This window comes from Nocardia cyriacigeorgica GUH-2 (genome assembly GCF_000284035.1).
Classification (GTDB): domain Bacteria; phylum Actinomycetota; class Actinomycetes; order Mycobacteriales; family Mycobacteriaceae; genus Nocardia; species Nocardia cyriacigeorgica_B.
Window position 1 is genome coordinate 3092215 of the sequence record NC_016887.1, and the last position, 56943, is coordinate 3149157.

The window sequence follows — 56943 nt, forward strand, 5'->3', positions numbered from 1 at the left end:
ATGGGCGCCACCTGGGAGCTGGATGAGATGGTGCCGGAGGTCAAGGCCACCTCCGGCGATCACATCGCCCGGCATCTGCGCGCGCTCGGGGTCCGAACCGTCTGTGTCATCGACGATTTCGCGTGCACGGTGCGGTCGGAGGATCTCGATCTCGACGTCGGCCGCTTCCCCGCCGCGCTCAGCGATTCCCCCGGAGCCCGGGCCGCATTCGCCGGGGCATTGGCGTATAGGCTCCTGTCGGCGCGCCGCCCGGCGCAGGAACAGGACTACGTCTGGGCGACCGCTGCGATGGTGGCGACCCAGTCCTTCGGTGACATCCCGGGCGCCATGCCGCTGGCAGGCGAGATCGACCGACTCGTCCGGCTCGGCCCGGAAGAGCGGTAACCACACCACTCGAGGTTCGGTACGGCCGCGATCGCGCAGCACGCACCGGACCGGCGGGGCACCACGACCCCGTACGACACAGGAGGCGCGTTGACCATAGTTGCGGTACCGACCGGCGACACCGGTCACCGGTTCACCCGCGGCGGGCGCGATATCAGGGTCCGGGTCCAGGAAGTGGCAGGCGGCGCCGGCGACGGGCATGTGCTCGTCTTCGGCGAACCGGCCGACAACTGCCTGGTCCGGGTGCATTCGCGCTGCCTCTACGGCGAAGCACTCGGTTCCCAGGATTGCGATTGCGGCCCCGAACTGGCCAAGGCCCTCGACCGCATCCAGGACGAAGGCGCCGGTGTGCTGGTGTATCTGGAGCAGGAGGGCCGCGGCTGCGGACTGGTGGCCAAGGCGCACGGCTACCGCGAAAGCGAACGCTCCGGCGCCGACACCTTCACCAGCTATGAACGCCTCGGCCTGCCCGCCGACGCCCGCACCTACACCCACGCCGCGACCAGCCTGCTCGGATTGGGGTTGTCGCGGGTGCGGCTGCTGACCAACAACCCCGACAAGGTCGCCGCCCTCACCGCCGCCGGTATCGCGGTCACCGCGGTCCCGCTGGCCACCACCCCCCTCAGCGACCGGGCGGCGCAGTATCTGGAGGCCAAACGCCAGCGGCGCGGGCACTGGATCCCCACCGACACTTCCTCCTGGGAGTCGCAGGCGGCGCTGCTGGATCGGCCCGAACCCCAGCCGCACGGCCGGAACTAGCGTCGCGACAGGCCGGTCCGGGATGCTGCCGTGCGCCCGGGCCGGTAGCTGGGGAGGTTTCGTTACCCAGGTCACAAATGTCCGGTTTCCCGCTACCATGAGTGAGCCGCGTCACTCGGTGCCGCGCTCTCGGTGCGCCCGCACAGATCGCCGCGCCGCCGGGCGAGGGCCGCCGAGGCGCTCGGTTCACGCAGCGACATCGGGAAACGGAACATGACCACAACAGATATCGGCTACGCCCATCCCAGCGGCACCACCGTCTACACGGTGCCGCAAGCCTTCCAGCAGACCCTCACCCTGCGCCCCGATCAGGTCGCCTTGCGCACGGTCGGCGGCACCCAGGAGATCACCTGGCGCGAATACGGTGCGCGGGTGCGCGCGCTGGCCGCGGGTCTGGCCGGATTGGGCGTCGGGCACGGCGACACCGTCGGCATCATGCTCACCAACCGGCCCGAGTTCAATCTGATCGACACCGCGGCCCTGCATCTGGGCGCGACACCGTTCTCGATCTACAACACCAGCTCTTCCGAGCAGATCACCCACCTGTTCACCAACGCCGCGAACAAGGTGGTGGTCACCGAGCAGAAGTTCCTCGACACCATCAACGGCTCGGGTGTGCCGGTCGAGCATCTGATCGTCGTCGACGGCCCCGTCACCGGCGCGCTGACACTCGACGACGTGGAGGCCGCCGCGAGCGCGGACTTCGATTTCGACGCCGCCTGGCAGGCGGTGCAACCCGACGACCTGGCCACCCTGATCTACACCTCCGGCACCACCGGCCCGTCCAAAGGTGTGGAGATTACCCACCGCAATGTGCTCGCGCAGGTGATCGCGCTGGTCAACGGACCGCTCACGGTCGGCATCGATGACCGGATCGTGTCGTATCTGCCGGCTGCCCATGTCGCCGACCGCATTTCCGCGCACGCGATGAACCTGCTCACCGGCATCCAGCTCACCACCGTGCCCGATCCGCGCGAGGTCGCCGCCGCACTGCCCGATGCGCGTCCGACGGTGTTCTTCGGGGTGCCGCGGGTGTGGCAGAAGATCAAGGCCGGCATCGAAGCCAAGCTGGCCGCCGAGACCGGGGTGAAGAAGTCGCTGGCCGAGTGGGCCATCGCCACCGGGGTCGCCGCCGCCCGCGCCGATCTGGCCGGCACCGGCCGCTCGCTGGCGCTGCGCCTGCAACATCCGCTCGCGGACGCGCTGGTGCTGTCGAAGCTGCGGGCCGCACTCGGATTGGACCAGTTGAAGGTGGCCTCCTCGGGTGCGGCGCCGATTCCGGCGGAAACCCTCGAATACTTCCTCGGTCTCGGGTTCACCGTCTCGGAGGTGTGGGGCATGTCCGAGACCACTGGTGTAGGCACCTACACCGAGCTCGACAAGCCGCGCCCCGGCACGGTCGGGCGTCCGGTCGACGGGCTGGAGTTGCGGTTGGACGCCGACGGCGAGGTGCTGGTGCGCGGGCCGATCGTCACCCGCGGCTACCGCAATATGCCCGATAAGACCGCCGAGGCCTTCGATGACGACGGCTGGCTGCGCACCGGCGATGTCGGCACCCTCGACGCCGACGGCTACCTGCGCATCGTGGACCGCAAGAAGGAACTCATCATCAGCGAGGCGGGCAAGAACATCCCCCCCTCCACTATCGAGAACTCGGTAAAGGCGGCGTCGTCGCTGATCGGGCAGGTCGTGGCCGTGGGTGACGCCAAACCCTATATCGCGGCGCTGATCGTGCTCGATCCGGATATCGCGGCGGTGCGGGCCAAGGAACTCGACGCCACCGACACCGATATCGCCGGGCTGGCCCAGCGGCGCGAAATCCTCGACGAGGTGCTGGCCGCGGTGCAGACGGGCAACAAGAAACTATCGCGGGTGGAGCAGATCAAGCGCTTCACCGTGCTGGGCACGGTGTGGGAGCCGGGCGGGGACGAGTTGACCCCGAAGATGTCGTTGAAGCGGCAGCCGATCGCGGCGAAGTACGCCAGCGAGATCGCCGCCCTCTATGCCGATCCCGTCGCCGAGGGCGTGATCAACGTCAAGTAGCCCGAAGTCCTGCCGATGGCGCTGTGGCCCTGAGCGAGGACGCTCAGGGCCACGGCCTTGTCCGGGTCAGTGCTGTTCGTAGGTGGCGACCAGGGTGGCGCGGGCGAGGGTGTGGGAGAACAGGTTGAAGCCGAGGAAGGCGGGGCTGGCGTCGGCGGGGATGTCGAGGGAGTCGACGTCGACGGCGTGCACGACGATGAAGTAGCGGTGCGGTCCGTGTCCCGGCGGCGGGGCGGCGCCGACGAATCCGGCGAACCCGCCATCGTTGCGCAATTGCACCGCCCCGGTGGGCAGTTCACCACCCTGGCTGCCCGCGCCGGCGGGCAGGCTGGTCACCGACGCCGGGATGTTCGCCACGGCCCAGTGCCAGAAACCGGAGGCGGTGGGAGCGTCGGGGTCGAACACCGTCACCGCGAAGCTCTTGGTTTCGGCCGGGAATCCCGACCACGACAGCTGCGGTGAGACGTCTTTGCCGCCGGCGCCGAACACGCCGCTGACCTGGTCGTTGCCGAAGGTTTGGCCGTCGGTCACGTCGTCGGAGGTGACGGTGAACGTCGGTACCTGCGGGAGAGCGTCGTAGGGGTTGTGGCTCATTGGCTCCTCATCTCGGATCGGTTCAGCTGTGCAGCAGGAAGTGTTCCAGCACCTGGGTGCCGAATTCGAGGGCGTCGACCGGGACGCGTTCGTCGACGCCGTGGAACAGCGCCGCGAAGTCCAGTTCCGGCGGCAGCCGCAGCGGCGCGAAACCGAAGCAGCGGATTCCCAAGCGGGCGAACGCTTTCGCGTCGGTGCCGCCGGAGAGCATGTAGGGCACGGTGCGGCCCTGCGGGTCGTGGGCGAGGATGGCGGCGTTCATGGCGTCGACGAGGTGGCCGTCGAAGGTGGTTTCGTAGGAGTCGAGTTTGGTGATCCACTCCCGTTCCACGTCCGGGCCGATCAGCTCGTCGACCTCGCGTTCGAAGGCGGCCTGCCGGCCGGGCACCACCCGGCAGTCCACCACGGCTTCGGCGGTTTGCGGGATGACGTTGGCTTTGTAGCCGGCCTCGAGCATCGTCGGGTTGGCGGTGTCGCGCAGGGTGGCGCCGATGATGCGGGCGATCGACCCCAGTTTGGCGAGGGTGCCTTCGATATCGGGGCCGTGCGGGTCGAAGTCGAGCCCGGATTCCTGCGATACCGCGGCCAGGAATTCGGCCACCGAATCGGAGACGACCAGCGGGAAGGTGTGGGTGCCCAGGCGGGCGACGGCGCCGGCGAGGATGGTGACGGCGTTGTCCTCGTGCAGGAACGAGCCGTGCCCGGCGCGGGCCTTGGCCCGCAACCGCATCCAGCCCAGCCCCTTCTCGGCGGTCTCCACCAGATACAGCCGCCGTTCCCCGCCGTCGGGTCGCGGCACCGTCAGCGAGAAACCACCCACCTCCCCCACCGCTTCGGTGATGCCCTCGAACAGGTCGGGCCGGTTGTCGACCAGCCAGTGCGAGCCCCATTTGCCGCCGTTTTCCTCATCGGCGAGGAACGCGAACACCAGGTCGCGCGGCGGCACGGTGCCCTCGATCTTGAACTGGCGCGCCACCGCCAGCATCATCCCGACCATGTCTTTCATGTCGACCGCGCCGCGGCCCCACACGTAGCCGTCGCGGATCGCGCCGGAGAACGGGTGCACACTCCAGTCCTCGGCGCGTGCGGGCACCACGTCCAGGTGCCCGTGCATGAGCAGCGCGCCCCGCGAGGAGTCGGCGCCGGGCAGGCGGGCGAACACATTGCCGCGGCCGGGGGCCCCGGATTCGACGTATTCGGTGGTGTAGCCGACCTCGCGCAGTTTCTCGGCCACCCACTCGGCGCACTCCTGCTCACCCTGGGTGGTGGCCAGCTCGCCGGTATTGGAGGTGTCGAACCGGATCAGCGCACTGACCAGCTCCACCACCTCCGACACCGCGCGCGAACGTTGCTGTGAACCCGGTACTCCGCCAGTTGCCGACACGTACCCTTTCCTACCATCCGCGCGCGGGGTTGCCAGCGCTTCGGTCGGTGGTGCGGCGCGGACACCGCCGGGGAGACGCTGGTCGCGGCGGTGGACGGGGTCCGGCGGATTCGCGTCGAGGTGAGCCGAATCCGGCGCGACGAACCTGAGCCGATTCCGGTCGCCGCTGGTGGTTCGCCTCGTACGCTGTCTACACCGAGGCCTGCGTCGACGGAGCGGAGAGCGGGTGAGCGACAGTCCGGCCGAGATCAAACGGCACGGTAAGCACTACACGCCCACCGATCTCGCGCGGTTTCTGGCCGAACGGGTGGTCGAGCATCTCGACGGCGAGCGCGGCGAGCTGCGGATACTCGATCCGGCCTGTGGTGATGGTGAGTTGCTGTTCGCCGCGCACCGTGCGGTGACCGAGCATCGGCCCGGTGTGCCGGTGTGGCTGACCGGCTACGACCTGGACGAGGATGCGCTGGAGGTGGCTCGGGCGCGGGCCGCGGGTTTCGGTGTCGCGGTCGAGCTGCATGCCGGCGATTTCCTGGACGCGCGAACCGAACTCGACACCGCCGGTTTCGATGCGGTGATCACCAATCCGCCGTATGTGCGGGTCCAGCAGCTGGGGCAGGACACCGCCCGACTGCTGGCCGCGCGGTTCGGGCTGCGCGGCCGCATCGATCTGACCCATCCGTTCGTGGCGTTGCTGCCGGCGTTGCTGCGCCCGGACGGGGTGGTCGGGCTGTTGTGTTCGAACCGGTTCCTGACCACGCGTGCCGGCGCGAACGTGCGGGCGGTGTTGCGGCAGTCGCTGCAACCTGTCGAGCTCTACGACCTCGGTGACACCAAACTGTTCGCCGCCGCGGTGCTGCCGGCGATCGTCGTCGCCCGCAATCGGACCGCTGAGGAGGTGTCGCGGTGCGTGTACACCTCCGCCTATCAGGATGCGCAGGCGACGCCGACCAGCGCGATCGGCCTCTACGAGGCACTGACCAAAGGTGGTGACACCGTCATCGACCACGGTGGACGCACCATCGCGATCCGGTCCGGGCGGCTGGTGGCGCCGCAGGAGCCGCGCAGGCCCTGGCGGCTGTCGCATACCGCCGGCGATGCGTGGTTGCAGCGAGTGCAGGCAGGCACCTGGCGCCGTTTCGGTGAGGTGGCGCGCATCCGGGTGGGGATCAAGACCACCGCGGACCCGGTGTTCATCTCCGACCGCTGGCACGAACGCAAGCCCTGCCCGGAGGAGGCGTTGTTGCGTCCGCTGCTGACCCAGCACGATCTGCTGCCGTGGCGGGTCTCGCCTGCCCCCGCGCATCGGGTGCTGTACCCGTACGTGCTCGACCATGCCCGGCGCACGCTGGTCGATCTGGCCGACTATCCGGACACGCGCGCCTATCTCGACGCGCACGCCGACCGGTTGCGCAGTCGCCGCTACGTCGCCGACGGTGGGCGCGAATGGTATGAGATCTGGGTGCCGCAGCAGCCGGCGTTGTGGGCGGCGCCGAAGATCGTGTTCCCCGATATCAGTGCCACCGCCCGCTTCGCGCTGGATCGCTCCGGTGCGATCGTCAACGGCAACTGCTATTGGATTTCGGTGCCCGACCTCGGCGATGACGATCTGGCCTATCTCCTGCTGGCGGTCGCCAATTCGCGGCTGGGCCTGCGCTTCTACGACGAAATGTGCGGCAACCGGCTCTATTCCGGGCGCCGCCGCTGGATGACGCAGTACGTGGCGCAGCTGCCGCTGCCCGCACCGGACAGCGCTGCCGCCCGTGACATCGTCGGCCTGGTCGCGGACCTTCTCGCTGCCGGCGCGGTGCCGTCGGCGCGCCAGTGTTCGGCGATCGACGCGTTGCTCGAGACGGCGTTCGGGTTGTAGGCCGCGGCCGTCTCATCCAGTGGGAGCATCGGCGACCCCGGGACGAGTCCGTCGCGGGTGGTGCGATGATGGCGGGCGTGACTGCGTGGCTGCCTCTCATCAGTTCGGTTGTTGTCGTCGTTGCGCTGTCGCTGACGATCGTGGCCGCGAACCGCTCGCATCGCCGCGCGATCATCGCCGCCGACGAGCGCGCGGCCGCGGCCGTCGAAGCGGCCCAACGCACCACCGAAGCCACCCACGAGGCCGCCGCGAGCCGCGATCACGACCGCTGGCGCCGGGAGAAGGTGCTCGACGCGGTCTCCGACATCCTCGCCATCTCCGAGGAGGTCACCGATCAGCTCGACCGGCGCGCGGAATGGAACGCCGACACCGTCGACGAGGCCGAAGCCCAGATCCTGCACACCTTGGACCGGCTTCCGCTGCTGTTCAATGTGATTCGCCTGCTCGCCGATGACGCGCTGCTCGAGGAATGTGACCGGCTGGGCCAGGCCCTGCATTCGGTGGCCAAGGCCGCCGCCGCGACCGTGGCGCGCGAGCCGATCGGTTTCGACGAACACAAAACCCAGATAGAGCATTACATCGCCAGCTATCGCGCGATCGCGGCCATCGAGGTCGATCTCGTCGCCGCTGCTCGCTCGGAGCTGGGTGCGGTCGCGGTGCGGGTGGGGTAAAGCGCCCCACGCCGAGGCGGGCCCGGTCGCTACACGGCGTGCTCGAACAGCTCACGTGCCCGCGCGATGCCCGCGCGCAATTCCTGCGGGTCCGCCGCCAGTCCCCCGACGATCTCATCCATACCGCGCAGCCCGGCCCGGTTCAGCATCCGCTTCTCATTGACCACCCACATGCCGCGGCCCGCGAGTACCGCGTGCGCGGTCTGTATCGCCGCCGTGGCCAGCGCACCGGCCACTTCGGTGGCCTGTCCGCGTGCGGCATAGGCGTTTTCGGCGTAGGTGAGGGTGAGCGCGGCGCGTTCCCGCCACACCGGTGGGGCGGATTCCCGCAACGCCTGCGGATAGTCCGGGCGCGGCAGCTGCCCGTGCAGGACGGTGTTGATGGCCAGTTCGGCGACCAGCAGGTAGCTGGGGATGCCGGCCAGGTGGAACATCAAGGGTTCCCAATGGAATCGGCCCGCGCGCGCTTGGGCGAGTTCGTGGTCGACGGCGGTGAGGTCGCGGTAGTGGATGTCGACGCGGCGGCCGTCGACGGTGAGCCAGGCACCGCCGTTGAACACCCCGCCGCCCCAGGCACCGAGGTCGAACACCTCGCCGGGCCAGCCGATGGCGCGCAGGTCATCGGGGTCGAAGCCGTCGCGGTAGTAGACGGCGAGATCCCAGTCGCTGTCGGGGGTGTGGGTGCCTTCGGCGCGGGAGCCGCCGAGGGTGACCGCCTCGACGCCGGGCAGTGCGGCGAGTCGGTCGGTGAGGTGGGCGAGAAACTGCTCGTCGGTCATGGCTGTCCTCTGAATCCGGTCAGGAGGCGACCTGAATCCTGTCCGCACCGATCCGCGCGATCCGCTCCCGTCCCCAGTCCCCCAGCGGCCCGAGGGCGGTGTTGAGTGCGGTGCCGATCTCGGTGAGCCGGTATTCCACGCGAGGCGGTACTTCGGCGTAGACGCGGCGTTCGACGATCTCGTCTTCTTCGAGTTCGCGCAGCTGCTGGATGAGCATTTTCTCCGAGACGCCGGGCAGGCCGCGGCGCAGCTCGCCGAAGCGGCGCACGCCGTGGTTGTGCAGCTCCCACAGGATCAGCGATTTCCATTTACCGCCGACCACATCCATGGCCGCGTCGATGCCGCAGAAGTATGGTCCGGATCTCTTCACACCCATGGCACGACCTCGCTACCTGTTCACACTCGTTTCGGTAAGTACCCGACAAAATAGTAGGTACTTGTCGGTTTGTCCGGTAGACCGCACTGTTGGGGCATGCGGCGCGCAGGGATGCGCCGCCGAGAACCAGGAGAGGTCTTCCATGCCCGACACCACGCAGTCCCCCGTCACCGTCCTCGGCCTCGGCGCCATGGGCCAGGCTTTCGCCGCCACCCTGCTGAAGGGCGGCCGGACCGTCACCGTCTGGAACCGCACGCCCGGCAAGGACGGCGACCTCGTCGCCGCCGGGGCGAGCAGCGCCGCCTCGCTCACCGAGGCGGTGACCGCGAGCCCAGTGATCATCGTGCTGCTGCTCGACCACGCCTCGGTGCACGCCACCATCGAGCCCGTCGCCGCGCAGCTGGCGGGCCGGCAGGTGATCAACCTGACCAGCACCACACCAGAGGAGTCGCGCGCGTCGGCGGCGTGGGCGGCCGCACACGGTATCGACTACCTCGACGGCGGCATCATGGCGGTCCCGCCGATGATCGGGCAGCCCGGCGCGTCCATCCTCTACAGCGGCGACCAGGCCGTGTTCGATCAGAACCAGGCGACGCTGGAGTTGCTGGCCGCGGCCGAATACTTCGGCGCCGACGCCGGTCTGGCTTCGACGCTGGATTTCTCGCTGTTGTCGGCGATGTACGGCATGTTCGGCGGCTTCTTCAACGGTGTCGCGATGACGCGCTCGGTGGGGGTATCGGCGCAGGACTACGCCGAACGCGCGGCCGCGTGGGTGACGGCGATGGCGCAGCTGCTGCCCGACTACGGAAAGCTCATCGACGCCCGCGATTACGGCAACGGCGTGCAGGACATCGCCTTCCACAAGCCGGCCGTGGACGCCATCGTGCGTGCCACCCGGGACGCCGGCGCGGCCCCGGATTTCCTGACGCCGATGCAGCATCTGATCGACCGCCAGATCGCCGAAGGCAACGGGGCACTGGCCTTCGAGCGGACGGTCGAACAGATCGCCTGACCCGGCCGCGCGTACCGGTCGGTGGCGGCTGACCGGGATGTGTGGTCCGGGCCTCACCGCGGGTGCGGTTAGCGTGTGAGGGGCGGCCGGTGCGTGTGCGGCGGTGACCGGGTGCGGTCCGGCCGCACAGGCAACGACGATGACAAGGAGTCCGCGGGTGGCTGTCCTGGACGCGAAGCTGAGCGACATCTACGACGAGGTGTTGCGCCGCAACCCCGGCGAAACCGAGTTCCACCAGGCCGTGCACGAGGTGCTCGACAGTCTCGGCCCGGTGGTCGCCAAGCATCCGCACTACGCCGACGCCGCGGTGATCCGCCGGTTGTGTGAGCCCGAACGCCAGATCATCTTCCGGGTGCCGTGGGTCGACGACTCCGGTGCGGTGCAGATCAACCGCGGATTCCGGGTCGAGTTCAACTCCGCCCTCGGCCCGTACAAGGGCGGGCTGCGGTTTCACCCGTCGGTGTACCTGGGGATCGTGAAGTTCCTGGGCTTCGAGCAGATCTTCAAGAACTCGCTGACCGGGCTGCCCATCGGCGGCGGTAAGGGCGGATCGGATTTCGACCCCAAGGGCCGCTCCGAGGGTGAAGTGATGCGGTTCTGTCAGGCGTTCATGACCGAGCTGTACCGCCATCTCGGCGAGCACACCGACGTCCCGGCCGGTGACACCGGTGTGGGTGGACGCGAAATCGGTTATCTGTTCGGCCAGTACAAGCGCATCACCAACCGCTACGAGTCCGGTGTGCTCACCGGTAAGGGCTTGACCTGGGGCGGATCTCAGGTGCGCCGCGAAGCCACCGGGTACGGCGCGGTGTTTTTCGTCAACGAGATCCTGGCCGCGTCGGGTCGTTCGCTCGACGGGCAGAAGGTGGTGGTGTCGGGGTCGGGCAATGTCGCGATCTATGCCATCGAGAAGGTGCACGAGCTCGGCGGCACGGTGGTGGCGTGCTCGGATTCCAGCGGCTATGTCGTCGATGAGCGGGGCATCGACCTGGAGTTGCTCAAGGAGATCAAGGAGGTGCGCCGCGGGCGCATCGCCGATTACGCCGAGGGCCGGGCGAGTTCGCGGTTCGTGGCCGGCGGCTCCCTGTGGGAGGTGCCCTGCGATATCGCGTTGCCGTGCGCCACTCAGAACGAACTCGACGGTGCCGCGGCGGGCAAGCTCATCGCCAACGGCTGCACGATCGTCGCCGAGGGCGCGAATATGCCGTGCACCCCGGAAGCGGTGAAGCTCTTCGCTGGAGCCGGGGTGAGGTTCGCTCCCGGTAAGGCGGCCAATGCCGGTGGCGTGGCGACCAGTGCGCTGGAGATGCAGCAGAACGCCTCGCGTGACTCGTGGAGTTTCGAGCACACCGAGCAGCGGCTGGCCGAGATCATGCGCGGCATCCACGACCGCTGCCTGGCCACCGCCGACGAATACGGGATGCCGGGCAACTATGTGGCCGGCGCCAATATCGGCGGCTTCATCCAGGTCGCGGACGCGATGCTGGCCCTCGGCGTCATCTGAGCAGCCGCATCGGTGGGCGGGGCGGGTCCGTAGGCTGGGTGCATGCCCGATCACACCGCTGACGCGCAGCGCCTCGCGCAGGTGATCGGCGGGCGCCGGATGGCGGTGCTGACCGGGGCCGGGCTGTCCACCGACAGCGGCATCCCGGACTACCGCAGCCCCGGTTCCCCGCCGCGCACCCCGATGACCTTCCAGCAGTTCGTCGGCGATCCGCAGTTCCGGCAACGGTATTGGGCACGCAACCATGTGGGCTGGCGACGCATGGACGCCTCCCGGCCCAATCCGGGCCATCGGGCGCTGGCCCGGCTCGAGCGCCTGGGTGTGGTGAGCGGGTTGATCACCCAGAACGTCGATCTGCTGCACACCAAGGCCGGGCATCGCCGCGTCATCGACCTGCACGGCAGCTATGCCCGGGTGCGATGCCTGGACTGTGATCATCTGGTGTCGCGGATGTCGCTGGCCGACCGGCTCGAGGCCGCCAACCCCGGTTTCGCCGACGCCGCCGACGCCACCGGGGTGGAGGTGGCGCCCGACGCCGACGCCGTCGTCGCCGACACCGCCGCGTTCCGCATGGTGGGGTGTGTGCGCTGCGGCGGGATCCTCAAACCCGACATCGTCTACTTCGGGGAGAACGTGCCCAAGCAGCGGGTGCGCGCGGCCTACGACCTGGTCGACGAGGCCGAGGTGCTGTTGGTGGCCGGTTCGTCGCTGACGGTGATGTCGGGGTTGCGGTTCGTGCGCCACGCCGCCAAGTCGGGCAAGGCGGTGCTCATCGTCAACCGGGGCCATACCCGCGGCCACGACCTGGCCACCCTCACCGTCGACGCCGGCTGCTCACCCACGCTCACCGCGCTCGCCGACCATCTCGCCGTACGGGTGGCGGTGTCCTGAGCCCGCCTGCGGGTATGCCGAGGCTATGACGCTGTTGGTGGGCACTTCCGGGTGGCAGTACCGCGATTGGCGCGGTGTGCTGTATCCGCAGGGTGTGCCGCAACGGTTATGGCTCGAGCATTACGCCACCGCCTTCGCCACGGTCGAGCTCAACAATGCCTTCTACCGGCTGCCCAGTGCCGACACCTTCGCCACCTGGCGGACCCGTACCCCGGCGGGGTTCCGGATCGCGGTCAAGGCCAGCCGCTTCCTCACCCACATCAAACGCCTGCGTGAACCCGAGGAGCCGGTGGCGCGGCTGATGGGGCGGGCGGTGCACCTGGGTGAGCGGCTGGGCCCGATCCTGCTGCAACTCCCACCGACCCTGCGCGCCGATCCCGACCTGCTCGACCAGTGCCTGCGCTGCTTTCCGCCCGGCACACGGGTGGTGGTCGAACCGCGCCACGAATCCTGGTGGACCGAGCAGACCAGGCAGGTTCTCGAACACCACGGTGCGGCGCTGTGCTGGGCCGATGCGGGCGAGCAGCCGGTGACGCCGTTGTGGCGCACCACCGACTGGGGCTATCTGCGCCTGCACCACGGCACCGCCGACCCGTGGCCGCGCTATCACCCCGCCACCGTCACCGAGTGGGTGCGCCGCCTGACCGCGACGTGGCCGGAGTCGGCCGAGGTGGAGGTGTATTTCAACAACGATCCGGGCGGTGCCGCGATCTACGATGCGGCCGTGTTCGCGCGGGCGGCGGCCTCACGCGGCGTCGCCGTCACCCGCACACCCGCTATCGAGTCGACCACTGCCCCGCCCGCTGTCGGCGGGTGATCGGAGGGGCAGGCGTAGCTACGGTCCTGGGTGCGATGCGCCCAGGGGGTCACCTCCGCCCGGTCGTGACTTCGCGCGTGCGGGTGTGTGGCTGTCAGTCTTCGATGGGGAAGAACGACTCTCCGTCCTCGGGGGCGCCGTCGATCTGCCCGCGGTGTTCGCCGAAGCTCTCGGTGGTGTCGTCGGCGGGCAGCTGGTCGATGTCGTCGCCTTCGTCGATGGTGTCGGGTTGGCCGGGTGTGGGTTCACCGCGCGGGGCGGCGCCGATATCGGGTTCTTCTTCGGCCAGCCGTTGGCCGAGGGATTCGCCGGTGCGCTCTTCGGCGGGCGTCATGCCGAATTTGTCGGCACCGGTCCAGTCCTCGGGCGGGTCGACCACGACATCACCGTCGTCGTTGCGCACGTCGTCGGAATCGAGGCTTTCGGTGGGCCCCAAGGTATCGCCTGGTCCGGTTTCTGTAGCCATATGCGCTGGATGCCCGCGCCGTGGCTGGGCAAACCGGTGCTCAGGCGTGTGCGCGGAGGAGGTCGGCGACCTCGGTGTGACCGCGCGCGACGGCGTTGTCGAGGGCGGTGTTGCCGTCGCTGTCGCGGATGCCGGGGTCGGCGCCCGCGGCGAGCAGATCGGCGACGACCTGCTGGTAGCGGCGGCTGCCGTCGCCGTAGACGATCGCTTCTTGCAGCGCGGTCCAGCCGGGCGTGTTGACGTGGTTGACCTCGACGCCGGCGGCGATGAGCCGGCGCACGGTGCTGACCGAGCCGTGTTCGGCGGCCGGGATGAGCGCGGTGCCGCCGTAGCGGTTGACGCTGGTCAGGTCGGCGCCGTGGGTGAGGGTGAGGTCGAGGATGGCGTCGAGGCCTTCGGCGCCGGCGTAGAGGTAGGCCGAGTCCCCGATGGCGTCGGTGGCGTTGACGTCGGCGCCGGCCTCGATGAGGGCGCGGGCGGCGTCGGTGGCGCGGTTCTTGGTGGCTTCGATGAGCGGGGTGCGTTGGTGGGGTCCGCGGGCTTCGATATCGGCGCCGCGGGCGAGCAGATCGCGGACTCGGTCGGCGTCGTCGGCCGCGGCGGCGGCCAGCAGGTCGTCGTCGAGGGCGGGGTCGTGTGGTGGGGTGGACGACGCTTCGGCGGGTGCCGGGGTCGTGGCCGGGGTCTGTTGTGAGGTCGGCGCCGGGTGCGCAGTCGGCGCGGGCGCGGGGTCGGCGGTGCAGGCCGCGACGGCTGTCAGGATCGCGGCCGATGCGGCGATTGATGCGCCGGCCGGCAGTGTTCGTCGGCTGCCGCTCGGGTTCTTCCGGCCGAACATCATCGAAACCTCCTCAATTTGGTATACCAACTATCCTGCCTGGTGGCCGAACGCTCGTCCAGGTGATGCCGCCCATATCGGTGATCTCCGCCGCGTGAACGCACCGGCGGTATACCAAAGCTGGGTATCGTGGTCGACATGAGCGAATCAGGCGACAGCTACGTGATCACCGATCGGGACCGGCAGTATCTGCGCAGGTGCGTCGAGCTGGCTCGTGCGGCCCTCGACGCCGGTGATGAGCCGTTCGGGTCGATCCTGGTCGACGCCGAGCAGACCATCCGGTTCGAGGCCCGCAACCGCATCGTCACCGGTGAGCCGACCCAGCATCCGGAGTTCGAGATCGCCCGCTGGGCCGGCCTGCACCTGAGCCCTGCCCAGCGCGCGACCAGCGTCGTCTACACCTCCGGCGAACACTGCCCGATGTGCAGCGCCGCCCACGCCTGGGCCGGCCTGGGCCGCATCGTCTACGCCGTCGGCTCCGACCAGCTCGGCCGCTGGCAACGCGAATGGGGCCTGCCCGCCGGCCCGGTGGCCGCACTTCCCATCACAGCGGTCGCGCCCTCGGTGCCGGTCGCGGGCCCCGAACCTAGTCTCGAAGCCGAGATCAAGGCTCTGCACGAACAGGTGGCCACCCGCGCGCTGGGCTGAACCGGTACCCGTCGACACCGCTCGCGCCGAGTGCGAAGCGTCGGTCACACGCTGCAGAGACCCACTCCCGCCCGGTTCGGCGTCCTCGTGCGCGCCGCTGCCGGCGTGTCCGGTTCAGTCCGTGTCGCGGGCTTCGGTGGCGGCGCGTTGGGCGGCGAGGGTGCGGCTGGTGTCGATGTGGGCGGTGGCGAGGGTTTCGACGCGGGTGAGGTCGCGGTTGGCGATGGCGTCGTAGAGCTGTTCGTGTTCGCGGGCCACGGTCAGCAGGTCGTCGTGGCGGCCCAGCAGCCAGCGCATCCGGCTGCGCAGGGTGGCGTGCAGTTCGGCGAGGAGTTCGTTGCCGGTGAGCCGGATGACGGTCTCGTGGAAATCGGCGGCGGCCCGGCGTGCGGTGACGGCGTCGCCGGCTCGGGCGGCATCCCATTCGGCGTCCAGATCGCGGCGCAAGTCCTCGAGTCCGGCGCGGGTGGCGCGCTGTGCGGCGAGCCGGAATGCCAGTACTTCGACCGCCGAGCGCACTTCGAGCAGGTCGGCGATATCGGTGGCGGTGAACTCGCGCACCACCGCCCAGCTGCGCGGGCGTGGGGTCACCAATCCTTCCGCTACCAGCGCTTTCAACGCTTCGCGCACCGGCAGCCGGGACACCCCGAGTTCGGCGGCGAGTTCACGTTCGACCAGTTTGGCGCCGGGCGCTCGGGTTCCGTCGACGATCTGGTCCCGCAGGATGCGGGTGATGCGTTCGGATTCGGAGGCGAACCCCGGCGATGCGCTCATCACCGCATTCTCGCATCACCACCCACCGGTTTGGTATCCCAAGTGGTTGTCAGGGGCGGCCCAGCTGTTGCAGGCGCGCTTCGTCGAAGTCGAGTATGTGCTGGCAGCGGTTGAGGGCTTTGGCGCCGAAGCGTTCGCCGTCGCGGGCGCGCAGCAGCGCCGACCGTTGTGCGTCGAGTACCCGCAGCCGCAGCTGCCGATACTGTTCGCGCGGGTCCGGGCCCTCGGTGGACAGTTCGCGCATCGCGGCCGGCTTGGTGCGCACGGTGTCATCGCGCACCATGGTGACCAGGGCCGGCGGTATGGGGTTGCCGTCGTCGTCGGTCGGGTCGGGGGTGTCGAGGACCTTCGCGGCGGCCTCCGACATCAGCGTCCGCAATTCGATCGAATCCTCCTGCAGCCGAGCGGGATCATCACCGGGTACCCGCACCACCCGGATGACGGTCGGCAGGCTCAGCCCCTGCACCAGCAGGGTGCTCACCGCGACGACGAAGGCGATCAGCACCAGCTCCGACCGCATCGGGGTCTGGGCGGGCAGGGTTTGCGCGGCCGCCACGGTGACTGCGCCGCGCATCCCCGACCACGCCAGCACCACCCCGCCGCGTGCGCCGACGGTTTCGGTGAGCCGGAACTCGATGCTTGCCGATGCTTTGCCGAAGCGGCGCATCATCAACCGCAGCCGTCTGCTCTCGGGCGGCAGGTCGATGTCGGCCAGGCGCGCACCGATATCGTCCAGGCGTGGTTTGGCCTCGGCGGCGCGGCGCTGGTCCAGCCGCAGGAACGCCACCAGCGGCACGATGAACACCGCGCGGATCACCATCACCACCACCGCGGCCACCAGTCCGACCCCGAAAGCCTGTGCGACGCTGAGCTGTGCGCCGCGCACGTCATCGATGAGCCCGGCCAGGCTCAATCCCATGAGCAGGAAGATCGCGCTTTCCAGCAGGAACGCCACGGTGCGCCAGTTGGTGGCGTCGACGATGCGATTCTGGGCGCTGAGGTGGCGGGGGCTCAGGTGGCCGCTGACCAGGCCGGCGACCACGACCGCCAGCACCCCGGACCCATGGAATTCCTCGGCGGGCAGGTAGGCCAGGAACGGGATCACGAACGACACCGCGGTGGTGGCCACCGGGTCGTCGACCATGGCACGCGCCCGCACACCGAGCCAGCCGACCACCAGCCCGGCGATCACCGCGACCACGACCGCCACCACGAAATCGCCGAGCACATGCCACAGCGACACCGTCGAGGCCAGCGCCGCCACCGCCGACCGCAGCAGCACCAGCGCGGTCGCGTCGTTGACCAGCCCCTCCCCCTCCAGCATCGTCAGCAGCCGCGACGGCAACCCGAGCCGCTTACCCACCGCGGTCGCCGCGATCGGGTCGGTGGGGCTGATCACCGCGCCGAGCGCGAACGCGGCGGGCCAGCCGATATCGGGCAGCAGTTGATGGAACAGCCAGCCGGTGCCGAGGGTGGTGACCACGACCAGCAGCACCGCCAGGCCGGTGATCGGTTTGAGGTTGCGCCGGAAATCGACCGCGGGCATGTTCACCGCCGCCGAATACAGCAGCGGCGGCAGCACCACCGTCAAGATCACCTCGGGGTCGACCTCCGGATGCGGGATACCGGGCACGAAACTGAGCGCGATCCCGACGACTGCCAGGCTCAGTGGCGCGGCGACGCCGAGGGTGTCGGAGAACGCCGCGACCACCACGATGGCGATGATGCCGACGACCACGACCAGGGTGATCTCCATGAGCTCTCCTCAGCGCTGACGGCGTGTCCCGCTAGCACCGTACGACGGGGACCGCGGTCGTGATTCGATGTCGGTGCAGCGTTTCCCGCGGCGAGGCGATGGGAGCCGACATGACTTCGACTACCGGTATCAGCGAACTGTCCGTACCCGACAAGGCCGCGCTCGGCAGCGGCGCGGACTTCTGGACCACCAAGGCGGTGGGTCCGGTGCCGTCGCTGCTGTTGACCGACGGCCCGCACGGGGTGCGCCGCCAAACCGGCGCCACCGACCATCTGGGGCTGGCCGCCAGCCGGCCCGCCACCTGTTTCCCGCCCGCGGTCGGGCTCGGGCAGAGCTGGGATCCCGAGCTGGTGCGCCGGGTCGGTGAGGCGCTCGGCCGCGAGGCCCGCGCCTTGGCGGTCGATGTGCTGCTGGGGCCGGGCATCAACATCAAACGCGACCCGCGCTGCGGGCGGGTGTTCGAGTACTACTCCGAGGATCCGCTGCTCACCGGTGTACTGGGTGCGGCGTGGGTGCAGGGGGTGCAGAGCCAAGGGGTGGGTGCCTCGCTCAAACACTTCGCGGTCAACAACGCCGAACACGATCGGATGCGGGCCAGTTCGGATGTGGACGCGCGGGCGTTGCGCGAGATCTATCTGCGGGCCTTCGCCCATATCGTGCGTACCGCCCAGCCGTGGACGGTGATGTGTTCCTACAACCGGATCAACGGCGTCTACGCCGCGGAAAACCGGTGGCTGCTCACCGAGGTGCTGCGCGAGGAGTGGGGTTTCGACGGTCTGGTGGTCAGCGATTGGGGTGCGGTGTCGGATCGGGTGGCCTCGGTCGCCGCGGGGCTGGATCTCCAGATGCCCGGCGGCAGTGGTGATGCTGATGCTCAGGTGGTGGCGGCGGTCGAATCCGGTGCGCTCGAGATCGCCGCGGTGGACCGGGCCGCGCAGAACGTCGCCGACATGGCGGCGAAGGTGCTCGCCGGGCGGGCGCTGGCCCCGCCGGCGCCGGATCCGGACGCCCATCATCGCCTGGCGCGTGAGGTGGCCGCGCGCTGTGTCGTGTTGTTGCGCAACGACGGTGAGCTGCTGCCGTTGCGTGCCGGGCAGTCGCTGGCGGTGATCGGTGAGTTCGCGCAGACCCCGCGGTATCAGGGCGGCGGGAGTTCGCATGTGAATCCGACCCGTCTGGATGTGCCGGTCGATGAGATCCGCGCCGCGGCCGAACCCGGGCAGGTGCACTATGCGCGCGGTTTCCGCACCGACTCCACCGAACCCGACCCGGTGCTGGTGGCCGAATCGGTCGCCGCGGCGCGTGCGGCCGAGGTCGCGGTGGTGTTCCTCGGGTTGGGCGCGAGCCAGGAATCGGAGGGCTTCGACCGCACCGACATCGAACTGCCCGCCGACCAACTCGCGCTGCTGGCCGAGATCGTCGCGGTGCAACCGAAGACCGTGGTGGTGCTCTCGCACGGCGGGGTGCTGCGGCTGGCGCCGGTGGTCGATCTGGTCCCGGCGATCGTCGACGGCGCGTTGCTCGGGCAGGCCGGTGGCGGCGCGTTGGCGGATGTGCTGTTCGGGCGGGTCAACCCCTCGGGCCGGCTCACCGAGACGGTGCCGCTGCGGTTGCAGGATGTGCCCGCCTACCTGAATTTCCCCGGCGAGAACTCCCACATCCGGTACGGCGAGGGCATTTTCGTCGGCTACCGCTGGTATGACGCCCGCGAGATGGCGGTGAGTTTCCCGTTCGGGCACGGCCTGTCCTACACCAGCTTCACCTACTCCGATCTGTCGGTGGAAGCCGGCGCGTCGGGGCTCACCGTCGCGGTGACGATCACCAATACCGGCGCGCGGCGCGGCCGTGAGGTCGTGCAGATCTACACCGCGCTGCCCGAGTCCGCGGTGACGCGCCCGCCCCGCGAACTCGAGGGCCATGCCGTCACCGAGGAGCTGGAACCCGGTGCAAGCCAACGGGTCTCGATCAGCATCGACCGCGAGGCGCTGGCGTACTGGGAGACCCGCGTCGACCGGTGGATCGTCGAGGGCGGCACCTACCGGGTGATGGCCGGCGCCTCCAGCCGCGATATCCGCGCCACCGCCGAGATCGAGGTGCCCGGCGATGAGCTGCGCATTCCGATCACCCGCCAGTCCACCCTCGGCGAGGTCCTGGCCAACCCCGCCGCGGCGCAGGTGCTGTCGCAGATGTTCGCGGCGATGACCGGCGACGGCGCCGGTGACGGCCAGGCCCTCGGCGTCGACATGATGCGCATGCTGGCCTCGATCCCGCTGGACCGGCTCACCGGATTCGGCATGTCGCCTGCCGACCTCGACGCCCTCTTAGCGGCCGTCGACGACCACCACTGACCGGCAGCCGCGGTCCCGCGACCCCCGGTCGGTCGAGGAGCACTGTTTCCGCAGATGTACCGTGCAGCAGGCGATCCTGCCGCACGGACCGGAAGCGGTGGTCCGCTATCGCCGCGCAGCGGCGACGAACATCGGCACCGCGACGAAGATCCGGTTGGTGCGGGCGCGCTCGGCTTGTTCGGTGAGCCAGCCCTGCTCGTCGCTGATCCGGCGCACCACGGCGAGCGCGGTGTCGTCGGTGAACACGCTGGTGCGCACCTCGACGACCGGGTCGGTAAATCCGGCGTCGAGGAGCAGGTTGCGGTACCGGCGGGCGATGCGCGGCGACGGGAGTGTGTCCGCCTTGGCGTGGACCAGCCGGCGGGTGGTCTGCGGGTCGTCGGAGTCGATGACGACGGTGTCCCAGTCCTGGCCGAGCAACACGGCCCGCCCGCCCGGTGCGAGCACCCGGCGGGCCTCGGCCACCGCTCGCACCGGATCGGCGAGGGTGTGCAACACCTTGTCCGCGCGGTAGCCGGTCACCGACCCGGTCGCCAACGGCAGCTCGCAGGCATCACCGACGCGGAACTCCCCGGCCGGCCAACGCCGCACGGCCACGGCGACCATCTCGGGGTCGTGGTCGACGCCGATGGCGCGGGCCCCGCGCTCGGCCAGTTCGACGACCGCGCGGCCACCGCCGCAGCCGACGTCGACCACGGTTCGGCCGCTGAGATCGCCGAGCAATTCGTAGGAACGTGTACGCAGCTCCACAGACATCGGCTGCGCATCGATGGCGTCTAGGACAGCAAGCAGATTGGACATGTCTGCCATGGTTCGACTTAATGTCGACATGAAGTCAACTGCGCTGACGATCGGCCAGGTGGCCGAGCAGTTCGGCCTGCCGACACACGTCCTGCGGCACTGGGAGTCGGTCGGCCTGCTACACCCCACCCGCGTCGCCGGCGACCGCCGCCGCTACACCCACGATGACCTCACCCGGGTGGCGTCGATCGTCATCGCGAAGCAGGCCGGCCTGCCCCTGAAGGACATCGGGACGTTCCTCGCCGCCGGCGACCCAGCCGCCCGCAAGGAGGTGCTACACCGCAACCATCGCGCCCTGCAGGCCAAGATGGCGGCGCTGCGCGCGGCGCTGGATCTGCTCGAAGCCGGCATGAACTGTTCGCACGAGGACATCACCACCTGCCCGAACTACCGCGCCCACCTCGCACGGGTGGGCCAGCAGGGCCCGACGAGCGAGTGATCTGCTGACCGACAGACAGCACACCGTTCTCCTGGCCGAATATCTCGATTTTGTGGCCGCCAGTCCTTGCTGTCAGCGTCGCGCGCCGCTTTAGGCTCGAACGACAGTCAATGGTGATGGAGGACACAGGTCGATGGCGTTCGATTACGACGTGCTGGTGATCGGTTCGGGTTTCGGTGGCAGTGTGTCGGCGCTGCGGCTGACCGAGAAGGGCTACCGGGTCGGCGTGCTCGAGGCCGGACGCCGCTTCGCCGACGACGAGTTCGCTGCGACGTCGTGGCGGGCGCGGGAGTTCCTGTGGGCGCCACGGCTGGGCTGCTACGGCATCCAGCGGCTGACGTTGCTGAAGAACACCTTCATCATGAGCGGCGCCGGCGTCGGCGGCGGATCGCTGGTCTACGCCAACACCCTCTACGAGCCGCCGGCGGCGTTCTACGCCGACAAGCAGTGGGCCGCGATCACCGACTGGCGCGCCGAGCTGGCCCCGCACTACGACCAGGCCAAACGCATGCTCGGCGTCACCACCAACCCGGCCACCACTCCCAGCGACCGGATCCTGCGTGAGGTCGCCGAGGAACTCGGTGTCGGCGATACCTACCGCCAGACGCCGGTCGGGGTGCTGTTCGGCGGTGCCGGGTCGCGCCCGGGCCAGGAGGTGCCCGACCCGTTCTTCGGCGGCGTCGGCCCGGCCCGGCGCACCTGCACCCACTGCGGCGAATGCATGACCGGCTGCCGCCACAACGCCAAGAACACCCTGGTCAAGAACTACCTGTATCTGGCCGAGCGGGCGGGCGCGCAGGTACATCCGCTGACCACCGTGGTGGATGTGCGGCCGCGACCCGAGGGCGGTTACGCGGTGCGCACCCGCCGCACGGGCCGCTGGGTCCGCAAGGCCGAGCGGGTGTTCACCGCCGAACAGGTGGTGTTCTCCGCGGCCGCGCTCGGCACCCAGAAACTGCTGCACCAGCTGCGCGACCGCGGTTCGCTGCCGAACATCTCGCCGCGGCTGGGATATCTGTCGCGCACCAACTCCGAGGAGCTGCTGTCGGTGCGCAGCCGCCGCCGCGACGCCGATTTCACCAAGGGTGTGGCCATCACTTCCTCCATCCACCCCGACGCGCACACCCACATCGAGCCGGTGCGCTACGGCAAGGGCAGCAACGCGCTGGCGTTGATCACCACCGCGATGGTCGGCGACGACGGGGTGAGCCCGCGATGGCGGCAATGGGTGCGCCAGCTGCGCCGCAACCGCCGCGACCTGCTGCACATGCACAATCCGCACCGCTGGTCCGAGCAGATGATCGGACTGCTGGTGATGCAGTCGGTGGACAACTCCATCACCACCTACACCACCCGCGGTGTGTTCGGCCGCAAGATGACCACCAAACAGGGTGAGGGCGAACCGAATCCGACCTGGATCCCGGTCGGCCACGAGGTCGCCGAGCGGGTCGCCGGCAAGATCGACGGCTTCGCCACCGGCGCCACCAGCAGCATCGTCAATATCCCGGCGACCGGGCATTTCATCGGCGGCTGCGCCATCGGCGACTCCCCCGACACCGGCGTCGTCGACCCCTACCACCGCCTCTACGGTCATCCCGGCCTGCACGTCATCGACGGCTCTACCATCTCGGCCAACCTCGGGGTCAACCCGTCGCTGACCATCACCGCCCAAGCCGAACGCGCGATCGCCCTGTGGCCCAACAAGGGTGAGCCCGACCAGCGACCCGAACTCGGCGCGCCGTACCGGCGGCTGGCTCCGATCGCACCGGTCGCCCCGGCGGTACCGGCCACCGCGCCGGCTGCGTTGCGGTTGCCGATCGTCGAGATTTCCGGCGGGCAGCAGCCGGTCGAGCTCGACAACTGAGGTCGCCGCCGGGTCTGCCGGCAAACCACCGCGACCGCGCGTTGGTGCCGTCGGTTGGTCCCCGCGCCCGGCACACTGATGCGGGTGAGTAATGTGCCGGTCGCCGCGGTGGTGTGCGCGTTCGTCGCCGCGCTCGGGTTCGCGGTGGCGGCGGTGGCGCAGCAGCGGGCGGCGGCGCAGGTGCCCGAGGGTGCGGGGTTGCTGGCCGGGTTGATGCGCAGCCCGCGCTGGTGGGCGGGGATCGTCGGTGACGGTGGCGCGTTCGTCTTCCAGGTCGTGGCGTTGGCGCTGGGATCGGTGCTGGTGGTGCAGCCGATCCTGGTGACGTCGCTGATCTTCGCGTTGCCGTTGGCGGCCCGCTACAACGATCGGCCGGTGACGCGCGCGGCTTGGGCCCAGGCCATCGCGTTGTCGATCGCGCTGGCGTGTTTCCTGATCGTCGGCGATCCCGCGCCGGGGGTGCGAGATGCGCCGTGGTCGCAGTGGTTCGGGCCGCTGGCACTGGTGTTCGGGCTGATCGTCGCCGCGGTGGTGGCGGCGATGTGGGTGCGGGCCACCGGGTTGCGGGCGTTGCTGCTGGGTACGGCGGCGGGGTTGTTGTTCGGTGTGTCGGCGGCGGTGACCCAGCATGTGGTCGAGTTGTTCGGCGACGGGCTCGGCGCCGCGCTGAGCAGTTGGGAGCCCTACACCATGGTCGGCGCCGGCCTGGCGGGGTTGTACCTGCAACAGCGCGCCTATCAGATCGGTGCGTTGTCGGCGTCGCTGCCGGCGTTCACGGTGGCCGAACCGCTGGGTGCGATGTTTCTGGGCGTGACCGTGCTCGAGGAGCAGTTGCACACCGGGACGGTCGGGATCGTGGTGGTGCTGGTGTCGGTGGTGGTGATGTGTGGTGCGGCGGTGCAGCTGTCCCGCGCCCAAGCCGAGGATCTGCCCGCGGCCGAGCCTGCCGGGTGAGATCACTGCCGGTGATTGCCGGTTGATTGCTTGACGTGGTCGCGGGCGCGGTGAGGTGCGGTGCTCATCTCGTTGTCGATCCGTTGTCGTGCTGTGGGCTGTCCTGTTGACCCTGGCTGGTTACAGTCACCGAATGGTTGCCAACACGGTCCGGGTCGAGAGCGAGGTCGCGACATTGCGGACGGTGGTGGTCGCGCGTAGCGAGTTCCGGGCACCGGACAGCCCGGCGATCCTCGGGCATCGGATGCCGGGCGAACCGGGCGCCGCCGAGATCCTGGAGCAGACCTGGGGCCGGGAGTTCGGTGCGGTCTTCCCGGACCGCCAACGTCTCTGGGAGGCCGAACGCGACAACCTCGCCGACGTCCTCACCCGCTATGGCGTGCGGGTGCTGCGCCCGCGCTTGTGTACCGAGGCCGAGAAGGCCGCAGCCGGCGAGCGCGGGTACGCGAACTTCTTCGTCCGCGATCCCTGGTTCACCATCGGCGAGCACGTCATCGAGGGGTCGCTGCGATTCCCGCATCGCCGCCTCGAGGTCCTGACCAGCCGTTCGCTGCTGCTGGATCAGGTGATGCCTGCGCGGGCGCGGTATGTGTCGATCCCGATCCCCGAGCTCGACGGCGCCGGCGTGGGCCCGTTCCTCGAAGGCGGCGATGTGCTCGTCGACGGCAAGAACGTCTTCGTCGGTGAGTCCGGCATGGCCAGCGACCACACCGGAACCCGCTGGCTGGCCAAATATCTGGCCCCCGACGGATACACGGTGACCCCGGTGACCCTGAAACCGCATGTCTTGCATCTGGATTGCGCGCTCGGCCTGGTCCGCGAGGGGCTGATGATCGTGTGCCCGGACCGACTGCCCGACGGCGTTCCCACCCCGCTGCGGGAGTGGGAACGCCTCGAGGTCAGCGAAGCCGAGGCCGCCGCCATGGCCACCAATGGCCTGCCCATCGATGCCGAAACCTATATCACCGACCCGATTTTCGAACGCCTCGGCAAGCAATTGCAGGATCGTGGCATCACTGTCGAGTACGTCGATTTCACGGTTTCGCGTCTGTTCGGCGGAGCCTTCCGCTGCTCCACGCAACCGCTGGGCCGCGTCGACTGACGGCTACGCTCTGGGCCGGCTCGCGCGGACGCGGCGGATGTGGCGGGCGTAGCGGTGGCGGCCGAACAGATGCCAGATGCCGCGCACCGGCGCCGGCAGCACACCGAGCAGCAGGGCCCGTTCGGCCGGGTCGGCTTCCTCGAGGACGAGACCGAACAGCGTGAACAAGGTGAGCTTGGGGGTGTGGGCGACCATGTGCTCGCCGGGGGCGGCCCACTCGGCGTCGGTGAGGTGCTGCGCCGCCAGCGGGAGCACGGTGGTTTCCTCGTCGTCGAGATGTTCGAGCAGCACCGCCCGGTGATCGGCGAGAATCGCCACCAGCGTGTCGCGTTCGTCGGCGCCGGCTCCGGCCTCCCAGGCCGGGACCGCGGTGTCGAGAGCGGCCAGCGTCGCTTCGACTCGCTCGTGCTGGGCCTGCATGCGCAGGATCACCTCGGTGCCCAGATCGACCCGCGCCAGCAGCGGCGGCCACAGCAGCTCGTCCTCGCCCTCATGGTGATTCTTCAATCCGAGCCGGTAATCCCGGAAGTGGCCGGCGATCACCGTCGCCCGCGCGATGTCACCGGGGGCGACGGCCGCGACGAGCTCGATCAGCAGCCGCGATTCGCGGCGAAAGGCGCGGTGGACGATCTTCATGTCGTCGGTGTTGATGCTCATGTGTTGGTGCCCTTCGATTCTGGTGCCGCGATCAGCGCAGCGCGGGGGCCGGCGCGGTGACGGGGGCGCGTTCGGTCAGCAGCAGGGCCGCCGTCGCCAGCAAGAAAGCCGCCGCAGTGACGTGCACCGTCAGCGCCGTGGTCACGCTGCCGCCGTGCGTCACCACAGCCAACGCGTCACCGAGCGGGATCGCGGCGTTGATCAGCACGACCCAGCCGAGCGTGCGACGCAGGCCGAGACCGAGCAGCAGGAAGGTGACGGCGGCGATGGCGAGGTCGCGCACGCCCTTGACGATGAAGTAGCCGTCGGCATTGCCGGTCGGCCACGGATCGATACCGAAACCTTCCGCGGCACCGGGATAGAACAGGAAATTCAGCCCGAAATACAACGGGGCGGCTCCGCAGCAAAAGGCCAGCAGGGTGGTCCAGCGATACCTGGTCATGATGTTCTCCTCGGTGGATTCGGGGTGGGCGGCGACTGCGGCCCGCTGATTTCCGACACTGCTGCCCGGGGTTTGGAAGTCACTAGGAACCGGCTTGGAAGGCCCGCGCGTACGATGTGGCGCGTCATGGTCTTCATCCGGGTATTGGGCTCGTTCGTGGCCGAGGTCGGCGGCGAATCCGTACCCCTCGGCGGACCGCGCCAGCGCGGCGTGCTGGCCATGCTGGTCGCCGCCCGCGGACAGGTGGTGCCGGTCGACCGGATGATCGAAGACCTGTGGCGCGGGGAAGCACCCGCCCGAGCGCTGGCCTCGCTGCAGGCCTATGTCTCCAACCTGCGGCGCCTGCTCGAACCCGGCCGCCCACCGCGGACGCCGGCGCGTCTGCTGGTGAGCGCGGCTCCGGGCTATGCGTTGCGGCTGCCGCGGGAAGCGGTAGACGCGTGGCGGTTCGAGCAGCTACTCGAGCAGGCCCGCACGGTGGCCGAACCCGGCGCAACGCGTGCCTTGCTCGACGACGCGCTGGCGCTGTGGGCGGGGCCCGCGTTCGCCGAGGTCGCCGACGAGCCGTGGGCACTGGCCGAGACCGCCCGCCTCGACGAACTGCGCTCGATCGCCCGCGAGCTGCATATCGCTGCCGGATTGCGCCTGAGCCTGCCCGTGACACCGGACGCGGAAAACCTCACCCGGGAGCAGCCGTTGCGTGAGGAGGGCTGGCGCCTGTACGCGCTGGCGCTGTGGAGCAGCGGCCGCCAAGCCGACGCACTGGCCGCGCTGCGCCGCGCCCGCACCACCTTCGCCGACGAGCTGGGCCTGGACCCGGGCCCGGACCTGGTGGAACTGGAAGAGGCGATCCTCACCCAGCGCACCGAGGTCCTGCGCGGCGCCGCGGCCGCGGCCTCGGCCGGCACGATCCAGCACCAGGGCGCCGCGTCACGGTCCGAGGTCGGCGCGCCGGCATCGGACGGTGACGCGCGACCGTCGAAGGACGCGCGACCGTCGAAGGACGCGCAACCATCGAACGACGCGCAACCATCGAACGACGCACAACCATCGAACGACGCACAACCGACGGGCGTCGCGCCGTCGTCGGATATCCCGCCGCCGTTGGATAGTGCGCCGCCGTTGGATAGTGCGCCGTCGTCCGATATGCCGCAGTCGCCGGATGTCGCGCGATTGTCGGCGAGCGCGCGCCGCGCGACGACATTCGTGGGTCGTGAGCGCGAACTCTCGGCCCTGGTCACCGCGGCCGGCGAGGCCGTCACCGACGGGGCGCGCGTCGCGCTCGTCACCGGCGAGGCCGGGCTCGGCAAGTCGACGCTGCTCGACCACCTCGCCGCCCGCCTCACTCGCGACGGCTGGCTGGTCGCCACCGGACGCTGTCCCGAACTCGACAGTGCCCCGCCCGCATGGGCGTGGGTCGAAGTCCTCCAGACGGTCGCCGCGACGGTCGATCCGGGCCACTTCGCCGACGATCTGGCGCCGCTGCTGACCGACTCCGCGCCGGTCGGCGGTGACGCCGCCGCCGGGCGCTTCCGGCTGCGGCGCGCGGTGTGGGCGTGGCTGTCGGCCGCGGCCGCCACGCAGCCGGTCGCCATCGTCCTCGACGACCTGCATTGGGCCGACGCCGCCACCCTCGAACTGCTCACCGGCAGCGTCGACGCACACGCCCCGATCCTCATCGTCGCCGCCTACCGCGCGGACGAAAGTGCGCGCCTGACAACGACACTCGGCACCCTCGCCCGCACCGCGCCCCTCCGGGTGGACCTGCCCGGACTCGACGGCGACGCCATCGCGGCACTGGTGCGCGCCGAATGCGACGCCGACGACGCGACGGTGGCAGGCATCGCCGAACGCACCGGCGGCAACCCCTTCTACGTGCGGGAAAGCGCGAGGCTGCTCTACGGCGAAGGCGCGCTCATCGCACTGTCGGAGGTGCCCGAAGGCGTGCGCGATGTGCTGCGGCGCCGGCTTGCCCGGCTGCCCGAAAGCGGTGTGTCGGTGTTGCGGCTGGCGGCCGTCGCGGGCCGGGAGAGTTCGGTGGAGGTGCTCGTGCGGGCCGCCGATACCGACGAAGACGGTGTCCTGGACGCACTCGATGCCGGCGTCATCGCTGGGTTGCTCGACGAACCGGGACCGGGACGGGTCCGGTTCGTGCACACCTTGGTCCGCGACACGCTGATGACCGACGTCAGCCGGCTACGCATCACCCGCATGCACGCCCGCATCGCCGCCGCCTTGGAAGACAGCGGCGATATCGCGGCCCTGGCCCACCACTATGCGCGCGCGGGCTCACCGAGGGCCGTGCACTATTGCGTGCGCGCCGCCGAACTGGCCGAGGCCCGCTACGCCCACGATGTGGCGGCCGCGCTGCTCACCGACGCCGTCGCCCACTGCACCGACCCCGACGAACGCATCACCCTGCTCGGCAAACTGCTGCGCGCCCAGGTCCGCGCCGGGGCAGTCGCCGCCGCCCGGGCTACTCGCGAACAGGCCGTCGCCTTCGCCGAATCGCTGGGCCGCGACGATTTGATGATCGCCGCGTTCACCGCCTGGACCGAGCCCACGCCCTGGCTGGCCCGCACCTACGGCACAGTCGACCGTCCCATCGTCGAACGCCTGCGCCGCCTGCTCGAACGCACCGACCTAGCCCCCGACGTGCGGGCCAACCTGCTTATCGCCTACACCCACGAACTGGTCGGCGAAGACGACCCGACGGTCCTGGCAGCCGGGCAGGAAGCGCTCGACCTCGCCACCTCGACCCGGTTGCGTGCCGGAGCGCTGCTGGTGCTGGCCCGCGACACCGGCAGGGAGGAATACTCCCGCGAGCTGGTGGATATCGGCATCGCCCACGACCTGCCCGTCTACCGCGTGACCGGGCTGCTCAACCTCGCCGCGAACGCCGCCGCCGCCAACGACCCGTCGGCCATGCGCCGCCAGCTCCACGGCGTACTCGACCTCGCCCGCGCCTACCGCATGCCCGAAGCCATCGGCGCCGCCGAGATCGCGCTGACGACCCTGGTACTCGTCGAAGGCCGCTTCGCCGACGCCGAACGCGGCTATATCGAGGCCACCGACCGCCTCGATCGCGCCGGATCGGTGCACGCCGCCGGCTTCCTGCGCCTGGCCCTCGCCGCAACCTGGCTCAACGCCGGCACTCTCGGCGAACACCTCGACGAGGTGCGCGCACTGCACGACGGGCTCGGCCCGATGGTCGCCGACCTGCTCGCGCTCGCCCTGCACGCCGCCGGCCACACCGACGAGGCCCGCCGCGCCCGCACCACACCGGCCCCGATCCGCCCCGACTTCTTCGCCACCTTCCTGACCAGCCTGCGCGCCATGGCGATCCTCGCCACCGGCGACCGCGACGCCGCCGCCCAGATCTACCCCGCCCTGCTCCCCCACCGCGACGGTCCCCCGGCCGGCGCGGAAAGCCTGTCGCTGGCGGTGCGCCCGCCCGCCCACACCCTCGGCGAACTCGCAGTCCTGCTCGGCCGCGACGACGCCGCCGCTGAACACTTCGCCCGCGCCGCCGACATCGCCGACCAGTGGAACGCCCCGCACTGGGCCGCCGAAGCGCGCGCACGATCGCCGCGCCGGGATTCTCCGCACCGCTGAGCCTGCTCCGGTCGAGCACCCTTGCCGTCCGGCCATTCGCGCGTTCCAAGTCGGCTCCAAGTTCCTTCCAAAAGCCCGGGAGCAGTCTCGATCCGTCAGGAACGAACTGCTCGAGGAGCCAAACATGAGTGCCGTCAACACCTTCCGCGCCGCCGTCGTCCGCACACCGAACGGACCCGATTCGATCGAGATCATCGACGTCCCGGTCACCGAGCCCGGCCCGGGTCAAGTGCGGGTGGCGGTCGCGGCGGCCCCGGTGAATCCCACCGATCTCGGAGTCGCCGGTGGGTTCTTCCACGAGCTGGGCATGATCACGCAGCCCGACCGCACCGGGCTGGGCTGGGACTTCGCCGGCACCGTCGCGGCTGCCGGTCCGGGTGTGGACCTGGCTGTCGGTACTCGCGTTGCCGGTGTCGTGCTGGGGTTCGACCGCGATTTCGGCACCTATGCCGAACAGCTGGTCGTTCCTGCCGCCGATGTCGCGGTGGTGCCCGATGGCCTGGATCTGGTCGCGGCATCGACGGTGCCGCTCAACGGCTTGGGCGCAGCGCAGATCGTCGACCTGCTCGGTAACCCACCCGCCGACGGCAACCGGCTACTGGTGACCGGTGCCGCCGGTGCGATCGGCGCCAACGTCGTCGCGTTCGCACTCGACCGGGGCTGGCAGGTGACCGGCCTGGCGCGCGCGACCGACGAGCCGTTCGTCCGAGGGCTGGGCGCCGGCTTCGTCACGGAGGCCGGCACCGGCTGGGACGCGGTCGTCGACACCACCTCGCAGCAGGTCTGGGGGTTGGCCCCGGTCCGCGACGGCGGCCTCTTCGTCGGCGTGCGACCCAATCTCGTGCCCGCGCCAGAGCGGGAAATCACCGTGCACGCGCTGGTGACCCAGCCCGATACACGCCGCTTGGGCCGGCTGTTGGAGCGTGCAGCGGCCGGCCGGTTGCCGTCACGAGTGCACGCGGTCCTGCCCCTGACCCGAGCACGCCGACGCCCAGCGCGCCATGGCCGTCAGCGGCACCCGCGGCCGCTACGTGCTCGCGCCCTGACCCGATCCGGCCTGGGTGGCCTTTTCGTCACGCCGCAACTCACCCTGGTTCGGGCCGCGGGCGTTCCAGTCGCCCGAAACCCGCGGCAGGTGGTTTCAGAAGGCCTCCCCGGCGTCTACCCCGACGAAATCAGCCCACGCAGTCGAAGATCACCCACATACTTGGCGATCAAATCCGCGCTCAAGTGCGGGATATCGGCGTCGGGTCCGAGTTTCGCGGCGCGAACGGCAGCTCGGAACTCGGTAGCGGGGATGGCCGAACCCGGGGTCGCGGGTGCGGGGCGGGCAAAGGCGTGCAGCAGCGGCAACACCGAGGCGTTGCGCTGAGGTTCGGGCAACGCGCGCAAGCCTGCCTCGAATCGGGTGAGCCATTCGGTGTAATCGTCGACGCGTTCGATCGCGACACCGGCCTCGATCAGCCAGTCGACGATCACATCGAGGGAGATCCCGTCATCGTGCGGGTTCACCACATGGAAGCTGTGGTGCCCGTCATCGATCGCCGCGCCGAGCTCGGTGATCGCCTCGGCGGTGAAATCGGCGGGCAGCCCGTCATAGTGGGCGCGTGCCCGCCCACCGTCGGCGCCGCGCCGGTAGAACGAGGCGGGCGCGAGTCCGGTGGCGGCCAGCCCGATCAGCAGCCGGGTGAACATATCCGGCACGTTGAGCTGCCCCGCATAGCCGGGATGGGCCAGCACCATATCCGACCGGAACACCGCCACCGGCAGCCCGCACATCTCGTGCACCGACCGCAGCAGCACCTCCCCGGCCCATTTGCTGTTGCCATAACCGGTGGCGTATCCGGCGCCGTTGCGGCGCACCGGACTACCGGCGCGGATATCGCCGCCCTCGGTGAACACCGCACGGTCGACGTCGGCGGCCACCGCCACCGTCGACAGATAGGTGAACGGCTTGAGCCGATCGGTGATCGCCAGCCGGATCAGCTCGGCCGTGCCGACCACGTTGGGCCCGAACAACTGCTCATAGGGCAGCACATGGTTCACCAGCGCGGCACAGTGCACGATCCGGTCCACCCGCCGCGCCAGCGCCGCCCAGGCCTGCTCGTCGAGCCCGAGGCGGGGTGCGCTGATATCGCCGACGATCACCTCGAGGTGGTTGTCGGCCAGCTCGCGGTAGCGGCGCAGCAGATCCACATCGCCGGAGTCGAACGCCGCGTCGAGCCTGCGTCGCGCGGTGTCGGCGTCCTTGGCGCGCACCACACACAGCACCCGCCCGCCCACGGCTTGCATCCGCTGCAACCACAGCAGGCACAGCCACCGTCCGAGGTAGCCGTTGGCGCCGGTGATCAACACCGTGCCGGTCGTGGCCGCCACCGGCAGCCCTGCCGCGGCAGCCAAGGTCTCGGCGTCGATGAACTTCTCCAGCGCCAGATCCGCGGCGGCCACCTGGTCGGCGCCGGCGCCGTGCACACTGTCGAACGACACCCGGCCGGTACCGGATTGCTGTGCGGTTTCGATGTATTCGGCCAGATCACCCAGCGTCGTCGCCGGGCTGGTCACCACACTCACCGGCACGTCGACGCCGAAGATCTCGGTGAGCACGGTCGCCAATGACAGCGCCGACAGCGAATCGCCACCCAGATCGGCGAAATGTGCCTGCGGCGTCGACTGTTCGGCCGTGCAATCGAGCAGAGCGCGCGCCGCCCGCAGCACCGTCTCCACCACCGGAACCTCGCCCGCACTGGTGTGCAGGGCGCGCAGTTCGGCCGAACGGCCGTCGGCGCGCTCGCGATACAGCTGTTCCAGCCGTGGGCCGTAGCGTTGCTCGAGCGCGGGCCGCAGCAGTTTCCCGATACCGGACAGCAGGCCGTTGTCGATCGTGAACGGCTCGGTCTCGATGAGGAATTCGCGCGGGATCTCATACGGTTCGAGCCCGGCGTCGGCGGCGATGGTGCGCACCGACGCCGCGATCGACGCCGTGAGCGCCTCGATATCCGCGGCGTCGGCGAGCGCAGCCTCGGTCGGCACCACCACCGCCAGCAGATAGGCGCGCACACTGCTGCCGTAGACAAAAATCTGCCGGATCAGCGGGCTGGCCGCATACACCGCCTCCAACTGGGCGACAGCGACGAACTCACCCTGCGACAACTTCAGCACATTGTTGCGTCGGTCCAGATAACGCAGCTGGTCCGGGCCGATCTCGGCGACGATATCGCCGGTGCGGTAGAAACCCTCGCCGTCGAAGACTTGCGCGGTGATATCGGGACGCCGGTAGTAGCCGGGGATCATCGTCGCGGTCTTGAGCAGCAGCTCACCACGCGGATGCGGCTCGTCGGTGGTCTGATAGCCGAGTTCGGGCACATCGACGAGCTTGTAGTCGATCACCACGGGCCTGCGGACCCGGTTGTCCACCACCAGCCCACCACCGGCCTCGGTGGAGCCGTAGGCGTCGTGCACCTCGATCCCGAGCAGCGACTCCATGAACGCCTTCAACTCCGGCGCCAGCGGCGCACTACCGGTCGACGCCGAAATCAACCGTCCGCCCAGCACCTCGCCGCGCAGCTGCTCCCGCACCTGCTCCTCGGAGCGCCCGCCGGCCAGCTCACTCTGGTACCGCTGGTAGATCATGTCGCTGACCCGCGGCACGAACACCATCTCGGTGGGCCGCACCAGCGCGATGTCCTCGAACAGCGTCGACATATCCGCCGCGGCGGTGAAATAGGCGATGCCGCCGCGCACCAGCACCCCGGCCAAGGCCAGCCGTCCGGCCAGATGACTCAGCGGCATGTAGTTCACGCTGATGGCCGGCGGATTCGAGCCCGGCTTGCGGGCCAGCCCTTGCACCCAGATTCCCGCTGCCAGCCGATCGGTATACATCGCACCCTTGGGTGTGCCGGTGCTGCCCGAGGTGTAGATGAGCATGGCCAGCGGATCGGCGTCCGGGTCGGCGAAATACGGTGCGGCCCTGGGCATATCGCGACCGGCGTCGATCATCTCGGCCAACGTTTCGACCGTGATCGGCGCGCCGGCCAGGCGTTCCCGCGCAGCCGTGAGCGCGGCACGGTGTGCGTCCAGATCGGGAACATGATCGATGACGATCAGTCGCCGGGTCGCGGGGCAGGCCAGCGCGCAGTCCACCGCACGGTCGAGCAACTCCGGTGTCGCTACCAGGATCCGCGGCTCGGTCTCGACCGCGATCTGCACCAGGGCCGCACTCGGCGCACCGGCCTGCAACGGCACCACCACCGCACCCAGCCGCGCGCACGCCAGGTCGGTGATGGTCAGCTCCACCCCGGTCACGCCGAGTAGCCCGATCATCGCGCCCGGCTCGACGCCCGCCTGCGCCCAGGCCGCGGCTACCGCTTCGATCCGGTCGGCGACCTCACCGTAGGTGAGGGTGTCGAAGTGGTCCAGCCAGCGTCGCTCGGGCCGACCGGTCACCGGATCGCTGACGATCTCGAACGCGCGCTGCCCGAGCGCGGGACGTTCGGCGTAACCGGTGAGCACACTGGTCACGATCTGGGCCACACCGATGCCGGGTGTGCGCACCGCGTCGAGCACCGCCTCATCCGGTGCGGCGGCGCGGGCCTGATGGTCGTCGCGGTAGAGCCGGTCGATGCGCTGCTTGCGCCGGGCCGCCGGCGACTCGATCGACATGGTGTTGGTGCCTCCCCTGGCCGGTCGAGCAATACCCGAAAGTTAGCGTGCGTAAGAAGATGCCAGCCGGAGGGTATCCGCACAGCCCCAATCGGGTGTGATATCAGTCACATGACTGGTTGTGTCTCAAACCTCGGGGAGGAACCAGGATTTCACCGATCGCTACGCCGCCGCCGGCTCGGCCAGCGCCTGCTCGCGCAAACTCGCCAGCGTGCGCGACAGGATCCGCGACACCTGCATCTGGGACACCCCCAGCCGCTCGGCGATCTGGTTCTGGGTCATCGACCCGTAGAACCGCCAGACCAGCACCTGCCGGTCCCGCTTCGGCAACGCCGCGATCAGCGGCCGCACCGCCATCGCATCCTCGAGCAGGCCATAGCACGGTTCCTCGCAACCGAGCCTGCGCTGCACCGCGCTGCCCTGGTCATCGTCATCCCGTGCGATCGACTCCAGCGAATTGCTGGTGTGCCCATTCGCGGCGACCATCGCCTGGGTCAGCTGCGCCAACTCCACGCCGAGTTCGGCGGCGACCTCGCGTGCGGTCGGCACCCGCCCCAGCCGCTGCGACAGCGCCTCGGTGGCCGGACCTATCCGCAACTGAATGTCCTTCATCGTCCGCGGCACCCGCACCGCCCAGGTGCGGTCGCGGAAATGGCGGCGCACCTCACCCATCATGGTGGGCACCGCATACGCCAGGAATGTGCTGCCGCGACCGAGATCGAAACGGTCCACGGCCTGGACCAAACCCACCCGGGCGACTTGCTGCAGATCATCGAAGGATTCCCCGCGCCCGCCGAAACGGCGCGCGATGTGCTCGGCCAGCGGCAGGCACAATTCGATGATTTCCGCGCGGATCTGGCGGCGATGCGGATCGTCGGGGTCCAATGACTCGAGTTTGTCGAACCACGGCTCGATGTTCTCGTAGGTGTCCGAACAATCTCCGTGTTTCCCCGCACCGGGAGCGACTGATCGTCCCGACGATGCGGTTGTGGTGGTCTGAGCGTGCTTCGACTGGTTCATTGGGCCTCCTCGGATTCCCCAAATCGGCTGGCGTTCGGCTCGACCTGAATATGGGGTACCCACTTGCCCGTAATCGAAAAGTGATCGCCCGCGCCGGTCTTCACCGCACCGATGACCTGCCGGGACGTGTGGGTTCTCTGCGCCCGGGTATGCCCGGAGCGAGTCGCGCGACCGCTGGCGCGGGGCCGCGACGACCGCACGCACCGGGAACCGAGCGGAAGGAATTCGAGCAATGACCGAAACCGATCTCACCCAGCGCCGCATCCTCGCCATCGTCACCAACTACGGCGTCGAGCAGGACGAACTCATGGTCCCGGTCCAGCACCTGCGCGATGCCGGCGCCACGGTCGATATAGCCGCCGAATCCGGCGACGCCATCCAGACCCTGGTCCACGACAAGAACCCCGGAACCACCGTCCAGCCCACCGTCACCCTCGACGAGGTGAACCCGCAGGACTACGACCTGCTGCTGGTGCCCGGCGGCACCGTCAACGCCGACTCGTTGCGCCTCAACGACGCCGCCGTCGAGATCACCCGCCGCATCGCGGCCGCAGGCACCCTCATCGCGGCCATCTGCCACGGCCCGTGGATCCTCGTGGAAGCCGGCATCGTCCGCGACAAGACCCTCACCTCGTTCCCGTCGCTGAAGACCGACATCCGCAATGCCGGCGCCGCCGACTGGGTAGACCGCTCCGTCGTCATCGACGACACCCACGGCTACCCGCTGATCACCTCGCGCTCCCCCAAGGACATCGGCGATTTCGTCGAGCGCATCGACCTCACCCTGGCAGGCCGCGCGGCATAACGGCTCAGCTATTGGAGCGGCGACGCAACCGAGCCAGATCGGCGAGCAGGGCGGCGTTGGCGTCTTCGAGTTCGAGAATGCGGCCGATGCCCGCGAGGTTCACTCCGTCGGCGGCCAGCGCCGCGATGCGGTGCAGCCGGGCCAGATCGTCGCCGCTGTAGCGGCGGGTGCCGCCGTCGCTACGGGCGGGGGTGATCAACCCGTGCCGCTCGTAGAGGCGCAGCGTCTGCACCCCGATGCCGGCCAGGTCGGCGGCCACCGAGATCGCATAGACCGCCTGTGTCGAGTCGGGGAGACGAGGCTGGTAACTCTCCTGCGTCATCCGTTCTCCTCACTCCTGCCATTCGCTTTCAGATTTTCTATTCTAAACCCTTGCGCCCATCTCTCTGCCGAGCTATAACGAATCTATGTCAGATGACATAGGTTATCTGTCGACTACTGCAAAGGATGGAGTGATCTGGAGGTGGCGACCATGCTGATGCGCACCGATCCGTTCCGCGATCTGGACCGATTGACGCAGCAGGTGTTCGGCACAGTGGCCCGCCCGGCCGTCATGCCGATGGACGCCTGGCGTGAAGGCGACGAATTCCTGGTCGAGTTCGACCTACCCGGCATCGACCCCGACTCGCTGGACCTCGATGTCGAACGCAATGTCGTAACCGTGCGCGCCACGCGGCCGGAGTTGACGGGCGACCGCGAGATGATCGCCGCGGAACGCTCACGCGGAGTGTTCAGCCGCCAGCTGTTCCTCGGCGACGGCCTCGACACCGACCACATCCGCGCCGACTACACCGACGGCGTACTGCGGCTGTCCATCCCGGTCGCGGAGAAGGCCAAACCCCGCAAGATCGCGGTCGAGCGGGCCGAACGGCGTCAGGCCATCGGCGCCTGATCCGGCACGGCCCGGCACTCCCCCGAGGAGGCAGGGCAATGATCGGAACCGATTCGCGCGCGGAACTGTTCGATACCGAACTACTCCTGCTGGACCCCGATACCGAACAGCTCTTCGCCGAAATGGACGCCATCGTGGCCGAAGCGCTGGCCCGTTGGCCGGCACCACAGCACCCCCGCCAACGGGTCCGGCCCGAGCGATCTCCGCGCGCACCGGCAGGACCCGCGCAGGTCGCGACGCTACGCGGGCGCATCCCGCCCGGCGTCCAGCCGACCCAGCGCGGCCCGCCCGCACCGCGCGGTGCCGCCGCGGCCAGTCGAATCCGACACGAGTGAGGTGATGCCCCTGTTCGATCCGACATACAGCAACACCATCTCGAACACAGTCACTCTTCGCGGGGCGACCCGGAATCCTCCGGGCCGCCCTCGGCCCGTCACCCGCTCGGACGCAGGGGTAACGCGATGACCCCGTTCCCTCACCGATTCCCGGCAGCCACCCCATGCGCCGCGAGAATGCGGTCTCGCTTGCGCGGCGCGATATTGGCCTGGGTGACATCGCCGTCGTAATGGGCCAGCACCCGCGGATCCATCACGCGCCGCCACAACGGTGGAATCGCGGCAAGCACGATCATGGTGGCGTAGCCCGCGGGCAGCTGCGGCGACTCACTGGTACTGCGCAAGGTCTGATAGCGCCGGCCCGGGTTGGCGTGATGATCGCTGTGGCGTTGCAAATGGAACAGGAAGATGTTGGTCACCAACCGGTCGCTGTTCCAGCTGTCCCGCGGCGAGCAGCGCTCGTATTTGCCGTTCGGGCGGCGCCTGCGCAGCAGACCGTAGTGCTCGACGTAATTCACCGTCTCCAGCAGCCCGGCGCCGATCACCGCCTGCAGCACCAGCCACGGCAGAATCTCGACACCGAACACCGCCAGCAGCCCGCCGAACAACACCACCGTCATCGCCCACGCCTGAAGAATGTGGTTGTGCGGTGACCACCACCCCTGCCCGTGCCGCTGCAACCGCTCACGCTCCAACGCGATCGCCGAACGGAATCCACCCGAGACCGCCCGCGGCTGGAACTCATACAGCGACTCCCCCAGCCGCGCACTCGCCGGATCCTCCGGCGTCGCCACTCGCACGTGATGTCCGCGGTTGTGCTCGACGAAGAAATGCCCGTACCCCGATTGCGCCAGCGCGATCTTGGCCAGCCAGCGCTCCAGATGCTCGGCTCGATGCCCGAGCTCGTGCGCGGCATTGATTCCGATCTCGCTGACGAAACCCAGCGTCACACCCAAACCCAGTTTGTCGACGACACTCAGCTCATCGCCCGCCCACATCGACGAGGCGATCACCAATCCGAGCAACTGGATCGGCAAGAACATATACGTGCACCACCGGTAATAGTGGTTGTTCGACAGCGCCTCGTAGTCCTCATCGCGCGGGTTGCTGCCGTCCTCGCCGACGAGGAAATCCAGGATCGGGATCACGATCAAGACGATGATCGGCCCGATCCACCAGAACACTTCGGATCCGGTGCGCAACACCAACTGTGAGGGCAGCAGCGCACACCCCGGGGCTATCAGCCCCAGCACCCATAGATACTGCTTCCGATCCCGAGGACCCCGCGATTCGCCCGCCGCTTGCACTGAGACCAACTCCGAATGTTGCCTTCTGGAACCCCCACAACGGATAAATCCGGATGCTCATCTGGCCTGTTACAGGCTGGCGCAAATCATTGGCCTTCGTTTCTCGCACTCGTCCGCCGAGTTGATCAATACGGTTGACGCGACTAGTTCGTCCGACCAAGCGACCATTCAAATTGCAAGGTAATAAAACAGTATCAATGACCCGAAAATTTATCGGGGCCAAGCGCTTCCATCCGACGGACTTCTCGTCGCCCAGCAAAACTACCAACCACAGCGCGTTCCAGCGCGCCATGGACGCAGTGCGAAATGCCTCGGCACCACATTTTCTGAGGCAGGTGGAATGCGTGGCCGAATCAGTTCGGCCCGGCCCGTACGGCGCAATTCTTCGCCCGCGCAGAAAGCCCGCAACGCCCCGACCGAATCCCTCCAACACTCGGCGACCGCAAACTACAGTGGCAGGACAGGATCAGCAACGAGGGGCCGAGCCAGACTGCTCGACACTTCCCCCGGGAAGGGACCGCACGATGTTCTGCGGCCGAGCCGGCACACGAGAACGGGCACCCGGAGCCCTCCGGTGACGCACTGGTTCACCGACACGATCATCGACAACGGCCGCCTGCCGCTGTTCTTCCTGATGGTCGCCTTCGCACTGACATTCCTGTTCATCCGGATGAGCACGCGAATGATCCGCGCCGAAGTCTCCTGGTGGCCCGGAAACGTCACTCCCGGCGGGCTGCACATCCACCACGTCGTCTTCGGACTCGTCACCATGCTCGTATCCGGCCTGTTACTGGTCGCGCTCGCCGCCCATGAGACACCGGTACTCAACTGTGTGCTCGCCACCTTCTTCGGCATCGGCTCCGCGCTTGTCCTCGACGAGTTCGCGCTCGTCCTGCACCTGCGCGACGTCTACTGGACCGAAGAAGGCCGCAGCAGCATCGACGCCGTCATGGTCGCCTTCGCCATCTCGATGCTGTTCCTGCTCGGCATCCACCCACTCGGCCTGGCCGACGACTTCGACGAATACACCGACGACGGCGAATTCGCGACCCTGATCGCCTCCATCGCCGGCCTCGCCATCCAGTACGGGCTAGCCGCCATCACCCTGCTCAAAGGCAAATACTGGACCGGCTTCCTCGGCCTGTTCTTCCCGCCACTGCTGATCGTCGGCGCCATCCGCCTCAGCCGCCCCACCGCACCCTGGGCCCGCTGGCGCTACCGGCCCGACTCACCAAAACTGGCCAAAGCCGCCGCGCGCGAAACCCGCTACCGGGAACCAGTGATCAACGCCAAGATCGCCGCACAAGAGTTCGTCTCGGGGCGGTTCACCGCACAGCAAACCGACGCAGAGCCGGAGACCATCGCGTCGACGTCTACCGAGCGCCGGCCGCAGCATTGATCCGGCCAGCGCAGAGCGGACCCCCGCCGTCCTTGTTGGTGTTAGCGGTTGGGTTGTAGGTAGCTGGTGCGAGTTTGGATGAGATATTTATAGTGAGATGCGCATATCTACGTAGCGCCAAGTAATACATCTAAAGACAACAACCACTCGCGCTGGGTGTCGATCGTGACTGCACCTGCGGTACCGGATGGGATACCACGCACTCGGTCAGCACTCCCCTCCCCTGTGCGGCTCACCGATCCGCGCCGCTCCCCTACTCCGTCAGCAGGCCGACCGGCCTGGTCAACTCCCCCGGTCGAACGACCCGAGCCCCTCCTGGTCGTAGTACTCGAGCGTGAGTTCGTCCCCGTCGAAGGTTGCTTTGGAAACGGTGTCCAGGGTCGCGTTCTCGCCGGTGGGTGTGAAGACGAAAGTGTCGCCATCCCAATGAGTCAGCGGGAAGGCCATGCTCTTCGGGCCCAACGTCAGGGTGAGCGCCCCCGCGGTCTCGGTGACGGTCGCGGGGCCGTAGTAGGCGTTGTCGTACACGCCCGCGTATTCCGTCAACGGACGGGCCGGGGCGGGGTCGGCGGGTGGTGTGGCACCGGCCAGTTCGCCCAGCGGTGCGCCCATCGGCGCGAAGGCCTGCCGGTAGAGGGTGCGCCAGTCCTGCCGGATGTCGCCGAACTGCACGAGGTCGGCGAACTCGGCGTTCAGCGTCTCGGGCACACCGATCGGTGCCGCGTTCGTCAGCGTCACGATGCCGACGTCTGCCGAGGGGATCAGCGTGAACGCGGTCGCCGCACCGAGGTCGAACGCCCCCGAATGGCTGAGCATCACGCGACCGGCGGCGGATTCGCCGACGTTGAAGCCGAACCCGTAGAAACCGGCCCGCGCGTCGGCGGCCTGCGGCGGATGCGCTACCGACTGTGGCGAGATCGCTGGCAGCAGGTCGTCGGGTTCGATCAGGGCCCGGCCGTTCGCGGTGCCGTCGGCGAGGACCATCGTCATCCATTTCGCCATATCGGTGACCGAGGAGCTCACTCCCCCGGCCGGCGATTGCGCGTCGGGTTGCCGTCCGGGGTTGGCGACACGGTATTCGCCGTCGACGAAGACGTGGCCGTCGGCGCGATCGGCTCGGTCGGCGAAGTCACGGTAGCGCGAACTCGTGGCATCCATACCCAGCGGCTCGTACAACTCGCGCGCCGACAGCGTCGCCCAGTCGGTCGCGGCGGCTCGCGCTACGGCGTCGGCCGCCGCGGCAAGCCCGAAGTTGGTGTATTCGTAGGAATTCCGGAACGGCCCCAGCGGCAGCAGACGCAGCCGCTCCAGCACCTCGGCACGGTCGTAGCCGAGGTCTTCGAGCAGGTCACCGGCGTGATCGGGCAGCCCGGACCGATGCGCATACAGATCACCGACGGTTACGTGCTCGCTGACGTACGGGTCGCCGAGCGCGAAGTCGGGCAGCAACTGCCTGATCGGCGTATCCCACTCGACCGCGCCCGCGCTCACCTGCTGCGCCACCACCGTCGCGCCCACCGATTTCGACACCGAGGCCAGCTGGAACACCGTGTCGGGTCCGACCTCACTCTTGGTGTCGACATTGCCGACCCCGAAGCCTTCGCTGTAGACCACGTCGCCGTTATGCACGATGGCCACCGCCATGCCGGGGATCCCTGAGGACTCCATCAGTTCCTCGGCCAGGCCGCCGACCCGATCGACCGCCTCACCCACCCGGCCTTCCGGTATCTCGACACCGGCGACCTGATTGGGCAGGACGGAGGGAGTCCCGGAGGGCGTTCCGTCCCCGGAGCCCGTCCGATCATCACCCCCGCAACCGCTCATCACCAGCCCCGCAGCCATGACCACTGCAACGGGCCCGAGCCATGTTCGCCGACGCGTCATCACGCCGCCTCCTGGGTGTCGTGCACCCCCGTTCGACACTAACCCCCCGGACCCAGCCGCGCGGACGATCGCGAGATCAAGCCCGATACGCACCTCACCGCGGCGACGGCCGGCCCCGGCGGCCGGCCGTCGTGTTCGCTCGGATCTCTTCGGTCGCGGCGCGGAAGGCCGGTGCCGCGCGGGCGAAATAGTCGAACAGGAGCGCCCGCTGCTCGGGGGTGTAGCTATCCAAGACCTCGGCCAGATGCCGGCGGGCGGGGCCGACGACTTCTTGGATGCGGTCGAGCGCTTCCGGGACGGGCTCGACGAGCACCCGTCTGCGGTCGTTCGGATCGGCGCTGCGCCGGGCGAAACCGGATCTTTCGAGGCGATCGATCAGGCGGGTGGTGGCGCCGGTGGTGAGTCCGGCGCGGGTGGCGAGCTCCCCTGAAGAGAGCGCCCCGTGGAAAGCGATCACGCTCAGTGCGTACCACTCCGAGGTGTGCAGTCCCGCGGCTTCCGCGCTGGCCAAGCCCTGCAGCCCCACCGCGTCCAGGTACTGCCGGAAGATTACGTGCTCGTCGTTGCCCGTGCTTGCCATCGTCAGCCTCACCTCGTACATTTAGTTGCATGCGTGCAGATACTGTCTTGTTGCAGTATCTGCTTCATTCTAAGCAGTGAGGAAGTAGATCCACCATGCAGAATCAGCGACATGACACCGCCGCGGTGCGGGCCGTCATCGACGGCTTGATCGACGCGTGGGCGCGCCACGATGCCGAGGCGTACGGCGCACTGTTCACCGAGGACGCCAGTTACCTCAGCTTCGTCGGCACCGTCTACCGTGGCCGCGCCGATATCGTCAGCAGCCATCGCGCACTGTTCGCGAAATTCTTGAAAGGCACGAAACTCGCCGACGAGGTGCTGGATATCCGCTTCTACGGACCCGATACCGCGGTGGTCATCAGCCGTGGCGATACCTACAAAGGTGAGCGGCCGCGCAAGCTCGGCAAGGTCCAGACCTACACGCTGATCCGCGCAGCCGACGGTCAGTGGCGGGTGGCGGCCTTCCAGAACACGCAGCGCAAACCGGTCATGGAGAAGATCTCGTTCCTCCTCTCCCCCGCCACCGCGCCGCAGACGCAGCAGCTCAGTCCGGCTGGTCGTAGCAGCTGACCAGGGCGGCGGCGCGATCACGCAGCCGGGCTCGCAGCCATGGCGGGTCGAGCACTTCGGCGTCGATGGCCAGTTGCCACAGCGCCCATTCGGCGTGCCGGCGATCTTGGAAGTTCACCTCCAGCCGCAGCCGCCCGTCGGCATCGACGGCCTCGGCGGATACGGCGAGTGCCGTGCCGACCAATTCCTCGCGTCGGGCCGGCTGGATCCGGGCAACCACCGTGACCTGGTCGCCGCCCGCGCGGAAGCGCGTACTGCGTTCTTGCCACGCGCGATCCAGATCGACCCGGCTGTCCCGTTGTGCGGGTTCGGGAAGTTGCTCGGCCGCCAGTACGCGCGATAGCCGGTAGGTGCGGTCGGCGCCGTCCTTCGTCGCCAGCAGGTAGACCTGATCGCGCACGGTGACCAGACCGATCGGATCCACGGTGCGCCACTCCGGCTCCTGGTTCACTGCCGCGTAGTGGATGCGCAGTTTGTGGCCGGTGAACACTGCGCGCCGGACCTCGGCGACCACAGTCTCGGGCACCTCGTCGTCGACCAGCCGCCGCGCGAGCAGATCGGTCTCGGGATCGATGAGCAGCCGCCCTGCCACCTCGTCGGCAGTGGCTCGATAGCTTTCCGGCAGCGCGTCGACCACCTTGAGCATGGCCGAGGCCAGCGCCGAGCCGAGACCGAATACCTGTGCGCCGCGCCGGGATCCGGCCACCAGCAGGGCCAGCGCCTCGTCGTGGTTGAGGCCGGTGAGTTCGGTCCGGAATCCCGGGAGCAACGCGAAACCACCGTGCCTGCCCCGTTCGGCATATACCGGGACACCGGCCGTCGACAATGCTTCGATGTCCCGCAGCACCGTCCGGGTCGACACCTCCAGCTCCTCGGCCAGCTCCGCCGCCGTGAGCTGTCCGCGCCGGCGCAACAGCAGCACCAGCGCCACCAACCGATCCGCGCGCATACGAGAAATCCTTGCAGAAATAGATGACACAGGATGTCGTGAATTCTCGGCAGCATCGTTGCCACGGCGTCATCGACGGCCGGCCACCGGGTCGGCGGACGTCCGTCCTTCGGATCGATAGGAGCACACGTGGTAGCGGAACGAACGGCAGTCAATCCGGTGACCTGGTCGCTGGAGATCGGCTTCAACCAGGGCGAGCTCGTCTCCGGGCACACCCGGACCCTGTACTGCTCCGGCCAGACCGCGATGAGCGCCGACGGCGCACCGCAGCACGACGGCGATATGGCCGCGCAATTGGCGCTGAGCCTGGACAACGTGGAGGCCGTGCTCGGCAAAGCGGGCATGTCGCTGGCGAATCTGGTCCGGCTCAACGTCTACACGACCGACGTCGACCTGCTGTTCCAGCACTACGGCGTACTGGCCGCCCGCCTGGGCGCCGCCCAGGTCGCACCCGCCACCACCATGCTCGGCGTCACCCGGCTGGCGATCCCCGGCCAGATGGTCGAACTGGAAGCGACTGCTGTCGAGTAACACTCAGCTCGTCGCCTCCTGGTCTCAGGAGGCGACGAGTACGCAGGTGCTCGCCCCCCATCGCGGTCGAGCACGTTCGGCGCCTGCGAACGCAGTTCAGCGCTCGAATCCCGCCGCCTCGGCCTTTGGCTCGAACAGCCGGCCGAGTGGCTCAGCCCGGTCCCTGTGGATGGGCGAGATCATAGGCGCGGGAAACCTTCTTCGGCACGACCATGCGCCACGCGTCCACCACCAGTTCCCGCGCCTCGGCCGGATCCAGTGCCGCCAGCTCGGCGTGCACCCAGTTGAACCGCATGTCCGAGGCCGAGGGCAGCCGGAACTTGTGCGGCTCACTCGCGACCAGCGCCGCGCGCTCCTCCTTGGGAAAGGCGAACCCCATCTCGGTCTCGTCCAGGGAGAACGCCACATAGACGATCTGCCCGACGCGGAACTTCAACCGGCCACGCACATACACCTGGTACGAGCGCTCCAGCTCAGCACCCAGAGTCCGGACATCATCGATCACCGCCATGGCGATCAGCCGTCGTACGGGACCTGCGGCGTCCACTCCGCGTCGGGCCGTTCGACCGCCTCCCACATGGCGTCGGCAATCGGCGGCGGGGAGAACGGTCCGGTTTCGGTGAGGAGGCCATTGATCTGGACCGCGACGGCCCGGATTCCGTCGGACGCCAGCGTGGCATCGAGGCTGGTGACGAGATTGCGAACGCCGGCCTTCTGCACACCGAGCGAGGCCGCGCCGTACCAGGGTTTGTCGGCCGCCGCGCTGCCCGTCACCAGAATGCGCCCACCGCGCGACATGAACCGGTGCGCGGCCTGAACCGCAGGCAGCAGCGCCGCCACGCCGAGGGTGACGTCCTCGAGCAGTTCGGACACCGTCAGGTGCAGGGGATCCTTTTCCCGCCACGCGCTGGGGTTGAAATGCAGCAGATCGATCCGCCCGTGTCGCGTGCCGACGTCGGTCACCACGCGACCGATGTCGTCCGGATCGTGCAGGTCGATGGCGGCGCCCTCGGCGGAAAATCCGTCGGCGGTGAGCGATTCGGCCAGTCCACGGGCTTCGTCGGTGGTGCGGGCGGTGAGCGCGGCATGGTAGCCCGCACGGGCGAAGCGGCGCGCGACCGCGACGCCGAGGCCCGGACCCGCGCCGATGGTCAGGAGGACGGGAGCTGTCACCCGTCCAGGCTATGACGGCCAGGGTTGCCACGGTGGGCGATGTGGGCGTGTCCGGCGAATATCGCGATGTCAAGGCGCAATCCCGATCATCGAGCAAACTGTCTGAGCCACCCGCGGCCGTCGATACCGTCGCTCGGCATGAAAGCACTTCGTAGCAGGGCGATCATCTCGCTGATGACCACGACCCTGGCCTCCCTCGCACTCGCTGCCACCGCTGTCCTGCAACCCACCGCCGTCGCCGCACCCGGTACCGGCGGACACATCGCACTGGAGGGCGCGGTCAATGTCCGCGACCTCGGCGGCTACCGCACCTACGACGGTGCGACCGTCAAATCCGGCAAGGCGATCCGCGCCGACGCCTTGGCGGGCCTGACCGACCGCGATGTCGCCACACTCGGCGGCCGCAATCTGAAATCCGTGGTCGACCTGCGCACTCCCGGGGAGGTGCAGTTCATGGGAGCCGACCGACTGCCGCCGGGCGTGCCGCTGGTCGCGCGCCCGATCGATGACACCGGGCTGTTCACCCAGATGATGCAGGTCATCCAATCCAAGGATCCGAATCGCCAGCAAGAAGTACTCGGCAACGGCGGTGCGGAGAGGATCATGCACGGCGTCTACGCCAGTTTCCTGACCCCCGAATCGCGCGCGGCGTTCGGCGCCACCATCCGCGAACTCGCCACCACCGAGGGCGCCCTGCTCTACCACTGCACCTCCGGCAAGGACCGCACCGGATTCCTGACCTACGTGGTGCTGCGCGCGGTCGGTGTGCCCGAGCCGACAGCACGCCAGGGCTATCTGCGCTCCAACGAATTTCGCGCTGCCGCGGACGCGAAGCTGCGTGAGCAGGTCGAGCAGGCCGGTTACATGCAGAATCCCGACCTGCTCATCCCCCTGCAGGAAGTCCGCAACGAATACCTCGACACCGCGGTCTCCCAGCTCGAGCAGCAGTACGGCAGCTTCGGCAAGTTCCTCACCGACGGTCTCGGGCTGGACCCCGGAACCTTGTTGAAGTTGCGCAAGAATCTGGTCGGCTAGCACTCGGCACGTGGGTGGGTGCGGGCGGTGTATCGCGCACCCACCCACGGCTGAGGCGCTCAGCAGGTCAGTACCTTTTCATCGAGGTCGACGCCGGTACACGACCCGCCGCGCATTCGCATCGACGACCTCGACGAGAACCTGGGCCACCCGGCCCGCACCGGGCGCATGTCCATCACCGAGCCTGCCCGACAGCGATACCGCGGCGAGCCCACCGGATTCGGCATCGCTCCGAATGGCGACCGCGACGCACGCGACACCGCTCAGTGCCTCCCCATGATCGACGGCGATACCGTGATGGTCTCGGACCCGGTCCAATTCGCGACGCAGGTCGTCGCGGTGGCCGATGGTGCGCGGCGTCAGCTGCGGCAGCCGTTCCCGAAACGCCAGCTCGAGCACCCGCGGTGACAGCGTGGCCAGCAGCGCCTTACCGATCGCGGTGCAGTGCGCGGGCATCCGGCCGCCGAGCCGGGTCGGGATACCGGCACCGCAGCGGTCGGCGACCTTGTCGACGACCAGCACGTCGGGGCCGTCGAGCACGCCGAGGTGGGCGACCAGACCGGTGCGCCGGCACAGCTCGGGCAACAGCGGGCTCACCGTCTGCCTGATCTCGAGGTGCTCGACCGCGAGACCGCCGAGTTCCAGCTCCCGCGTCCCGAGCCGGTAGCCACCGGGCGCGTGGGCCAGCCAGCGCAGCCGCAACATCTGATCGATGATGCGATGCACGCTCGAGCGCGGTAGGCCCGTTCGGTCCACCACATCGAGCAGGGTGAGTACCGGTGCGGGACCGTCGAACGCGTTCAGGATCAACGTCATCCGCTCGATCATCGACGCCGGCGCCAATGGTGCAGACCTGGCGTGGACAAGCTCGTCGACCGTCATGAGTCACCTCGTTGCAGCGTGCGGGTGTCGCACTCACAATGGGCGCCGAGGTAGGTCGCGCGAATCCCGGAAACTACGGAGATCGCGCGGGTGGCTACGGATCTACCGTCTTGCCGATCTCTGTTCGGCGCTGAATTCCCCTGGTGCACACCGGCGATTCACCACCGGGGCAACCTCGGTGTCAGGTGTTCCGGGTCACCCAGGCGGCGATCTGTGCCCGCGAGGAGAAGCCGAGCTTGGCGAGAATGTGGTCGACATGACTTTCCGCCGTCCGCACCGAGATCACCAGTTCCGTTGCGATCCGGCGATTTCCGTAGCCGAGTGCGATCAGGCGTGCCACCTCGCGTTCCCGCCGGGTCAGCAGCTCGAGTGCACTCGGTGCCGACGCGACGACGTGGGGCGCGGCACTATCCATGGCGTAGTCGATGGCGTCGTCGAGGCTCAGCGCGGCACCGGCCTCGAAACAGGCACCGAACTCCCGCTCGCCGAGAGCTGCCTCGACGTCTGCGCGGACCTGTCGCCCGGTGAGGTGAGTTATCGCGTGCCCGAGGCGCTGCGAACTTCCCTGACGGATCGTAGACGCCGCTCCCATGAGACGCGCCGACCGCTCGCTGTCGCCCTCGGCCGCGGCCACCCAGGCCAAACCGTCGACACTCGTGGCGATCCAGGCACACCGATCGACCAGCCGCAACAACTCGATCGACCGGCGCAACGCCGCGACCGCGCGCTCGTGATCGCCCTCCCGCCAGCGCTGGACGCCGACCGTCCAGTGCGCCAGCCCACCCAGAAGATGGGAACCGTGCTCGGTGGTCAGGGCAACCAGACGCTCGGCCATCGCGCCGGCGAGCGGATCCTCGAGGGTCAACGCGCACACCGCCGCGAAGGCCAGACTCTCCATCTCCACGCGCAGGTGGACGCATTCGCGCGCACTCGCCGAGACGGCCACGGCGCGTTCCATGGCCATGCGAACGTCACCTGCCGCGAAGTCCAGCATCGCGCGCGCCATCTCCGCTTCGGCCCGCACCTGCACCGATCCCGATTCGACGGCGATCTCGGCACTTGCGCGGGCATCATCGGCCGCCTTCTCGGTGTCGGCGAGCATGGCGGCGATCACCGAGGACGCGGCCAGCGCCCTGGCCCGGTCGACACTGCGCTCGGTGTTCTTCGCCAACGCCTCCGATAGCCAGCGATATCCCTCCAGCAGCAGGTGGCAGTGTTCCCAGAACGGCCACAGTTCGGTGGCGATCTCCAGCGCCCGGCGCGCGCCGTCGGGGTCGTCGAGGCAGAATTGCAGCGCCGCACGGAGATTGGCATGCTCGCGTGCGACATCGGCGAACCATTCGACATCGGCGGCACTCCAGTAGGCTCTCCGACCGCGCCGCGCGAGCCGGTAGTAGTACTCGCGATGCTCGACGCGGACCTCGTGTTCGGCCCCGCGTTCCCGCAGCCGGTCGCGAGCGAACTGACGCAGCGGCTCGAGCATCGTGTACCGGCCGGCACCGTCGTCGCCGGGCGAGTAGATCAGCACGGATTTGTCCACCAGCCCGGTCAACGCGGCCAGCAGCCGATGCGGTGCGCCGACCCGGCAGACCGCTTGCACAGCGTCGAGGCCGGCACCACCAACGAACACCGACAGCTGTTCCCACAGCCGCTGCTCATCCGGACTGCACAGGTCATAGCTCCAGCAGATGGCCGAGGCCAGTCGCTGCTGCCGGTGCGGAGCCGTGCGCGGGCCCGTGGTCAGCAAGCCCATCGCATCGTCGAGGTGGGCGAGCACCTGATCCGGGCTGAGCATCTTCATCCGCAACGCCGCCAGCTCCAGCGCCAGCGGAATGCCATCGAGACGACGGCAGATCGCGGCGAGACTCGCCGCATTGCCCGCGCTCGGCCGGAAGCCCGGATTCGCGGCTGTCGCCCGGTCGATCAGCAGCCGGGCCGCGGGACCGTCGAGATCGCCGGAGTCCGCCTCGGGCACCGACAGCGGCGCCACCGGCAGGATCTGTTCACCGGGCACCCCGAGCGGCTCCCGACTGGTAGCGAGGACCCGCAGCCCGGTCGTCGCCGGAATGATCCGGTGCACGAGTGCCGCGCACGCGCCGATCACATGTTCGCAGTTGTCGAGAATCAGCAGCAGGACCCGGCCTGCCAGATAGTCGATCAGAGCCGCCGGCTGCTCACCCGTGTCGTCGAGCAACCCCAGCTCACGCGCCACCGTCGATGCGACCAGATCGGGATCGCTGACGTGCGCCAACTCCACCAACCAGACACCGTCTGGGAAGGCCCGCCGCACCACAGCCCCGATCCTGCGCCCCAACCGCGTCTTTCCCACACCACCCACCCCGGTCAGCGTCAGCAACCGCGTCCCCTCGAGCAGCCCTTTCGCCACCGCGACATCCCCGTCGCGCCCGACGAAGCTGGTCACTTCCACCGGGAGATTCCCCGAGACACGCCGACCCACGCCGTTACTGTCGCACGCGAGCCCGGTCCGCGCAGGCAAACTGATGGCAGTGAACACCACATTCCCGGGCTTGGAACATCGCGTCCCATCCCGGCGCGCCAAGTCTCGGGTGACAGCGCGCGGAGCGCACCACTGGTCACAACTTTCACCCTGATCAGGGTGGAAGCGCCGATTACGGTGGTCGCAAAAAAATCGTGTCCAGGCAGAGCCTGAACACGATCCTCTCAGCGATTATGCGCATTCTGTGTCCGGAGGGGGAATTAACCACTACGCACACGCACTGAAGCAGCGGAAGGTCCTGGATATCGGCAGAAGCTAAGGCCGACGGAGCATTTCGGTGGTTCAAAACAGACGAAGTGACCCCGTGTCAGCCGGGGTTGTCAGTTACGGATTCACGTTCCCGACGTGCGCGATTCCCCCCTCGCGCACAGATCGCCGTCAGATCTGACACATCGGCGTGCAGCGTGTGCGAGGACCCTCGCACACAAGGAGCCTCGCCTGTGGTTTCACCTTCTGACCTGCACCCATTGCTGGCACAAGTGCCAGATTCCGCCACATCTGCCGCGCCGGCGATGCGTGAGCGTCCAACGATGATCGCGCCTCTCGTTCCTCCGCAGTCACCTCTGCAGGAGCTTATCCACGGTCCCCGACTCGACCCGCCCGCACTTCCCAGCGCTGACAAGGACATCCTGTACGGGATGAGCACCGTCGGCGGTGCGGGACGCCTGGTCGAGACATTCGTCATGACCGGGCTCGGATGGACACCCGGCACACGGCTGGCTATGACAGCCGATGCCGAAGGCCGCCTCCTGGTCGTCGAAGCCCCCAATGGTGCTGTGACGGTGACGGCCGATGGTTACTTTCGGGTGCCCTACCGCCAGCGGCGCAGGCTGCGTCTGTTCCTCGGGGATCGGGTGTTACTCATGGGCCACCGAGCCCGCAAGCGGCTGCTCGTTCATACCCCGGCATCGATCGAGACCGGTTTGGCAGACAGCGCCCGGCTCGTGGCACGGCGGTGACCGTGGCGTCTGAACCCATGTCCGCGTCGCCGACCGCCGAGACCGTGGCCGCGGCGAAGCTCCTACTCGCTCAGATGGGAATTTCACCAGCCGATCTTGTGACCGCCGGCCCGCAGGTGCCGACCTTCGCCGAGGCGATCCCGGCGGTCCGAGCCGGCCTTTCACCCGGCACCCTGCGCACCTACAACGTCCATTTCAACCGGCTGCTCGATACATGGGGACACCGCCGACTCGACGAGCCGACGAAGACCGAGCTGGACGAGATGGCGGCCACCATTCAAGCCGGTGCCCGGATCAACCGAGCGTCCCGCGGCGGCGCGAGCGCGGTCGAGCACTTCGTCGGCACCGTGCGCTGCCTGTATCGGTACGCCGAAGACCATGGATGGATCCGCCCGGGCGACAATCCCGCCCGTGAGCTGACCAGACCGACACGCAGGCCCTCACACCGTTATGCGATCCCGTCGGGCCGGCTCGCCGAGATATGTCATGTCGCAGCGGTGACCGGCGACGACGGGGAGCTCGATTCGCTGATCCTTCGCCTGCACATCGAGACCGCGTGCCGCCGGGGCGGGGCGCTGGCATTGCGGCCGCACGATCTCGATCCGGACCAGTGCCTCGTTTTCCTGAGGGAGAAGGAGGGCAGCAATCGCTGGCAACCGGTATCGCCGACGCTGATGCAGCACCTGCTCGAGCATGCTCGAACCCGGCGCAGCCCACAGTCGGGGCAGCTGCTGCGCTATCGCAACGGCAAGCCCATCACTGCTCGCCGCTACGACTACATCTGGCGCCGAGTCGGCGACGAGCTGCCGTGGGCAGCCGCCCAGGGCATGAGCATGCACTGGTTACGGCACACGACACTCACCTGGGTCGAGCGCACTTTCAGCTATGCGGTCGCACGCGAATATGCCGGCCACCGCGGCAAGGGCGGCGGCACGACAACCACCTACGTCAAATCCCACCTCCAGGAGGTGGCGGCCGCGCTGTCGGTCCTGACAGGCGAGCCCCATCCGCTCGCCGATGCCAGCGTGTCTTTCACACCCTGATCAATCGCAGGAGAACCCCGATGCACAGCTCTGCCTCCAGTCCACCGAACCGTGCGGACGCGACGGATGCGGCTCCCGCGGGTGCCCCGCGCGCGCACGCATTCTTCTGGGCAGTGCTCGTTGCCGCCGCTGCTGTCAGTATCATCGGCAACGCCACGCAAGCGATCCTGCACGGCAGCGCTGTTCCCGTTGTCGCCGCCGCCGTCGCCGTCATACCCCCGTTAGCGTTGCTCGCCGCTGTGCACGGGGTTTCGGTTCTGGTCCGCGCCGACACCGGAGCCCGCGCAACCCACATCGTCGCAACTGCGATGACCGCTATGATCGCCGCGGGCGCGTTCTGGCTGTCGTTCACCGCGTTGAGGTCGTTGGCGGTAACGGCCGGCGTACCCGGCAAGGAGGCGTGGCTGTGGCCGCTGATCATCGAAGGTTCGATGGCACAGTCCACGGTCGCGCTCCTCGCACTCGCCCATTCCGCCCACCCCGGACCGACCGCCCGCTCCCAGCCGGAATCCGACGACGTTCCGGACAGTGCGCACGCGAGCGTGCCCAATGCCCCGGCCGCCACGGCGGATGAGCCGATGCTCGAACACGTGCGCACGCCGCTCGATTCGCCTGCTCCGGCCCTGGCGGACTTCGCAGCGCTGGCAGAGCTGTTGTGCGCACGCGATCCTGCCAAGCGCCGCGACCCGCGTGTGGTCGCGCACGCGTTGAAACGCCACCACAACGATGGCTGGACTCCCACCCAGATCGCCAACGAACTGAACAAGAGCCGCTCAACTATCAGCCGCATCCTCTCCGACGCCGCCGCCGCACGTGCAGTGCACGACTTACAGGACCGTTCGCAGACCGCTAGGGCGTTGTGACCGGCGACAGCGACCTGGCGCATCAAAACGGCTGCGGCATCAACCGGCTCGACATACCCGGCCACCGTGTTGGATTATCGAAGGAGTCTTCGTGACAGCATCAAAATCCGCACACACCGCAGCTGTCCATGTCGCCCAGGGGGTTCCGATCGACGTCGACTTGAGCTGTCCGCACTGTCACCAAATCGACTTGGTGCAAAGTGTTCCCGCTGTATATGCCGACGGCGTTTCTTCGAGTTCCGGCACCGGCACCTACTCCGGTGTCGGCGTGGCCTCCACGGGCCTGATCCCTGTTATCGGCACTGCCTCGATCGACCGGACCCACGTGACCATGCTGGCACGCAGCCTGGCACCCGAGCCTGCGCTGGAGTCGGCCACCCGCCTCACGATCGTCGGCCTACTGCTACTGATCCCCGCAGTCAGTATGGCCATCCCGATGGCGATCCTTACTGCGATGGGAGACCCCGCCATGTCCTTGGCAACATGGGTGGTTGGGCTCCTGTTCTTCATCGGTCCGGCCGCGGCCCCGGGCGTGGTCACGCTTGGCGTCGCCCGCGGCCGGGCCCGCTCCAACAAACGGATTGTCCGAGGCCGGTCGAAGGCGCAGGCGGTCTGGCAGGCAGGGGTCTACTGCCACCGATGCGGAATCGTCTTCTGGCCCTCGTCCCCAGCCGACGACATACCGCCGCGTCAGCCATTCACACCAGAGAATTTCCGCTCGCTGGTCTGGAGAGCTGGCGGATACCGCAAAACCTGACTTCGCCTTTCGCCACAGCTCATGCCGCCGATACAACGGTGTTCGAGGCTGGGGCATCCGGTTCAGCCTTCCCGCCAATCACTCGCCAACGTCCTCAGGTCAGCACCTCCTACTCCTCGTTTCCAACGTCGTTTGTCAAGCCGTTGGCTGCTGTTCCGGTGCGTCGGTTCGGCCGATGGTTCGGTCGTCCGATTGCCCACTTCCAGCAGCGAGGCCCTCGTGGGCCGCGCGAGCCCTTGCCAATAGCTGGCGTACCTCTCTTGGAGTGATTTCCAGTAGCTCGCTGATTTCGATCTCAGCCAACCCTGTTTCACGCATGCGGGCAGTTGCGCCTGCTTGCCGAACGTGGTGTTCGGCTTTCTCCCGTTCGGCTTGTTCTTCGATTGATCGAATCGCCTGTTTCAGCGCTGCTACTTCGCGGGCGATTTTTGCTTCGCATTCGGCGATTGCGTGCCATTCGGCGATGTAGTCCTTGATCGCAGCGCGTATTACACGTTCGCGCTCCCTGGCTTCGTCTTTGCGGCGGCGTTCGCGTTCACGCGAGCGTTCTAGCCGCTGGATGAGCTCCGGCGAACGGTTTCTGCGCGATGGACGCGGCGAGCCAGACGCCATACCAGGCCTCCTCGACAGTGGCCTGCCTACCTGACCTCCCACGACAAGCCTACTCTCCTGCCGGCCATTTCGCTCCCGGGCGGACATCACGGCTACGCCCCCACTCCTGTAACCCAACGCCGGATCGCAACTGCGGTCCGGCTTTTCTTTTCTCGGAAGGACATTGCTTATGGCGATCCCTGTTCATCCGCCATGTGCGGTCTGCGCCACGACCATCCCTGGTGTTCGGCATCTGGTCGGGAGCCAGCGAGTCTGCGCGCAGTGTCATTCCGATTTGCCGTGGTGTGGGCGCTGTGACACTCCTGCGGTGGTGCTCGTCCCGACTGCTGACTGTGGTCGACTGTGCCGTCCATGTGTTGCTGGATGGTCAGAATGCGCCTCGTGTCGTGGTCTGACCGCGTCGGCGTTACGCGCTGATGGTGGCGGTCGTGTGTGTCGGCGCTGTTCGCTGGTGTCCTACGACCCGTGCTTTCGGTGCGGCCGGTACTGCCGGGACACACGGTACGTCTCGGGAGGAAGTCGAGCCTGCAACCAGTGCGCGAGTGAATTGGGCGCGTGCGCGAGTTGCGGGGGCCTGCTGCTTCCGGGTCATCGTTGTGAGGGATGTGCCCGCCGGGGGCATGTGTGGAACTACACCTACAAGCCTGACCCTCGGTTCCATGGTGAGGGCCCGCTGTTTCTGGGGCTCGAATTGGAAATCGTGGTCCCGGAGTACCGGTTCGAGGACTGTGCGCGGACCGCGACCGATCAGCTGGGTCGGCTCGGCTACCTGAAGCGGGATTCCTCGATCCGACCATGCGGATTCGAGTTAGTCACCCACCCGATGTCGTACCGGTTTGCCCTCGAGGGGTTCCCGTGGCGGCTGCTGGGCACCCTCGCCGAGCGTGGCTGCGTGGCCGACGAATCGGTCGGGCTGCACGTGCATGTCAGTCGCACCGGGTTCGATTCGCCGGCGCATGTGTATCGGTGGATGAAGCTGCTCTACCGCAACGAGCCCGAAGTGGTGTCATTGGCGCGCCGTCGTTCCCACTACGCGCCATTCGACGACCGCGCCCGCGCGAAGGCCCGAGAAGCGGCCAAAGGCCCGGTGCACGCACTCGGACTCGACCGCTATCAGGCGATCAACCCTCACCCTCGCCACACCTTGGAATTGCGGGTGTTCGCCAGCTCCTTGGAGCCCGGCGAAGTGAAGGCTGCATTGGCGTTCGCGGCGGCGTCGGTGGAGTACACGCGCGGCCTGCGGATTCCCGAGGTGCGCGCCGGGGGCTGGGGATGGGGGCGTTTCGCCGAGTGGGTGGCCGCGCGCCCTGAGTACTTGCCGTTGACCATGCAGATGGAGGACCTGGCATGTGCCTGCTGACCTATTACCCCGCCGGTGTCGATGCCGACTCGACGGCGTTGATCAACGGAGCGGTCGCCAATCCCCACGGTCACGGCTACGCCATCGTCACCGGCGATCGAATCCTGGTGGGCCGCGGCATGTCCGCTGCGAAGTTGATCGCGGAGTTTACCCGGCGCCGGGAACGCTATCCCGACGGTCCGGCGTTGTTTCATTCCCGCTACGCCACCAAAGGCGCACGCGCCACCGACAATTGCCACCCGTTCCCGCTCGGTCGAGACGGGCGAACCGTGCTGGCGCACAACGGCACCCTTCCCAAGCGAGTCCATCCGCGCGCCTACGACCCGCGTTCAGATACCCGTATCGCCGCCGAGGAGTACCTGCCCCGCCACCCATTCGGGTCGATCGACACCCACCGCGGGCGACGGGGACTGGAGTCGTGGCTTGGATCGAACAAGCTGGTGATCCTCACGATCAACCCCGCCTACGCGAAACAGGCGTACCTGTTCGGCGAACGGGCCGGCACCTGGGATGGCGGCGTGTGGTACTCGAACCGCAGCTACCTGCCGCCGGCGCGGCGCGGGTCGGCTCGGCCGTATTTGTGCCCGTGGCGCGGACATTTCGACACGCGTCGACCGGGTCGCTACTGCGGCCGGTGCGGTTGGTGCTTCGACTGCGACTCCAGCTTCCCGGTCTGCGTGTGCTTCGACACCACCGCCACTGACAGCGAGCCCACGCACCACCGCAGCCGCGCCCCGGCGGTGGTGCGCCGGATCGATTCGACTCGCTGACCTTCTCCTCCCAGCCGCAAGGGCCCTGTTTCCAGCTGTTTCGGCTGGAAGCGGGGCCCTTTCTCGTTCCATCGAAAGGTCGTGATCGTCCCATGCCAACTGCCATGATCGCCGCGTTGGAATGCGAGGACTGCTCGCATCCCCTCGACGTCGACCAGGAGCCGGTCACCACGGTCGACAACGAATATCTGTGCCGCGACTGCGCGGCCCAGCTCCCGCACTGCGACGGATGCGCGCTCCACGCCCGCGACCG

General features: G+C 68.5%; 53 protein-coding genes and 1 pseudogene (2 of these 54 cut by a window edge). 31 read left to right on the forward strand and 23 right to left on the reverse strand.

The genetic code is table 11. The features are described 5' to 3' along the window. The 3 genes from NOCYR_RS13920 to NOCYR_RS13930 all read left to right on the forward strand — a co-directional run. On the forward strand, positions 1-384 hold the final stretch of the coding sequence (locus tag NOCYR_RS13920; protein WP_014351020.1) for a PfkB family carbohydrate kinase. The gene continues 1098 nt to the left of window position 1, outside the view; 384 of the gene's 1482 nt are visible here — the last part of the coding sequence; its start codon lies off the left edge, out of view; the stop codon is at positions 382-384. Between the two features lie 90 nt (positions 385-474). After that, positions 475-1143: a GTP cyclohydrolase II gene (locus NOCYR_RS13925; protein ID WP_014351021.1), complete on the forward strand. Its 669-nt coding sequence runs from the start codon at positions 475-477 to the stop codon at positions 1141-1143. A 213-nt stretch (positions 1144-1356) separates the two neighbouring features. Beyond that, positions 1357-3186 (forward strand): AMP-dependent synthetase/ligase, encoded by a 1830-nt coding sequence (locus tag NOCYR_RS13930; RefSeq protein ID WP_014351022.1) that lies wholly within the window; start codon positions 1357-1359, stop codon positions 3184-3186. A 66-nt stretch (positions 3187-3252) separates the two neighbouring features. Here NOCYR_RS13930 and NOCYR_RS13935 read toward each other — a convergent pair whose 3' ends face one another. Beyond that, complete coding sequence (locus NOCYR_RS13935; protein ID WP_014351023.1) at positions 3253-3780, reverse strand: YbhB/YbcL family Raf kinase inhibitor-like protein; 528 nt, start codon at positions 3778-3780, stop codon at positions 3253-3255. Positions 3781-3802: 22 nt separating this feature from the next. Further along, on the reverse strand, positions 3803-5164 hold the full coding sequence (locus NOCYR_RS13940) for a M20/M25/M40 family metallo-hydrolase (RefSeq protein WP_081505398.1): 1362 nt from the start codon (positions 5162-5164) through the stop codon (positions 3803-3805). Between the two features lie 226 nt (positions 5165-5390). Here NOCYR_RS13940 and NOCYR_RS13945 point away from each other — a divergent pair, with 226 nt between their 5' ends. Next, positions 5391-7031 carry an Eco57I restriction-modification methylase domain-containing protein gene (locus NOCYR_RS13945; protein WP_014351025.1) on the forward strand — a complete coding sequence of 547 codons (1641 nt, stop codon included), beginning with the start codon at positions 5391-5393 and terminating at the stop codon, positions 7029-7031. Between the two features lie 77 nt (positions 7032-7108). Then, entirely contained in the window at positions 7109-7702 is a 594-nt protein-coding gene (locus tag NOCYR_RS13950) for a hypothetical protein (RefSeq protein ID WP_148280634.1), read from the forward strand. Positions 7703-7731: 29 nt separating this feature from the next. Here the strand turns inward: NOCYR_RS13950 and NOCYR_RS13955 are convergent, their stop codons facing one another. Both NOCYR_RS13955 and NOCYR_RS13960 read right to left on the reverse strand, forming a co-directional pair. Then, positions 7732-8481 (reverse strand): nucleotidyltransferase domain-containing protein, encoded by a 750-nt coding sequence (locus NOCYR_RS13955; RefSeq protein ID WP_014351027.1) that lies wholly within the window; start codon positions 8479-8481, stop codon positions 7732-7734. A 19-nt stretch (positions 8482-8500) separates the two neighbouring features. Next, entirely contained in the window at positions 8501-8857 is a 357-nt protein-coding gene (locus NOCYR_RS13960) for a winged helix-turn-helix transcriptional regulator (protein ID WP_014351028.1), read from the reverse strand. On the opposite strand from NOCYR_RS13960, the gene NOCYR_RS13965 reads away from it, so the two are divergent. From NOCYR_RS13965 to NOCYR_RS13980, 4 genes are all read left to right on the forward strand, one after another. Then, positions 8856-9869 carry an NAD(P)-dependent oxidoreductase gene (locus NOCYR_RS13965; RefSeq protein WP_416382456.1) on the forward strand — a complete coding sequence of 338 codons (1014 nt, stop codon included), beginning with the start codon at positions 8856-8858 and terminating at the stop codon, positions 9867-9869. The genes NOCYR_RS13960 and NOCYR_RS13965 overlap by 2 nt on opposite strands. 139 nt (positions 9870-10008) lie before the next feature. After that, a complete protein-coding gene (gene gdhA, locus NOCYR_RS13970) occupies positions 10009-11373 on the forward strand; it encodes an NADP-specific glutamate dehydrogenase (RefSeq protein WP_228780332.1) in 1365 nt (454 codons plus the stop codon). 42 nt (positions 11374-11415) lie between these two features. Beyond that, entirely contained in the window at positions 11416-12264 is an 849-nt protein-coding gene (locus NOCYR_RS13975) for an NAD-dependent protein deacetylase (RefSeq protein WP_014351031.1), read from the forward strand. Between the two features lie 25 nt (positions 12265-12289). Further along, positions 12290-13081 (forward strand): DUF72 domain-containing protein, encoded by a 792-nt coding sequence (locus tag NOCYR_RS13980; protein WP_014351032.1) that lies wholly within the window; start codon positions 12290-12292, stop codon positions 13079-13081. A 94-nt stretch (positions 13082-13175) separates the two neighbouring features. Here the strand turns inward: NOCYR_RS13980 and NOCYR_RS13985 are convergent, their stop codons facing one another. Further along, positions 13176-13547 carry a hypothetical protein gene (locus NOCYR_RS13985; RefSeq protein WP_048833344.1) on the reverse strand — a complete coding sequence of 124 codons (372 nt, stop codon included), beginning with the start codon at positions 13545-13547 and terminating at the stop codon, positions 13176-13178. A gap of 40 nt (positions 13548-13587) precedes the next feature. Beyond that, the gene (locus NOCYR_RS13990) at positions 13588-14388 is read right to left on the reverse strand and encodes an ankyrin repeat domain-containing protein (RefSeq protein WP_014351035.1); all 801 of its coding nucleotides are present in this window, start codon (positions 14386-14388) and stop codon (positions 13588-13590) included. Positions 14389-14523: 135 nt separating this feature from the next. Here NOCYR_RS13990 and NOCYR_RS13995 point away from each other — a divergent pair, with 135 nt between their 5' ends. Then, positions 14524-15033 carry a nucleoside deaminase gene (locus NOCYR_RS13995; RefSeq protein WP_048833345.1) on the forward strand — a complete coding sequence of 170 codons (510 nt, stop codon included), beginning with the start codon at positions 14524-14526 and terminating at the stop codon, positions 15031-15033. 114 nt (positions 15034-15147) lie between these two features. Here NOCYR_RS13995 and NOCYR_RS14000 read toward each other — a convergent pair whose 3' ends face one another. Both NOCYR_RS14000 and NOCYR_RS14005 read right to left on the reverse strand, forming a co-directional pair. Further along, a complete protein-coding gene (locus tag NOCYR_RS14000) occupies positions 15148-15807 on the reverse strand; it encodes a GntR family transcriptional regulator (RefSeq protein WP_014351037.1) in 660 nt (219 codons plus the stop codon). A 49-nt stretch (positions 15808-15856) separates the two neighbouring features. Further along, positions 15857-17563, reverse strand: coding sequence for a cation:proton antiporter (locus NOCYR_RS14005; RefSeq protein ID WP_014351038.1), 1707 nt, complete (start codon positions 17561-17563; stop codon positions 15857-15859). Between the two features lie 110 nt (positions 17564-17673). On the opposite strand from NOCYR_RS14005, the gene NOCYR_RS14010 reads away from it, so the two are divergent. Further along, the gene (locus tag NOCYR_RS14010; RefSeq protein WP_014351039.1) at positions 17674-19911 is read left to right on the forward strand and encodes a glycoside hydrolase family 3 C-terminal domain-containing protein; all 2238 of its coding nucleotides are present in this window, start codon (positions 17674-17676) and stop codon (positions 19909-19911) included. Between the two features lie 105 nt (positions 19912-20016). On the opposite strand, the gene NOCYR_RS14015 is transcribed toward NOCYR_RS14010, so the two are convergent. After that, a complete protein-coding gene (locus NOCYR_RS14015; RefSeq protein ID WP_048833346.1) occupies positions 20017-20712 on the reverse strand; it encodes a methyltransferase domain-containing protein in 696 nt (231 codons plus the stop codon). On the opposite strand from NOCYR_RS14015, the gene NOCYR_RS14020 reads away from it, so the two are divergent. From NOCYR_RS14020 to NOCYR_RS14035, 4 genes are all read left to right on the forward strand, one after another. Beyond that, entirely contained in the window at positions 20711-21151 is a 441-nt protein-coding gene (locus NOCYR_RS14020) for a MerR family transcriptional regulator (protein WP_197538384.1), read from the forward strand. The two genes, NOCYR_RS14015 and NOCYR_RS14020, sit on opposite strands and share 2 nt — an antisense overlap. Positions 21152-21284: 133 nt before the next feature. Beyond that, positions 21285-23015 carry an FAD-dependent oxidoreductase gene (locus NOCYR_RS14025; RefSeq protein WP_014351042.1) on the forward strand — a complete coding sequence of 577 codons (1731 nt, stop codon included), beginning with the start codon at positions 21285-21287 and terminating at the stop codon, positions 23013-23015. A 78-nt stretch (positions 23016-23093) separates the two neighbouring features. Further along, positions 23094-23969 carry a DMT family transporter gene (locus tag NOCYR_RS14030; RefSeq protein WP_048833347.1) on the forward strand — a complete coding sequence of 292 codons (876 nt, stop codon included), beginning with the start codon at positions 23094-23096 and terminating at the stop codon, positions 23967-23969. Positions 23970-24102: 133 nt separating this feature from the next. Beyond that, positions 24103-25071, forward strand: coding sequence for a dimethylarginine dimethylaminohydrolase family protein (locus NOCYR_RS14035; protein ID WP_014351044.1), 969 nt, complete (start codon positions 24103-24105; stop codon positions 25069-25071). A 3-nt stretch (positions 25072-25074) separates the two neighbouring features. On the opposite strand, the gene NOCYR_RS14040 is transcribed toward NOCYR_RS14035, so the two are convergent. Together NOCYR_RS14040 and NOCYR_RS14045 are read right to left on the reverse strand one after the other, a co-directional pair. Further along, entirely contained in the window at positions 25075-25728 is a 654-nt protein-coding gene (locus tag NOCYR_RS14040; RefSeq protein WP_014351045.1) for a hemerythrin domain-containing protein, read from the reverse strand. 31 nt (positions 25729-25759) lie between these two features. Then, entirely contained in the window at positions 25760-26170 is a 411-nt protein-coding gene (locus NOCYR_RS14045; protein WP_014351046.1) for a DUF4267 domain-containing protein, read from the reverse strand. Positions 26171-26296: 126 nt separating this feature from the next. On the opposite strand from NOCYR_RS14045, the gene NOCYR_RS14050 reads away from it, so the two are divergent. Further along, entirely contained in the window at positions 26297-29785 is a 3489-nt protein-coding gene (locus NOCYR_RS14050; RefSeq protein WP_014351047.1) for a BTAD domain-containing putative transcriptional regulator, read from the forward strand. 124 nt (positions 29786-29909) lie between these two features. Beyond that, positions 29910-30221 (forward strand): annotated as a pseudogene (locus tag NOCYR_RS31015) (alcohol dehydrogenase catalytic domain-containing protein); the annotation flags it as partial. A gap of 725 nt (positions 30222-30946) precedes the next feature. Here NOCYR_RS31015 and car read toward each other — a convergent pair. Together car and NOCYR_RS14060 are read right to left on the reverse strand one after the other, a co-directional pair. Next, positions 30947-34444, reverse strand: a complete 3498-nt coding sequence (gene car, locus NOCYR_RS14055; RefSeq protein WP_014351049.1) for a carboxylic acid reductase — start codon at positions 34442-34444, stop codon at positions 30947-30949. Between the two features lie 162 nt (positions 34445-34606). Then, positions 34607-35329, reverse strand: coding sequence for an RNA polymerase sigma factor SigF (locus NOCYR_RS14060; protein ID WP_014351050.1), 723 nt, complete (start codon positions 35327-35329; stop codon positions 34607-34609). A 367-nt stretch (positions 35330-35696) separates the two neighbouring features. Here NOCYR_RS14060 and NOCYR_RS14065 point away from each other — a divergent pair, with 367 nt between their 5' ends. Then, the gene (locus tag NOCYR_RS14065) at positions 35697-36269 is read left to right on the forward strand and encodes a type 1 glutamine amidotransferase domain-containing protein (RefSeq protein WP_014351051.1); all 573 of its coding nucleotides are present in this window, start codon (positions 35697-35699) and stop codon (positions 36267-36269) included. A gap of 4 nt (positions 36270-36273) precedes the next feature. Here NOCYR_RS14065 and NOCYR_RS14070 read toward each other — a convergent pair whose 3' ends face one another. After that, positions 36274-36591, reverse strand: a complete 318-nt coding sequence (locus NOCYR_RS14070) for a MerR family transcriptional regulator (protein WP_014351052.1) — start codon at positions 36589-36591, stop codon at positions 36274-36276. A 150-nt stretch (positions 36592-36741) separates the two neighbouring features. Here NOCYR_RS14070 and NOCYR_RS14075 point away from each other — a divergent pair, with 150 nt between their 5' ends. Both NOCYR_RS14075 and NOCYR_RS14080 read left to right on the forward strand, forming a co-directional pair. Further along, the gene (locus NOCYR_RS14075; RefSeq protein ID WP_014351053.1) at positions 36742-37161 is read left to right on the forward strand and encodes an Hsp20/alpha crystallin family protein; all 420 of its coding nucleotides are present in this window, start codon (positions 36742-36744) and stop codon (positions 37159-37161) included. Positions 37162-37199: 38 nt separating this feature from the next. After that, complete coding sequence (locus NOCYR_RS14080) at positions 37200-37496, forward strand: hypothetical protein (protein ID WP_014351054.1); 297 nt, start codon at positions 37200-37202, stop codon at positions 37494-37496. 140 nt (positions 37497-37636) lie between these two features. Here NOCYR_RS14080 and NOCYR_RS14085 read toward each other — a convergent pair whose 3' ends face one another. Continuing rightward, complete coding sequence (locus NOCYR_RS14085; protein WP_014351055.1) at positions 37637-38749, reverse strand: alkane 1-monooxygenase; 1113 nt, start codon at positions 38747-38749, stop codon at positions 37637-37639. A 628-nt stretch (positions 38750-39377) separates the two neighbouring features. Between NOCYR_RS14085 and NOCYR_RS14090 the strand changes: the two genes are divergently transcribed. Further along, a complete protein-coding gene (locus NOCYR_RS14090; protein ID WP_014351056.1) occupies positions 39378-40202 on the forward strand; it encodes a membrane protein in 825 nt (274 codons plus the stop codon). Positions 40203-40484: 282 nt separating this feature from the next. Here the strand turns inward: NOCYR_RS14090 and NOCYR_RS14095 are convergent, their stop codons facing one another. Next, positions 40485-42086 carry a serine hydrolase gene (locus tag NOCYR_RS14095; RefSeq protein ID WP_048833349.1) on the reverse strand — a complete coding sequence of 534 codons (1602 nt, stop codon included), beginning with the start codon at positions 42084-42086 and terminating at the stop codon, positions 40485-40487. A gap of 94 nt (positions 42087-42180) precedes the next feature. Next, the gene (locus NOCYR_RS14100) at positions 42181-42666 is read right to left on the reverse strand and encodes a MarR family transcriptional regulator (protein WP_014351058.1); all 486 of its coding nucleotides are present in this window, start codon (positions 42664-42666) and stop codon (positions 42181-42183) included. A 95-nt stretch (positions 42667-42761) separates the two neighbouring features. Here NOCYR_RS14100 and NOCYR_RS14105 point away from each other — a divergent pair, with 95 nt between their 5' ends. Next, a complete protein-coding gene (locus NOCYR_RS14105; RefSeq protein ID WP_014351059.1) occupies positions 42762-43238 on the forward strand; it encodes an SgcJ/EcaC family oxidoreductase in 477 nt (158 codons plus the stop codon). Here the strand turns inward: NOCYR_RS14105 and NOCYR_RS14110 are convergent. Beyond that, the gene (locus tag NOCYR_RS14110) at positions 43213-44187 is read right to left on the reverse strand and encodes a helix-turn-helix transcriptional regulator (protein WP_014351060.1); all 975 of its coding nucleotides are present in this window, start codon (positions 44185-44187) and stop codon (positions 43213-43215) included. The genes NOCYR_RS14105 and NOCYR_RS14110 overlap by 26 nt on opposite strands. Positions 44188-44316: 129 nt before the next feature. On the opposite strand from NOCYR_RS14110, the gene NOCYR_RS14115 reads away from it, so the two are divergent. After that, a complete protein-coding gene (locus NOCYR_RS14115; protein WP_014351061.1) occupies positions 44317-44718 on the forward strand; it encodes a RidA family protein in 402 nt (133 codons plus the stop codon). A 151-nt stretch (positions 44719-44869) separates the two neighbouring features. Here NOCYR_RS14115 and NOCYR_RS14120 read toward each other — a convergent pair whose 3' ends face one another. Beyond that, positions 44870-45229, reverse strand: coding sequence for an MmcQ/YjbR family DNA-binding protein (locus tag NOCYR_RS14120; protein WP_014351062.1), 360 nt, complete (start codon positions 45227-45229; stop codon positions 44870-44872). 5 nt (positions 45230-45234) lie between these two features. Continuing rightward, positions 45235-45891, reverse strand: coding sequence for an SDR family NAD(P)-dependent oxidoreductase (locus NOCYR_RS14125; RefSeq protein WP_014351063.1), 657 nt, complete (start codon positions 45889-45891; stop codon positions 45235-45237). 138 nt (positions 45892-46029) lie between these two features. On the opposite strand from NOCYR_RS14125, the gene NOCYR_RS14130 reads away from it, so the two are divergent. Continuing rightward, positions 46030-46926 (forward strand): tyrosine-protein phosphatase, encoded by an 897-nt coding sequence (locus NOCYR_RS14130; protein WP_231855925.1) that lies wholly within the window; start codon positions 46030-46032, stop codon positions 46924-46926. Positions 46927-47004: 78 nt separating this feature from the next. On the opposite strand, the gene NOCYR_RS14135 is transcribed toward NOCYR_RS14130, so the two are convergent. After that, the gene (locus NOCYR_RS14135) at positions 47005-47808 is read right to left on the reverse strand and encodes an IclR family transcriptional regulator (RefSeq protein ID WP_048833350.1); all 804 of its coding nucleotides are present in this window, start codon (positions 47806-47808) and stop codon (positions 47005-47007) included. 181 nt (positions 47809-47989) lie between these two features. After that, positions 47990-50236: an ATP-binding protein gene (locus NOCYR_RS14140; RefSeq protein ID WP_014351066.1), complete on the reverse strand. Its 2247-nt coding sequence runs from the start codon at positions 50234-50236 to the stop codon at positions 47990-47992. A 728-nt stretch (positions 50237-50964) separates the two neighbouring features. Here NOCYR_RS14140 and NOCYR_RS14145 point away from each other — a divergent pair. The 4 genes from NOCYR_RS14145 to NOCYR_RS14160 all read left to right on the forward strand — a co-directional run bounded on the left by NOCYR_RS14145 (position 50965) and on the right by NOCYR_RS14160 (position 53948). Continuing rightward, the gene (locus NOCYR_RS14145) at positions 50965-51285 is read left to right on the forward strand and encodes a hypothetical protein (RefSeq protein ID WP_048833351.1); all 321 of its coding nucleotides are present in this window, start codon (positions 50965-50967) and stop codon (positions 51283-51285) included. Between the two features lie 17 nt (positions 51286-51302). Beyond that, complete coding sequence (locus tag NOCYR_RS14150; protein WP_014351068.1) at positions 51303-52328, forward strand: tyrosine-type recombinase/integrase; 1026 nt, start codon at positions 51303-51305, stop codon at positions 52326-52328. Positions 52329-52348: 20 nt separating this feature from the next. After that, positions 52349-53191: a helix-turn-helix domain-containing protein gene (locus NOCYR_RS29730; protein WP_158430162.1), complete on the forward strand. Its 843-nt coding sequence runs from the start codon at positions 52349-52351 to the stop codon at positions 53189-53191. A 91-nt stretch (positions 53192-53282) separates the two neighbouring features. Next, on the forward strand, positions 53283-53948 hold the full coding sequence (locus NOCYR_RS14160) for a hypothetical protein (protein ID WP_014351070.1): 666 nt from the start codon (positions 53283-53285) through the stop codon (positions 53946-53948). 135 nt (positions 53949-54083) lie between these two features. Here NOCYR_RS14160 and NOCYR_RS29260 read toward each other — a convergent pair whose 3' ends face one another. After that, the gene (locus tag NOCYR_RS29260) at positions 54084-54560 is read right to left on the reverse strand and encodes a hypothetical protein (protein ID WP_138448551.1); all 477 of its coding nucleotides are present in this window, start codon (positions 54558-54560) and stop codon (positions 54084-54086) included. A gap of 622 nt (positions 54561-55182) precedes the next feature. On the opposite strand from NOCYR_RS29260, the gene NOCYR_RS14165 reads away from it, so the two are divergent. From NOCYR_RS14165 to NOCYR_RS30450, 3 genes are all read left to right on the forward strand, one after another. Beyond that, the gene (locus tag NOCYR_RS14165) at positions 55183-55920 is read left to right on the forward strand and encodes an amidoligase family protein (RefSeq protein WP_014351071.1); all 738 of its coding nucleotides are present in this window, start codon (positions 55183-55185) and stop codon (positions 55918-55920) included. Then, a complete protein-coding gene (locus NOCYR_RS14170) occupies positions 55908-56690 on the forward strand; it encodes a class II glutamine amidotransferase (RefSeq protein WP_014351072.1) in 783 nt (260 codons plus the stop codon). Before NOCYR_RS14165 ends, NOCYR_RS14170 begins: the two co-directional genes overlap by 13 nt. A 92-nt stretch (positions 56691-56782) precedes the next feature. Further along, positions 56783-56943, forward strand: the start of a protein-coding gene (locus NOCYR_RS30450) for a hypothetical protein (protein WP_231855927.1). Its footprint extends 1060 nt past the window's final position; 161 of the gene's 1221 nt are visible here — the first part of the coding sequence; it begins with the start codon at positions 56783-56785; its stop codon lies beyond the right edge, outside the window.

Bases quoted from the DNA above. Each gene is read 5' to 3' on its own strand.
- NOCYR_RS14110 (WP_014351060.1), bottom strand. From the start codon at position 44,187: ATGCGCGCGGATCGGTTGGTGGCGCTGGTGCTGCTGTTGCGCCGGCGC.
- NOCYR_RS14170 (WP_014351072.1), top strand. From the start codon at position 55,908: ATGTGCCTGCTGACCTATTACCCCGCCGGTGTCGATGCCGACTCGACG.
- NOCYR_RS14045 (WP_014351046.1), bottom strand. From the start codon at position 26,170: ATGACCAGGTATCGCTGGACCACCCTGCTGGCCTTTTGCTGCGGAGCC.
- NOCYR_RS13980 (WP_014351032.1), top strand. From the start codon at position 12,290: ATGACGCTGTTGGTGGGCACTTCCGGGTGGCAGTACCGCGATTGGCGC.
- NOCYR_RS14025 (WP_014351042.1), top strand. From the start codon at position 21,285: ATGGCGTTCGATTACGACGTGCTGGTGATCGGTTCGGGTTTCGGTGGC.
- NOCYR_RS14000 (WP_014351037.1), bottom strand. From the start codon at position 15,807: ATGAGCGCATCGCCGGGGTTCGCCTCCGAATCCGAACGCATCACCCGC.
- NOCYR_RS13965 (WP_416382456.1), top strand. From the start codon at position 8,856: ATGGCACGACCTCGCTACCTGTTCACACTCGTTTCGGTAAGTACCCGA.
- NOCYR_RS14080 (WP_014351054.1), top strand. From the start codon at position 37,200: ATGATCGGAACCGATTCGCGCGCGGAACTGTTCGATACCGAACTACTC.
- NOCYR_RS14040 (WP_014351045.1), bottom strand. From the start codon at position 25,728: ATGAGCATCAACACCGACGACATGAAGATCGTCCACCGCGCCTTTCGC.
- NOCYR_RS14130 (WP_231855925.1), top strand. From the start codon at position 46,030: ATGAAAGCACTTCGTAGCAGGGCGATCATCTCGCTGATGACCACGACC.
- NOCYR_RS13985 (WP_048833344.1), bottom strand. From the start codon at position 13,547: ATGGCTACAGAAACCGGACCAGGCGATACCTTGGGGCCCACCGAAAGC.
- NOCYR_RS14020 (WP_197538384.1), top strand. From the start codon at position 20,711: ATGTCTGCCATGGTTCGACTTAATGTCGACATGAAGTCAACTGCGCTG.
- NOCYR_RS14035 (WP_014351044.1), top strand. From the start codon at position 24,103: ATGGTTGCCAACACGGTCCGGGTCGAGAGCGAGGTCGCGACATTGCGG.
- NOCYR_RS14075 (WP_014351053.1), top strand. From the start codon at position 36,742: ATGCTGATGCGCACCGATCCGTTCCGCGATCTGGACCGATTGACGCAG.
- NOCYR_RS14105 (WP_014351059.1), top strand. From the start codon at position 42,762: ATGCAGAATCAGCGACATGACACCGCCGCGGTGCGGGCCGTCATCGAC.
- car (WP_014351049.1), bottom strand. From the start codon at position 34,444: ATGTCGATCGAGTCGCCGGCGGCCCGGCGCAAGCAGCGCATCGACCGG.
- NOCYR_RS14120 (WP_014351062.1), bottom strand. From the start codon at position 45,229: ATGGCGGTGATCGATGATGTCCGGACTCTGGGTGCTGAGCTGGAGCGC.
- NOCYR_RS13935 (WP_014351023.1), bottom strand. From the start codon at position 3,780: ATGAGCCACAACCCCTACGACGCTCTCCCGCAGGTACCGACGTTCACC.
- NOCYR_RS14005 (WP_014351038.1), bottom strand. From the start codon at position 17,563: ATGGAGATCACCCTGGTCGTGGTCGTCGGCATCATCGCCATCGTGGTG.
- NOCYR_RS14070 (WP_014351052.1), bottom strand. From the start codon at position 36,591: ATGACGCAGGAGAGTTACCAGCCTCGTCTCCCCGACTCGACACAGGCG.
- NOCYR_RS14030 (WP_048833347.1), top strand. From the start codon at position 23,094: ATGCGGGTGAGTAATGTGCCGGTCGCCGCGGTGGTGTGCGCGTTCGTC.
- NOCYR_RS13960 (WP_014351028.1), bottom strand. From the start codon at position 8,857: ATGGGTGTGAAGAGATCCGGACCATACTTCTGCGGCATCGACGCGGCC.
- NOCYR_RS13975 (WP_014351031.1), top strand. From the start codon at position 11,416: ATGCCCGATCACACCGCTGACGCGCAGCGCCTCGCGCAGGTGATCGGC.
- NOCYR_RS14015 (WP_048833346.1), bottom strand. From the start codon at position 20,712: ATGTCCAATCTGCTTGCTGTCCTAGACGCCATCGATGCGCAGCCGATG.
- NOCYR_RS13955 (WP_014351027.1), bottom strand. From the start codon at position 8,481: ATGACCGACGAGCAGTTTCTCGCCCACCTCACCGACCGACTCGCCGCA.
- NOCYR_RS14100 (WP_014351058.1), bottom strand. From the start codon at position 42,666: ATGGCAAGCACGGGCAACGACGAGCACGTAATCTTCCGGCAGTACCTG.
- NOCYR_RS13995 (WP_048833345.1), top strand. From the start codon at position 14,524: ATGAGCGAATCAGGCGACAGCTACGTGATCACCGATCGGGACCGGCAG.
- NOCYR_RS14095 (WP_048833349.1), bottom strand. From the start codon at position 42,086: ATGACGCGTCGGCGAACATGGCTCGGGCCCGTTGCAGTGGTCATGGCT.
- NOCYR_RS13990 (WP_014351035.1), bottom strand. From the start codon at position 14,388: ATGATGTTCGGCCGGAAGAACCCGAGCGGCAGCCGACGAACACTGCCG.
- NOCYR_RS14010 (WP_014351039.1), top strand. From the start codon at position 17,674: ATGACTTCGACTACCGGTATCAGCGAACTGTCCGTACCCGACAAGGCC.
- NOCYR_RS29730 (WP_158430162.1), top strand. From the start codon at position 52,349: ATGCACAGCTCTGCCTCCAGTCCACCGAACCGTGCGGACGCGACGGAT.
- NOCYR_RS14145 (WP_048833351.1), top strand. From the start codon at position 50,965: ATGAGCACCGTCGGCGGTGCGGGACGCCTGGTCGAGACATTCGTCATG.
- NOCYR_RS29260 (WP_138448551.1), bottom strand. From the start codon at position 54,560: ATGGCGTCTGGCTCGCCGCGTCCATCGCGCAGAAACCGTTCGCCGGAG.
- NOCYR_RS14150 (WP_014351068.1), top strand. From the start codon at position 51,303: ATGTCCGCGTCGCCGACCGCCGAGACCGTGGCCGCGGCGAAGCTCCTA.
- NOCYR_RS14065 (WP_014351051.1), top strand. From the start codon at position 35,697: ATGACCGAAACCGATCTCACCCAGCGCCGCATCCTCGCCATCGTCACC.
- NOCYR_RS13930 (WP_014351022.1), top strand. From the start codon at position 1,357: ATGACCACAACAGATATCGGCTACGCCCATCCCAGCGGCACCACCGTC.
- NOCYR_RS14050 (WP_014351047.1), top strand. From the start codon at position 26,297: ATGGTCTTCATCCGGGTATTGGGCTCGTTCGTGGCCGAGGTCGGCGGC.
- NOCYR_RS14135 (WP_048833350.1), bottom strand. From the start codon at position 47,808: ATGACGGTCGACGAGCTTGTCCACGCCAGGTCTGCACCATTGGCGCCG.
- gdhA (WP_228780332.1), top strand. From the start codon at position 10,009: ATGACAAGGAGTCCGCGGGTGGCTGTCCTGGACGCGAAGCTGAGCGAC.